Source organism: Arthrobacter sp. TmT3-37, assembly GCF_054510835.1.
Genome location: NZ_JBTNDU010000022.1, coordinates 1 through 40,902, shown reverse-complemented (window position 1 = coordinate 40,902; position 40,902 = coordinate 1). Strand labels below are relative to the sequence as shown.

The following is a 40,902-nucleotide window of genomic DNA, read 5'->3' as shown; positions in this document are numbered from 1 at the left end:
CCCCCCCCCCCCCCCCCCCCCCCCCCCCCCCCCCCCCCCCCCCCCCCCCCCCCCCCCCCCCCCCCCCCCCCGCTCCGGTCTTTTCCGCCGTCGGTCCGTCAGCGGGATGTGGCCGATGCCAGATCGGACAGTGATGTCAGGGGGACCTCCCTGGGCCGTTCCACGGTGCTGCGGACGCGGACGGCGATCCCGTCCGCAGCCGACTGCAGGAGGGATTCCATGACGTCGAGGACGTGGTAGGCCAGTTCCCCGTTGGCCCGGTGCTGCTCACCCGGCGGGGTGAGGGCCATGTCCGCGAGACCGTACCCGCGGCCGGCTCCGATATAGCCTGCACTGGCGGGGAGGACCTCCCACCCGATCTCCCTGTCGTTGCCCCTGTTCTCCAGGGCGCAGACGGACACCTCCCCGTCGAAGTAGTTGGGGTCGGGGACCGTCATGCTGGCCCGTTCCCCGTGGATCTCGATGTTGGAGGATCGCGTCTGTACGGCGTCGAAACTCATGACCAGGGTGGAGAGGGCGCCCGACTCGTGCACGAGCACACCGGTGACGTGCGTGTCGATCGTCACCGGCACCGTCTGGCCCGCCCGTGGTCCGCCGCCGATGGTCCGTTGTTCCCGCGTGTGGCTGGCCGCTCCGATGACGGACGTGACCGGCCCCAGCAGGGTGACCAGCGCCGTGACGTAGTACGGGCCCATGTCCAGCAGCGGCCCGCCACCGGGCACGTAGTAGAAGTCCGGGTTGGGGTGCCAGCGTTCGTGGCCGGGCGTGACCATGGTCGCGGTGGCCGAGATGGGCCGGCCGATCAGGCCGTCGTCGATCGCATGGCGAGCGGTCTGGATGCCCGTCCCGAGCACCGTGTCGGGAGCGCACCCCACCCGGACCCCGGCGGCCTCCGCGAGGGCGAGCACCTCCCGGGCCTCGGTCGTGTTCGCCGCCAGCGGTTTCTCGCCGTAGACGTTCTTGCCGGCCGCGATCGCCCGAGCCGCCACCTCCGCGTGGGCGGCAGGGATCGTGAGGTTCAGGACGGTGTCGATCCCGGGGTCGGCCAGGAGCTCGTCCACGGTCAGGGCCCGCACTCCCTCCTGCGAGTCCGCCACGGCCTGCGCCCGGCCCGGGTCCAGGTCCGCCACGGCCTTCAGGTTCACCGATCCCAGCGACGGCAGGGTCTTCAGGTACTGGGCCACGATCGCTCCGCAGCCGATGATTCCGACGTTCAACGGCTCGCCCACAGCAAACCCCTTTCGATGATGGTCCGGACGTTGGGATCGTCGAGAATCTCCACGCGGTGTCCGGGGGTGGCGACGAAGATACGGCCCTCGCCCCACTGGCGGGTCCAGATGGCGGGGGACGTGACGGGACGGTTCCAGGGGTCCCATGCGCGGACGGCCTGGGTCGTCGTCGCGAGCACGTCGATGTAGTCGTCCGCGAGCACCCAGTACTGCTCGGTCACGAGGTCGAAGTCCCCGATGCCGCGGGTGATCGGATGATCCGCGGCGGCCGGGAGCATGGTCACCCGGTACGGCACGTAGTTGTCGGACTGCTCGCCGGTCCTCTCGTCCGGGTGCTTGCCGGGATGGCAGGCGAACTGACCGCCGATGAGGTGGAGGTAGTCGGATTCGTTGCGGTACGAGTCCGCGATCCCGCCGTGCCAGCCCGCGAGTCCGGTCCCGGCCTCGACGGCCGCCCGGAGCCCGGCGAACTCGTCCTTCTCGATGGTGTTCATCGTGTTGCACTGCAGGATCAGGCTGACGGTCGACATGTAGTCGGCATCGGCGTAGATCTTCGGTGACTCCTCGATGCGGACGGTGTAGCCGTGCTCGCGGAGGAACGGGAGAAAACGGTCCGTGGCTTCGACGGGCTGGTGCCCGTCCCAGCCGCCGCGGACGACGAGTGCTTCCTTGCTGGTCATGATGCCTCTTTCGTGGTCGTGGATCGGCTGTCGCGCCCGCGGGCGGAGAAGGCTGCATCGAACGAGGCCCCCGAGGGGGCTATGGTGGCCAGCTGCCGCACGAGGGCGAGGGCCTCCGGCGCGCCGATGAGGCGATCCATTCCGGCGTCCTCCCATTCGATACTGGTGGGTCCCTGGTAGCCGATCGCGTTGAGCATGCGGAAGATCGGTTTCCAGGGCACGTCCCCGTGCCCGGCGGTGACGAAGTCCCAGCCCCGCCGCGGGTCCCCCCACGGCAGGTGTGAGCCGAGGCGTCCGTTGCGTCCGTTCAGCTGCCGGACGGATTCCTTCACGTGGACGTGGAAGATGTGCGGCGCGAAGTCCTGCAGGAACATCACGGGGTCGAGGTCCTGCCAGACGAAGTGCGAGGGGTCGAAGTTGAGCCCGAAGCCGGGCCGGTTCCTCATGACCTCCAGCGTGCGCCGGGTCGTCCAGTAGTCGTAGGCGATCTCGGACGGATGCACCTCGAGCGCGAAGCGGATCCCCTCGGCGTCGAACACGTCCATGATCGGGTTCCAGCGAGCCGCGAAGTCCTCGTAGCCACGCTCGATCATCCGTTCGGAGGCGGGAGGGAACATCGCGACGTACTTCCAGATGGAGGATCCGGTGAACCCGGTGACTACCGACGCCCCGAGCCGGGCTGCGGCCCGGGCGCTGTCCTTGACGACCTCGGCGGACCGCCGGCGGACTCCCTCGGGATCGCCGTCCCCCCAGACCTCGGGGGTGAGGATGTCCTGGTGGCGCTCGTCGATCGGGTCGTCGCCGACGGCCTGCCCGGTCAGGTGGATGGCGATCGCGTGGACGGCGAGGTTGTTCTCCTCGAGGATCCGGAGGCGGTCCTGGACGTAGTCGTCGTCCTGCGCGGCCCGCACCGGGTCCAGGTGGTCTCCCCAGCAGGCGATCTCGAGGCCGTCGAAGCCCCACTCACCGGCCATCCTCGCCACGTCCTCGAACGGCAGGTCGGCCCATTGGCCGGTGAACAGGGTCACCGGGCGCGGGGTGGCAGCTCCGGTCGCGAAGGCCTCAGACATGCTGCCACCCCGAGTCGCTCGCGGCGGACTTCTCGATGGCGTGCAGGACCTTCTGGACCCGCAGTGCCTCGTCGAAGGACGGTGACGGTGTGGTGCCGTCGGCAATGGCCTGCACGAGATCCACGACCTGGTGCGTGAAGCCGTGCTCGTAGCCGAGGCCGTGCCCGGCCGGCCACCAGTTGCCCGTGTAGGGGTGCACGGAATCGGTGACGTTGATCGTGCTGAACCCCGCGGTCTCGGGAGGCTGCGTCGCGTCGTAGAACTCCAGGGAGTTCATGTTCTCGAAGTCGAAGGCGAGCGAGCCGAGGCTCCCGTTGACCTCCAGGCGCATGTTGTTCTTCCTGCCGGTCGCGAAGCGGGTGGCTTCGAAGACGCCGATCGCTCCTGACTCGAAGCGTGCACTGAAGATCGCGGCGTCGTCCACCGTCACCGTGCCGGTCGCCCCGTCACTGGAACCCTGGCCGCCGAGACCCACCAGGGTCCCGCCGAGGGGACGTTCGTGGACGAAGGTGGTGAGGAGGCCGGAGACTCCCGTGATGGGCAAACCGGTCACGTACTGCGCGGCATCGATGCTGTGCGCTCCGATGTCCCCGAGGGAACCCGACCCCGACCTGCTCTTGTCCAGGCGCCAGGTCATCGGTGCGGTCTCGTCCGTCAGCCAGTCCTGGAGGTACTGCGCCCGGACGTGCCGGATCGTCCCGAGCCTCCCCTGGTCGACGAGCCGCCGGGCCAGGGTCAGGGCGGGCGTGCGGCGGTAGGAGAACCCGCACATCGCGAAGACCCCCTTCGCCTCGGCGGCCCGGGCCGCCGCCGCCATGCGTTCGGCCTCCTCCACCGAGTTCGCGAGCGGCTTCTCGCAGAGCACGTGCTTGCCCGCTTCGAGTGCTGCGATGGCGATCTCGGCGTGGGTGTCCCCGGGGGTGCAGATGTCGATGAGGTCGACGTCGTCACGCTCCACCAGGGCCCGCCAGTCGGTCTCGGTCTCCCGCCAGCCGAACCTGCCGGCCGCCGCCTTCACGGCGGCCGGGTCGCGGCCGGCGAGGACGGCGAGTTCGGGCTGGAGCGGGAGGTCGAAGAAGCGCGGGGCGGTGCGCCAGGCATGGGAGTGCATCGCTCCCATGAAGGCGTAGCCGACCATCCCGACCCGCAGGGCCGATTGCTGTGGAGAAGTCATCAGGCTGGCGATTCCTTTCGGTCTATTTGTTGAACCCGGCGGTCAGTCCGCTGACGAGCTGGCGGCGGGCCAGCACGTAGAGGACCACCAGCGGGAGGGTGGAGAGCACGACGGCGGCGAGGACCGCCGGTATGTTCACGCTGAACTCGTCCTGGAACGCCCAGAGCGAGAGCGGCAGGACCCGCTTGTCGGGACTCTGCGTGAGGATCAGCGGGAAGAGGAACCCGTTCCAGACGTGCAGTGCGTTGTAGATGGCGATCGTGACCACCGCCGGGCGGACCAGCGGCAGGGCGAGGCGCCACATCATGGTGAATTCCGAGCAGCCGTCCAGCCTCATGGATTCGAAGAGTTCCCGTGGGACGTCCCGGAGGAAGTTCGACAGGATCAGCACGGAGATGGGGATGGCGAAGGCGATCGACGGCAGGATCAGCGCCAGCAGTGTGTCATAGAGGTGCGCCTTGGTGATCATGAAGTAGATGGGGATGATGGTCGCCTGCAGCGGGATGGCGAGGCCCATCAGGAACAGCGTATGGGCGGACGTGATGATGCGCCCGCTTCCCCGCACCACCGCGTACGCCGCCATGAACGAGACGATCACGGCCGGGATGACACTTCCCAGCGTCACGATGACGCTGTTCACGAAGTACCGGACGAAGTCCGCCTCGAGGACCGTCCGGTAGTTCGCCAGGGTCGGGTCCGTGGGTGGCGCCAGCGGGTTCGAGCCGAAGAAGCCCGCCTGGTTCTTCAGGCTCGTGATGATCACGTAGTAGACGGGCAGGATGATCAGGGCGAGCCACACCCAGCCGCCGAGCCCCCCGAGGACGTTCGGACTGCTCCTGCCCACCCGCTTCCGCTGGGAGCGCTCGCCCGCCTGCTCATCGGCGCCCTGCGCCGTCTCGGTTGCCAGTGCCATGGCTACGCTCCTTCCAATTGGCTTGCACTGCGGCTGTTGCCGCCGAGCCGCTGCAATACGAGGGCGAGACCCAGCCCGATCACCACGAGGATCACGCCGAGGGCACTCGCTGCTCCCATGTCGTTGGCCCGGAAGCCGGTGAGGTACATGTGCAGCGGGAGGAGACGGGTCGCGTACCCCGGCCCGCCTGCCGTGAGGACGAAGATCAGGTCGAAGTACGCCAGGGATCCCAGGACCATGAGGGTGGACGAGGTGATGATCGTGTACTTCAGCTGGGGCAGGGTGATGTGGAAGAACTGCTGGATCCGGCCGGCCCCGTCGATCTGGGCCGCCTCGTAGAAGGACGCCGGGATCTGGCGGACGCCACCCTGGTAGATGAGCGTGTGGAAGGGGACGAACTGCCAGGCGATGACGAAGATGACCACGAACAGCACCAGGTCGGCACTGCCGAGCCAGTTCTGGGCGAGGATCGGCAGGCCCAGGCCCGGACCCATGCCGAAGTTGGGGTCCAGCAGGGCCTTGAACGCGATCGCCACCGCAGCCGACGAGAGCAGCAGCGGGACGAAGTACAGGACGGCCAGCACCGCCCGGTAGCGCTGGTTGCCCGCCGTGAACACGCCCAGGAGGAGGCTGATCGGGACCTGCACCAGGAGCGAGTAGACCATGATCTTCAGCGTGACGATCAGCGCGTTCAGGGTCACCGAGTCCGTGAGTGCGGTTCGCCAGCTCTCCAGTCCGGCCCAGGTGATCGCGCCCAGCCCGTTCCAGTTGGTGAAGCTGAGGAACACCACGCCGAGCAGGGGCAGGACGGCGAAGACCAGGAAGAAGGCCAGCGCCGGGACGACCATCCACGCCGAGGGGCCTTCCGCCCGGGCGCCCCGCACTCTCATGGCGGGCTTGGGCTTCAGCAGCGTGCTCATTTGCCCAGGGTGGCGTTCATGTTCTCGGCGAACTCCTCGGGGGTGATCTCACCGATGAAGATCTGGTCGAGGTTCGCGAGCATGGCGTCGCCCTGGGCGGGGCTCAGCGCCTGGTCCCAGGAGAGCTGGAAGCTCGGTGCGTCCTGCGCCAGTCCGTAGACGAACTCCACGAAGTCCTTGTCCTCGGAGGCTGCGAGCTGGTCCTCGATGCCGTTGACGGCGGGAACCGCGCCCGAGTCGATCATGGCCTGCGTGTACTCCTCGCTGAACAGGCCGTCCTTGAGGTAGTTCAGTGCGGATTCCTTCTGCTGCTCGGAGGCCGTGGAGGAGACGGACCACATGTTCGCGGGGTTGCCGACCACGTTCGCGGGGTCGCCCGCACCGCCCTCGACCTCGGGGAACGGCACGAATCCGACCTCTCCCGACTCGACGAACTCCGGGGCGTCGTTCTTCAGGTTCTGGTAGACCCACCCGCCGTGGAGCATCATCGCCGCCTTATCGGTGTACAGGAGGGCGCTGTCGGCTCCCGCGTCGGCCGCGATCGAGGAGAAGCCGTTGATGAACCCGCCCGCGTCGACCAGCTCCTGGATCTTCGTGAGGGCCTCGATCACCGCGGGATCGGACCAGGCGTCCTCCTCCCCGTCCAGGATCGCCTGGAAGACCTCGGGTCCGCCGATGCGGTCGACGAGGTAGGACAGCCACATCAGGTTCGGCCACTTCGACTGGCCCGCCAGGGCGAAGGGCGCGATCCCCGCGTCGTTGAACTCCGGTACCAGCGCCATCAGGTCGTCCCAGGTCTCGGGGGGCTCGACGCCCATGTCCTCGAAGACCTGCTTGTTGTAGTAGAGGACGACCGGCTGCATGTTGTTGTTCGGGAGGGCATAGGTCTTGCCGTCGATCACGCCGTTCTCGAGGACGGAGGGGATGTAGCGCTCCTTTACCTCGGGGTTGTCGGCGAGGAACTGGTCCAGGTCGCCGACATGGCCGGCATCGACATAGGACTTCAGTACTCCACCGCCCCACCCGTAGATGAAGGTGGGTCCCTCGCCCGCGCCCACCGCGGTGCGCACCTTGGTCTTGTAGGCGTCGTTCGCGAAGAATTCCTGGTTGATCTTGTCGTCCGCGTTGGCCTTGTTCCAGTCCTCGACGGAGGAGCGGAAGATGTTCTCGCTGCTGCCGGTCAGCGCCCACATGGTGGGGGAATCGGAATCGGCGGCAGGGTCGGCGGGTCCGCTGGATCCGCAGGCGGCCAGGCCGAGGGCGAGGGTGATGGCGGAGGCCGCCGAGATGAGGGAGGTGGTTGTTCGCATTTTCATCAGTTCTTCCGTAGTCGACTCAGCTCGAGGCAGGGGGCCGGCTGAGATGGGCAGGTCAACTCCGCGGGTATGCGGTCGCTGACCGCCACGCTGCGGAAGAGATTTCGAAATGTTTTCGATAACAACAAACTAACAAGGGGAAAGTTACCTGCATCACAGCGGGCGGTCAATACCCCTGCTTCCTCCCTCTTCTGCTGGGAATGTTGCCCTGCGAGACGGGACCCGTCAGACTCGTGCAGGAGGGGGCCGGATGTGCTCCGGGAAGGATTTCGAAACATTGTCGGAAATTGGAGTTCGCACCAGGGCCACCCTGGCGTCCGTCGCCGCCCTCGCCGGAGTCTCGACTCCGACGGTGTCCAAGGTGATCAACGGGCGGGAGGACGTCGCCCCGGCCACCCGGAAGCGCGTGCTGGCGGCACTGCGGTCGTCCGAGTACCAGCCACCCGGGCAGCGGCTCGCCCTCGCACCCCCGGCCTCCACCCTGATCGACGTCGCCGTGGACAGCGTGACGACGGCGTACTACGCGGAGGTGATGGACGGGATCCTCGAGTGCGCGGAGGCGCAGGGAGCGGAGATCGTCCTCTCGAAGACGGGGCTCACGCACCTCACGGCCGGCGAGCGGGCCGAGAAGATGCAGGCGTCGGGCCGCCGCGGCCTCCTCCTCGTCACCTCGCGCTGGTCTCCGCGTGAGATCAAGGACGTGAGGAAGCGCGGCATCGCCGTGGTGGTGATCGACCCCATCAATCCACCCGGGCCCGGCGTGGCGAGCGTCGGCGCCACCAACTGGTCCGGGGGGAAAGCTGCCACGGAACACCTGCTCGGCCTCGGGCACACGCGCATCGCGTTCATCGGCGGGCACTCGAGCGCGGAATGCAGCCAGGACCGCGAGCACGGGTACGTGGCCGCCCTCCTCGAGCGGGGTATCCCGATCTCGGAGGAGTACGTCCTGGCGGGCGCCTTCGATCCGGAGACGGGGCGCCAGGCCCTGGCCCGGTTCCTCGCCATGGACAACCCGCCCTCCGCCATCTTCGCGGCCTCCGACAGTATCGCGCTGGGAGTGCTGGCCGAGGCGCACTCGCTGGGCATGACGGTCCCCGACGAACTGAGCGTGGTCGGCTTCGACGGGACCTACATCAGCGAGCAGTCCTCACCGCAGCTCACCACCGTCGCGCAGCCGCTACGGGACATGGGCCGCGCCGCGGTACGTGCGCTCCTCCGGGAGATAAGCGGGGAGGCGCCCGATGCCACCCGTATGGAACTGGCCACACACCTGATCGTGCGATCCTCGACGGCACCGCTCCGGCCCTGACGCCTCGCCGACCGCCGCCGCACCGGCCACGGAAGCGGTCTGGAACGGGTGCCGATTCTCCGGTTATCCTATAGAATCTACGAAACTCAGAAGGGATCGCAATGACGCGTCTGTTCAACGAACCGGAGAACTTCGTCGACGAGATGATGGACGGCTTCGCCGCCGCCGCCTCGCGCTGGGTCCAGCAGATCCCGGGGGGCGTGGTGCGTGTCGGACGACCGGCGGAACCGACGGTCTCCCTGGTCATCGGGGGCGGCAGCGGACACTACCCCGCCTTCGGCGGCCTCGTGGGCCCGGGCCTGGCGCACGGGGCGGTGATGGGCAACCTCTTCGCCTCACCGTCGGCCCACCAGGTACGCACCGTCGCCCGGACGGCCGACCAGGGGCGCGGGGTCCTCCTGTCCTACGGGAACTACGCGGGTGACGTCCTGCACTTCGACGAGGCACAGGCCGAACTGCGTGAGGCGGGGATGGACGTCCGGACGGTGACCGTGACCGACGACATCATCAGCGCGCCCCGGGGCGAGGAACACAAGCGCCGCGGGATCGCCGGCGACCTCACGGTGTTCAAGGTCGCGGGTGCAGCCTGCGAGGTGGGCTACGACCTCGACGGCGTCGAGCGTGTCGCACGGCGCGCCAATGACAGGACGCGCTCCCTCGGCGTCGCCTTCGGCGGCTGCACCCTCCCCGGCGCCGATGCGCCGCTCTTCGAAGTCCCTGCAGGACGCATGGCCGTCGGTCTGGGCATCCACGGGGAGCCCGGCATCGACGAGGTCGACATCCCGACGGCGGCGGGCCTCGCCGAACTGTTCGTCAGCAGTCTCCTCGAGGAGGTGCCGGACGGCGTCGACCTGGCGGGCGCGCGCGTCGTGCCCCTGCTGAACGGCCTCGGGAGCGTCAAGTACGAGGAACTCTTCGTCGTCTACCGCACCGTGCACGCACTCCTCGCTGAGCGGGGTATCAGCATCGTCGATCCCGAGGTCGGCGAGCTGTGCACCAGCTTCGACATGGCCGGCTGCTCCCTCACCCTGCTGTGGCTCGACGAGGAGCTCGAACGTCTCTGGACGGCGCCGGCGGACACCCCCGGCTTCCGGCGCGGACAGGTGGGCGACCAGCAGCGCTTCGACGCGGTGGTGAAGGACGACGCCGAGGAGGTCATCGGAAGCTCCACGGCCGAGTCCCGCGCCTGCGCGGCGACCATCGTCACGGCCCTCGAGGCGCTCGCACGCACGGTGGACGAGCACGCCGACGAACTCGGCCGCCTCGACCAAGTGGCGGGCGACGGCGACCACGGGATCGGCATGCAGCGCGGCGCCCATGCCGGCCGGGACGCGGCTCGAGCCGCCGTCGAGCAGGGTGCCGGCGCCGAGACGGCCCTGCGTCACGCGGCCAACGCCTGGAGCGACCGCGCCGGTGGCACCTCGGGTGCCATCTGGGCGACGATGCTCAAGGCGCTCGGAACCGTGGTCGGCGACGACGCGCGCCCCACCCCGAAGGACCTCGCACGCGGGATCTCCGCGGCCAGGGACGCCGTGATGGCCTTCGGAAAGGCGAAGGTCGGCGACAAGACCATGGTCGACGCCGTCGTCCCCTTCTCCGATGAACTCTCGACACGGGTGGGCGACGGATCCGGGCTCGCCGAGGCGTGGGCGGGAGCAGCCGCCGCGGCCACGGCAGCGGCGGAGGCCACGGCGTCGATGCGCGCCACCCTGGGGCGCGCGCGGTCCCACGGCGAGAAGTCCGTCGGGACGCCGGACCCCGGCGCGGTGTCCTTCGCGCTGATCTGCACCACCGTCTCGGATGTCATCCGTAACGCACCGGGCGCCCGCCCGGACGACCACTAGGAGGAAACATGGCACTCAGGCTGATCGTCGGCTGCGACGACGCGGGATACCAGTACAAGGAGATCCTCAAGCGGGATCTCGAACAGAACGACCTCGTCGAGTCGGTGGTCGACGTCGGCGTGGGCGAAGACGGGCACACGTCCTATCCGAAGATCGCGATCGAGGCCGCCGAGCGCGTCGCGCGGGGCGAGGCGGACCGGGCGCTGCTCATCTGCGGAACCGGCCTCGGCGTCGCCATCGCCGCGAACAAGGTGCAGGGCATCCGCGCCGCCACGGCCCACGATCCCCTGTCCGTGGAGCGGTCCGTCCTGTCCAACGACTGCCAGGTGCTCTGCATGGGCCAGCGCGTCATCGGCAGCGAACTCGCCCGCCGGCTCGTCCGGGAATGGCTGACCTACACGTTCGACACCTCGAGTGCGTCCCAGGCGAAGGTGGACGACATCTGCGCCTACGAGGGCGTGTAGCGCACCCATGCCGAGGTTCACCATCGGCTCGAGCCTCAAGATGTACTTCGGCCATCGGCGCCAGCTCGAGTGGACGCGCCGGGTGGCCGAGATCGCCTCGACCCATCCGGCGGTCCAGCAGGGCGTGGTGGAGCCCTTCGTCATCCCGACGTTCCCGTCCATCCCCGCCGTGCGGGACCTCGCCGTGCCCGGGGGGCTGCTCGTGGGAGCGCAGGACGTGCATTGGGAGGATGCCGGCGCCTACACCGGCGAGGTGTCGGCGGCCGAACTGGCGGAGATCGGCGTCCGGCTGGTGGAGATCAACCACGCGGAGCGGCGGTCGATGTTCGGCGAGACGGACTCCACCGCGGCCCGGAAGGTCCTGGCGAGCCTCCGCCACGGCGTCGTGCCGGTCCTCTGCATCGGCGAGGAGGAACAGGGCGAGCACTCCTCGGCGATCCGGGCGTGCGTGCAACAGCTCGAGGCGTGCCTCGCGGCCGCGCGCCGCGACGGAATCGGCGGGCAGGTGATCGTGGCCTACGAGCCCGTCTGGGCGATCGGCAAGTCCGATCCGGCACCCGACACCCACATACGGGCCGTCACCGGCGCCCTCCGTGCACACCTGCGCGACGACGGACTGGTGCAGGAGCCACGGGTGATCTACGGCGGCAGTGCCGGCCCCGGGCTGCTGGGGCGCATCGCTCCCGATGTCGACGGCATGTTCCTCGGCCGATTCGCCCATGATCCGGCCGCGTTCGCGGATATCCTGGACGAGGCATGGGAGATTGGGTTCGGTGATGACAGCAGCGCACTCTGACCAACCGGCTCCGGACATCGACCGGCGCGGCCTGCGGGACCGCGTGTACGACCGGATCCTGGACATCCTCCTGTCGAGCGAGATGGAACCGGGGGCGAGACTGTCGATCGACACCGTCGCCAAGCAGCTCAAGGTCTCGCCGACGCCCGTCAGGGAGGCCATGGTCCAGCTCGAACGCACCGGACTCGTGACCCGGGAGGCGCTCAAGGGGTACCGCGTCGCTCCTCCCCTCGGCCCCGAGCAGCTCGACGAGCTGTTCGAGGCGCGGATCATGCTCGAGGTCGAGGCCGCCCGGCTCGCAGCACCACGTGCTGCCTCCTTCCTGCCCGCCCTGCGCCAGGCACACGAGCACCACCACGAGATGGGTGAGCGGGTCACCGCTGCGATGCTGAGGGGTGACGTCCCGATCCGGACCATCCACGACTATTTCGACGCCGACAACGCCTTCCACCTGGTCGTCCTCGACGCCGCGGGCAACCGCTACGTCCAGGACATGTACGCCAACCTGGGAGCGCTGACCCACCGGATGCGGCAGGCCGTCATCAGGGGGACGAGCGATGTCTCCGAAGCGGCCGCGGAGCACGCTGCAATCCTGGACGCCTTCGCTTCTGGAGACGCCGAAGCACCCGTCCGGGCCCTGCGGGCCCACATCGAGGGCGTCCGCGCCCGCTCCCTGAGCGACTCGCCCCCGAGCTGAAGCGCCTGTTCCGAAAAGCCTTGCAGAGCCAGGAACCTGCGTCTATATTTCCTATAGGATCTTTCCTCTTTCCCGGTATCCCCGATTGCAATGGAGCAATAAGATGTCTCTGCACCCCGCCTTCTCGGCGCAGGACTGGCCGATCGCCACCTGCCTGCACGGCATTCCCACGGTGAGCAAGGAGGGTGTCGCACTCCACGACGCCGCCCCCGAGGCCTGGGACGACATGTTCAGCCAGGTGGAGCACGTCGGATTCTCGCTGGCCGAGCTCGCCGACAGCCACGTCCGGCCGGCCGACCTCGAACCGTCCCGGCGCGACGAGTTCCTGTCCATCGCCGCCTCGCACGGCGTCCGGATCCCGTCGGTCCACCTGCAGCGGCAGAGCGTGATCATGCCGGGCCACGAGGAGCGCAATCTCGCCTACGCCCACCGGACGATCGACGCGGCGGCCGAGTGGGGCATGGAGGTCTTCTCCACCGGACTCCACCAGCCCTTCAGCGAGGCGCAGCGGCGCGCGCTGTGGTTCTGGACGGCGCAGGGGCCGAAGGACCCGGATGATCCGGAGGTATGGCAGGCGGCGGTCACCCGGCTGCGGGAACTCGGCCGGCATGCGGCCGACGTCGGACTGAAGATGTCCCTGGAGCTGTACGAGGACACGTACCTCGGCACCGGTGACAGCGCCGTGCGGCTCGTCGAGGAGATCGGCCTCGACAACGTGGGGATCAATCCCGACATCGCCAACCTCATCCGCCTGCACCGCCCCGTGGAGGACTGGCGCGAACTCCACGCGAAGCTCCTCCCCTATGCCAACTACTGGCACGTGAAGAACTACACGCGGGACGAGGCAGCCGACGGCTCATGGGCGACGAGCGTCCCCAGCTCGATGGAGGCCGGGCTGATCAACTACCGCCAGGTGATCCGCGACGCCATCGAGCTCGGCTTCGACGGCATCTTCCTGTGTGAACACTACGGCGGGGACAGCCTCGGCAACTGCGCCACCAACCAGACCTACATCCGCTCACTCCTGCCTGGGAAGAAGGACGCATGACATCGAAGAGAATCGCCGTCGTCGGATCGGGCTACATGGGCGGCGGCATCGCCCAGGTCCTCGCCCTGGCCGGGCACACCGTCCGCATCGCGGACGTGAGCGCCGAGATCGCGGAATCCAACCTCAAGCGCCTGTTGACCGAGGCGGAGCAGTTCGCCGCCGACGGCCTCTTCCCCGCGGATGCCCGCGAACGCATCGAGGCGAACGTCTCGGCCGCCGACTCGATCGAGGACGCGGTGTCCGACGCCGAATTCATCGAGGAGGCCGTGCCGGAGCGCATCGAGATCAAGCACGAGACACTCCGGCGGATCTCCGCGGCGGCCCGACCCGATGCCATCATCGGCTCGAACACCTCCACCATCCTGATCGCGGCCCTCGCGGAGGCGGTGGAGCATCCGGAGCGGTTCCTTGGCGTCCACTTCTCGAACCCCGCACCCTTCATCCCCGGCGTCGAACTCATCCCGCACCCGGACACGGACGACGCCGTCATCCCCGTGGTCGAGGAGATCGTCGCCTCCACCGGCAAGGAGACGGCGCGGGTGAAGGATGCCACCGGCTTCGTGCTGAACAGGCTCCAGTACGCGCTGTTCCACGAGGCCACGCAGATCGTCGAGGAGGGCATCGCGACCCCGGACGACATCGACACGATCGTCCGCACGACCTTCGGCTTCCGGCTCCCCGTCTTCGGTCCCTTCGCCATCGCGGACATGGCCGGACTCGACGTGTACTCGTTCTGCTACGCGTCGCTCCAGACGCGCTGGCCCGAGCGTTTCGCGACACCGGATTCCCTGAAGGAACTCGTCGACGCCGGTAAGTTCGGCACCAAGACCGGCGCCGGCTACCTCGACGTCCCGGCCGAACGCACCGCCGAGCTGATCGCCTACCGCAACAGGGCGTACGTGGCCATCAAGAAACTCATGGACGAACTCGGTCCTGCACCCATCCACTGATCGCAAGGAGATCCTCCCGTGGCATCAGCATTTCCCGACTCCAGGTCGGTCATCCTCACCGGCGCAGCCTCACCGCGCGGTATCGGTCGCGCGTCCGCGCACCACCTCGCCGGGCTCGGCTGGAACATCGGCATCATCGACCTCGACGACGGGGCGGCCACGGCGGTCGCCCGCGAGATCGCCGAGGAGCACGGCGTCACGGCCGCCGGTGCCGGAGCGAATGTGGCGGACGAATCCGAGGTGCGGGCAGCCTTCGACAGCCTCGAGGCCGCCCTCCCGCAGGTCGTCGCCCTGGTGAACCTCGCCGGCGTCTCCAGCCCCGTGCCGTACCTCGAGGTCACTCCCGAGGAGTGGAACCGCGTCATGGGCATCAACATGAACGGCGTCCACTACGCCACCCGGCGGGCCGTCGAGTCCATGGTCGGGCACGGCGTCGGGCGCGTGGTCAACCTGTCCTCGGTGTCCGCGCAGCGCGGTGGCGGGACGTTCTCCAAGACCGTCTACTCCGCGGCGAAGGCCGGCGTCATCGGTTTCACGCGCTCCGTGGCACGTGAACTGGGCGGGGCGGGCATCACCGTCAACGCCATCTCGCCCGGTCCCATCGACACGGACATCATGGGTGGCACGCTCACGGAGGAACGGAAGGCCGCCATGGCGGCCGACGGCGTCCTTCCGCGCATCGGCACCCCCCGGGACATCGCAGCAGCCATCGCCTACCTCATCAGCGAGGACGCCGGATTCGTGACGGGCCAGACCCTGAACGTCGACGGCGGACTCTACATGCACTGACATGGGCGACTGGTCGAAATCCCGCATCCTGTTCCTCGCCGTCGGCATCATCCTCGTCGGTATCGGGGCCTGGCTCATTTTCCCGTCACTCGTGGGCTGAGCCGCACACCACCACCACAACAACCGCACTAAGGAGAGTCCCATGTCCGCTACGGACGCGGTCAAAGACGACCTGGACAGCCCCGCGCTTGCCTCCGCCGTCAAGAAAGCTGCACGGCACCTGATGCCGATGCTCATCATCCTGTACTTCGTCGCGTTCCTGGACCGCACGAACGTGGGCTACGCCGAGGATGCCCTCGAGATGGACCGCGGCATCAGCGCCGGAGCGTTCGCCCTCGGTGCCGGCATCTTCTTCATCGGCTACGCGATCTTCGAGATCCCGTCCAACCTGCTGCTCAAGAAGTTCGGGGCACGCTGGTGGCTGGCCCGGATCGCGGTGACCTGGGGCATCGTCGCCGCGGCCTTCGCCTTCACGTCCGGCGACACCATGTTCATCATCCTGCGATTCCTGCTCGGCGTGACCGAGGCCGGGCTCTTCCCGGGCGTCATCATGTTCCTCTCGGAGTGGTTCCCCAACAAGGTCCGCGTCCAGATGTTCGCACTGTTCTACCTCGCACAGCCCTTCTCGCAGATGCTTGGCAATCCCATCTCGGGCGCGCTGATCTCCTTCGGGGACACCTACACCCCGTGGCGCGGCTGGCAGGTCATGTTCTTCACCGAGGGCATGATGGCCGTCATCGCCGGCATCGCCGCCATCTTCTTCCTGATCGACAGTCCGCAGAAGGCGAAGTGGCTGGACAAGGACGAGAAGCGCGCACTGCTCAGGGTCATGGAAGCGGAGGACGAGGTCCGCAGTACGGACGGGCCCTCCGGCATCATGCGGGCCATGGGCAACTGGAAGGTCTGGTACTTCACCGTCATCTACTTCTGCCTCCAGGTCGCGGTCTACGGCACCACGTTCTACCTCCCGCAGCAGGTCCGGCGCATCATCAGCCCGGACGCCGAGTTCTGGCAGATCGGCCTCATCTCGGCCATCCCCTGGTTCGTCGGCCTGTTCGTCTGCTACATCGTGGGCAAGAACGCCAACACCATCCGGCGTCGCCGCACGTGGGGCACCATGTTCTACACCTCGACCGGCCTGGCCACCATCGGTGCCGCCTTCGCCGGCGAGAACGGGATGCCCGTCCTGGCGATCGCCTTCCTCGTGGTCTCGGTCTCCAGCTTCCTGGCCTGCGGCCCCATCACCTGGTCCTATCCGACGGCGTTCCTCACCGGAACGGCAGCGGCAGCGGGCATCGGGCTGATCAACTCGCTGGGCAACCTCGGTGGGTTCGTGGCCCCGATCATGCGCACCGCGATCGATGAACGCTTCACGACCGAGACGGGGCTCTACGGCACCATCTCGGTAGGCGTCTTCGCCTTCCTGGCCGCGGTGATGTTCATCCTGACCCGCAACATGCGGTCCCGCTCGGATGCCCTGCTGGCAGCCGAGGAGAAGACGGCGGCAGCACCCGGCCACTGACGGGGCGACCACCGGTGGCGGTACGACGATCCTCCGCACCGCCACCGGCACGTCCCCCGACTGCCGCCCAGGCGTCCACCCACCGCATCACGGAGCGCTGCATGCCCACTGAAACGCACCTGCTGTCCGACTACCCGCCGGACGCGCCCATCTCCGCGGGAGAGGTGGCGGCAGCCGTCCGGTCCGCCGGGCGCCCGCCGCGGATCTTCGTCGTCCTCGACGACGACCCGACCGGGACGCAGTCCGTCGCGGACCTCCCCGTCCTGACCCGGTGGGAGACCGAGGACTTCTCCTGGGCCTTCCGTCAGGGGAAGCCGGCCGTGTACGTGCTTACGAACACCCGCAGCCTCGACGCACCGGAGGCGGCGGCCCGGAACGAGGAGATCGTCCGGAACGCCCTCGCCGCAGCGGCGGCGGAAGCCTCCGCCCTGCGACTCGGCTTCGTGAGCCGCGGCGACTCCACGCTCCGCGGACACTTCCCCCTCGAACCCGACACGATCGCCGCGACCGTCCTCGACGCCGCGGGCGAGTCCACCGACGGCGTCGTGATCGTCCCGGCTTTCCCGGACGCCGGACGGATCACGATCGGCGGCGTGCACTACGTTCGTGCGCCGGAACTCGGCGAGGACCAGCTCGTCCCCGTGTCCGACACGGAGTTCGCCCGTGACGCCACCTTCGGCTACCGGAACGCCTCCCTCGCGCAGTACGTCGAGGAGAAGACCGGCGGACGTGTCCCGGCGGCGTCCGTGATCGTCCTGGACCTCGGCATCATCCGCGCGGGCAGCACGGGTGGCGGCGCTCCCGCGTCGGCCCGTGCCATCGCGGATGCCGTCGCCGATGCGACCGGAGCGACACCGATCGTCGCCGACGTCGTGACCGAGAACGACCTCCGTGCCCTCGCGCTCGGTCTGGAGGAAGCCGAACGCCGCGGGAAGAAGCTCCTGTACCGTGTCGGGCCGCCCTTCATGCGGGCGCGGATCGGCCAGGAGATCCGCGCCGAACTCACCGGCTCCGAGGCCTATACCGGCAACGAGCCATCGACCGCCGGCGGGCTGATCGTGGTCGGCTCGCATGTGGGGGTCACCACCCGGCAACTCGGCATCCTGACCGAGCAGCACCAGCACGCGCACACCATCGAGATCGACGTCGAGCAACTCCTCGACGAGCGCGCGGCCTCCCACCTCGACGGGATCGTCGAGGACGTCGTCGACCGGCTCGCGCACGGTGACGTCATCCTCCACACGAGCAGACTGCTGGTACGGACCAGTGACGCCGCCGCCAGCCTCCGGATCGCCCGGACTGTCTCGGCCGCCGTCGTCACCGTCGTGAACCGCACCCTCGGACTGTTCCCGCCCCGCTTCGTGATCGCCAAGGGAGGGATCACCTCCTCGGACGTCGCCGCGCACGGCCTGCAGATCAGGCACGCCATGGTCCGGGGCCCGATGCTCCCGGGCATCGTGAGCCTGTGGGAGCCGGTGGACGGGCCCGCGAAGGGCATCCCGTTCGTCGTCTTCGCCGGCAACGTGGGGGACAATTCCTCCCTCGCCGACGTCACGAGGAAACTCAGCTCCACCTTCTGACACCTCCCCGCAGCTCCTACCCAGCATTGGACGGCGATCCCCATGAACGACAGCTACTCCGTCACAGTCCTCGGCCTCGGCGCCATGGGCCTGCCGATGGCCACCCGCCTCGCCACGGGCCTCACGGTCCACGGCTTCGATATCGCGGAGCCGAGGCTCGTGCTGGCGCGCGAGGCCGGGATCCGCACCTTCGCCTCGGCACAGGAGGCGGCGACGGGCACGGACGCGCTGCTCCTCGCGGTCCGCAACGGCGAACAGCTCGACGATGTCCTGTTCGGCGACCAAGGGGTGGCTCCCGTGCTGAGGGAGGGCGCCGTCGTCGTCCTCACCAGCACCGTCGGGACCGACGCGATCCCGGCCACCGTCGCACGCCTCGCGGACCACGGCGTCGCCCTGGTCGACGCACCCCTCTCCGGGGGGCCGAAGCGCGCCGGCGAGGGGGACCTCCTGATCGTGGTGGGGGCCGAACCCGTTGCCCTCGAGAAAGCCCGTCCGGTCCTGGACCTCCTGGCGTCCACCCTGACCGTGGTCGGGGACAACCCCGGGGACGGGCAGGCGCTCAAGACCGTCAACCAACTGCTGTGCGGCGTGCACATCGCGGCCGCGGCCGAAGCGATGGCCCTCGCCGACGCCCTGGGCCTGGACCCCGCCAAGACCCTCGCCGCCCTCCAGACCGGGGCGGCCGGATCCTTCATGCTCTCGAACCGCGGACCGCGGATGCTGGAGGCCTACTCGGAGGAGGGAGCGGAGGTACTCAGCCGCCTCGACATCTTCGTCAAGGACATGGGTATCGTCGGCAAGGCGACCCGTGCCGCGGGCCTCGCTTCTCCGGTCGCCTCGGCCGCGGAGCAGCTCTACCTGCTGGGACAGGCGCAGGGCCTCGCCGCAGAGGACGACTCGGCGGTGATCCGGGTGATCGCTCCCGCCAGGCGCCCCTGAGGAACTGCCCGCACTCCACGCTTCCCGGCACCTGTACGAACACGGGCGGCCCTACCCCGTTCGCCGGCGCCGCGGTCAGCCTCTGGTGCCGGTGCCCTCGACGTGCGCCTCGAGGACGTCGCGGACGCCCGTCCAGGCCTGCGGTCCGTAGCGATCGTTGTCCACGTGCCGCAGCTCGGCCTCACCGCTGAACATGCTGACGAAGTACTGCATGCCCTGCCATGCCGGGAAGGTCGCCTCCTCGTCCCTCGACACGCGACGGCCGATCCTGGCCATGCCGGACAGGATCCCCGTGGTACCGGCCCACTGCGTGGTGAACGGGGTGCCGGTGAGTCCTGTCATGATCCGCGCGATGTCCCGTGCCGTGACGCGGTCCCCCGCCACCTCGACGACACGGGGCGCGGCGTCGTCCAGCGCAACGTGCGCGACGGTCCGGGCGACGTCGTCCTTGCTGGTGAAGTCCAGCACCTGGTCCGGCGAGGACCAGTAGAGCACCCTGCGCCGGGCGAAGAGGATCATCGGAGCCTGCCCGGTCAGCATGTCCGCGAAGGCGCCGTTCAGGACGGACGTGGCGCGGATCGGAGCCGCATCGAGGTACGCGGCGAAGTCCCTGCGCAGCTCGAAGTTGCGGTTGCTGCCCGGGCTGACGCGGCGGTAGTCCGCCGAGTAGTCGGAGGGGACGAACCGTGCCACACCCGCCTCGACGGCCGCGGCGAGCAGCGCCCGCTGGGCATCGAGGACCACCGTCCGTGCCCCGCTGACAGCGGACACGACGACGTCGGTACCGGAGAGCGCGGCGACGAGGCCCGCGTGATCCGTATAGGCGGCCTCCCGGACCTCCACGCGACCCTGCTCCCCGAACAGGGCCTGGGCGGTCCCGCTGCCCGGACGGGTGAGGACACGCACGAGGGCTTCGGGATGCGCGGCGAGCAGTTCGCGGACGATCCGGCGACCGAGGTCACCGGTGGCGCCGGCGACGAGGAGGGTGGTCATGACGGGGTGCTCTTCTCTGTGGGGGCGCTGTCACGGACGTCGGTCCGACGTCGAGGGGGTGGGGAGTCAGGCGCGACCACCGGCTGCTCGGCTCCCGCCGGCGACCCGATGCACGATTCGGCGTCACCGGCGTCGAGCGCGACGCGTGCCATGAGCCGGCGGAGCTGCGACTGCTCGTCTGCGGTGAGTCCGCGCAGGAGTACGCCCTCGACCTCGCGGAGGGCTGCCCGGGCCGAGGCGAGGAGGGCACGGCCGTGGGCGGTGGGCAGGACCTGGCGGATCCGGCGGTCCTGCGGATCCGGTCGGCGTTCGACGAGGGACTCGCGTTCGAGGGCGTCGACGACGTAGGTCATCGCGGTCTTGTCGATACCGAGCCGCTGTGCCAGGACGAGCTGCGAGGTCGGATCCTCTGTGGTGATCGCCACGAGGACCTGGTAGCCGCGGGGCCCGCCGGGCACGTCGGCGACGGCGCCCGTCGCGATGCGCGAGAAACCCTGCGACATCGCCTGGAGGGACCAGCCGAGTTCCGTCCGGATGCCTCCGGCCTCCCAGTCGACGACTGAGGGATCGAGAGGGTCGGGGACAGGAGCAGCGGGCATGAGGCAATAGTAGCAAGAAAAGATGATCTCACTTATAGACGATCTGTGGGTGAGATGATCGGACATCTACCGGTCGGCTCGTCCGCCCCCTGCCTGAAGGTCGCCATGCCCCACGCACACTCCTCCGTATCGGACCTCCCGTCCGTGGAACATTCCACCGATCCGACGGACGTCCGCCCGTTCAACCTGCACGTCCCGGACGCCGATCTCGATGACCTCCGCCGGCGTATCCGGTCCACCCGATGGCCGGACCGCGAGACCGTGGCGGACACATCCCAGGGACCGCGGCTGGAGAAGCTCCAGGCGCTGGCCCACCGCTGGGCCTCCGCGTACGACTGGCGCCGCACCGAGGCGCTGCTCAACGCGTGGGGCCAGTTCACCACCACGATCGACGGGCTCGACATCCACTTCGTGCATGTCCGGTCCTCGGTACCCGGGGCTCCTGCGTTGCTGCTCACGCATGGCTGGCCAGGATCGGTCCTGGAGTTCCGGCACGTCGTCGGGCCGCTGACCGACCCGGAAGCGCATGGCGGCAACGCCTCGGACGCGTTCGACGTCGTCATCCCGAGCCTGCCGGGATTCGGGTTCTCCGGGAAGCCCACCGGGACCGGCTGGGACACGCAGCGGACGGCCGGGGCCTGGGCCGCGCTCATGGAACGTCTCGGGTACACGCGCTGGTTCGCCCAGGGCGGTGACCTCGGCGCCTCCGTCACCGCCGAACTCGCGGTTCTGCAGCAGTCGCAGGACATCGGACTCGCCGGCATCCACCTCAACATGGCCCTCTTCATGCCCTCCGACGAGGAGATGCATTCGGCCTCCGACGAGGAGCAGGTGATGCTGCAGGAGGGCGGATACTACTGGCAGACGCTCTCCGCCTACTCGCAGCAGATGTCCACCCGGCCCCAGACGATCGGCTACCCGCTCTCGGACTCGCCGGTCGGTCTCGCGGCGTGGATCTACGCGATGTTCCAGGACGTCGGAGGTTCGCACGACCGGCACGGGGATGCCGAGGCGATCTTCACCCTCGACGAGATGATCGACGACATCATGCTGTACTGGCTGCCCAACACGGCGGCGTCGGCGGCCCGCATGTACTGGGAGGCGGGCAGGAACGGCTGGGCCAACCCGGGAACGATCGAGGAGCCGCTCACGCTTCCCGTGGGGCTCAGCATCATGCCCGGCGAGTACGTCCGCCGTTCACGCCGCTGGGCCGAACGACGCTACACGGACCTGGTGCACTTCAGCGAGGTTTCGGACGGCGGCCACTTCGCGCTGCTCGAGCAGCCGGAGCTCCTGGTCGACGACATCCGGGCGACGTTCCGCCCGCTGCGGTAGGGCAGCCCGTTGGCGGCGTCTCCGCATCATGTGGGTGAGCGATCCGCCACTGGGAGGTCGCCCATCCGCCACACCTCCTTGGAGGTTCGACTTCTTCTGTTCAGCTGTGATCGGGATCTGTCACCGGATGTTCAGCTTCTGCTGGTGGCTTCCCCGAGAATCAGGTCTAGTGTTCACAACACACATAGGTCCAGACACGGGCCACGGATGTGCATCGCACCCGGAGACGGCCATGACCGACTTTCTGAACAATCCCGCATCAGGAACCACCACCTCGGCATCGAAGTTCACGCTTCTCACGAACACCAGAACCTCCAGGGGATCCGCGCGCCCTGGACAGTCCGGGGCCGTTGATACGGACCGGCTGACTGCGTGGGTTGCAGCCGAGCAGGATCGCGACGACGCTCCCACCGATGAGCAACTGACTCCAGCCGACATCGCAGCGCTGTCCACACGACGATTGCGGATCCTGCTGAACCAGGCGTACGCACTGATGGACGCTGATCACCCGCCATATGGAGCACATGCCCGGTACCAGATGCTCATCGACGAGCTCGAGCGGCGGGTCGAGGCCGCCGTGGGTCGGGCGCCTGCATCTCCGTGTGGCTCATGGCCCCCTTGTTCATCCGTCATCAGGGCGTCCAGTTGCTGCCGCAGCTACTGACTGAAGCACTCCACAGCACTCCACAGCCCTCCTGAAGGCCTCCCCTTGCACGCACCCTCCCTCACGGCTTCACCTCAGCTGTCATGATCGGCGCTGCACGTCTGGCGTTCGTCGCGGAGACGGCCCGGGTCGACATCACCAGGGCGCACTGTCGCGCAGCCGGCAATGACAAGGACGCGGACGGCGGGTTCTGCGGCCGTCGCTGAGGGCGCTTGAGGCATCGTGGAGATGGGCTTCGGTGCGATTGCCGTAGCATTCGATGAGCGCTTGAGGTGGCCACTGGTTCAGCAGCGAGCCTTTTCTGCCGACCGATACGTGGATGAGGACTTGATGCCGGACGAGAATGAACTGGCCCGTGAGGCCGAGCGGGACACCATCACCGCTCAGCTGCAGAACATGGTGCTCGAGAGCGATGACGTCCAGGAGTTCCTGACCGGGCTCGTCAGTGTCGCTGCGGAGGCTTTCACAGGGCGCTACGGGGACATTTTCTGCGGGATCACGCTTCTGCGGCCGCGATCCATGACCACTGTGGCCAGCAGCAGTGCCAGGGCCCAGCAGGTTGATGAGGTGCAGCACGGATTCGACGACGGACCGTGTCTGCAGGCGGCCCGTGAGGGCGTGACGGTCCACATCCCGGATTTCCTGACCGAGACCCGGTTCCCGGAGTACCGGGAAGCGATCGCAGCGCACGGGCTGCGATCAGCACTCGGGATACCGATACGTCTGGATGAGGGTGCGAGCGCCGGCCTGGACTTGTACTCCACGGAACCCGGAACCTTCGATGACAAGGGCATTCGTGTCGCCGAGGGTTTCGCCCGGGATGTGTCCCAGTCCCTGCGTCTGGCGGTGCGGGTCGCGAAGCTCACGGACGCGGCAGCGAACATGCGGGTGGCCATGGAGTCCCGGACCAGTATCGACATGGCGATCGGGGCGATCATGGCGCAGAACCGGTGCGGACAGGAAGAAGCGACCGCGATCCTGCGCCGCGCTTCCTCGAACCGGAACGTGAAGCTCCGCGACCTGTCCGTCGACATCCTCGCCTCGCTCGGACAGCACGAACCCGTCACCACGCACTTCGAGTCCTGATCCTGGCCTGCACCTCCCGGCGGGCGGCTCGACAGACGCTCCACGCACCTGCCATGGGAGGGCTCAGAGGCAAGGCGGCAGGGGTATGGAGGATGTGGGATCCGTGCTGCGTGATGGTCAGGCGTTGATCTCGTCCTCGACGAGGCGGGCGATCCTGCGCAGGAACCGCCCGTCCTGCGCCGAGAAGCTACGGGGGTGCTGATCGATGACGCACAGGGTCCCGACGGTCCATCCGCCCGGACCGCGCAGGGGATAGCCGGCATAGAAGCGGATGAACGGCTCCCCGACCACCAGGGGATTCGCGCTGAACCGGTCGTCCTCGAGCGCGTCCGGGACGATCAGCGGTCCCGCATTACGGATGGTCGCATTGCAGAACGTGATCTCCCTCGGCAGGTTCTGCTCGATGGGTCCGAGGACAGACTTCAGGAACATCCTGTGATCATCGATCAGGGCCACGATGGAGGAGCTGACCTGGAAATAATCCCTGGCCTGCTGCGTGTACCGGTCGAAGCATGCCTCCCCTGGTGAGTCCAACAGGTTCGTCCGGGTGACGGCGTCGAGGCGTTCCTGCTCGGCTTCCTCCGCCGTGAACAGGAACGCACCCAGGGCGCCCAGGGACCGCTTGGAGTCCTCGGATGTTTCGGCAGGTTCGTCCTCCTCGCTGCGGGGAACACGGATGTCCACCGGCGTGTGTTCGAGGAGCTCGTTCATGGCATCGGCGAGAATGTTCCGCTCACTTCCATGCAGGACGAGCAGTCCGCCGAGGTAGGCCTGGACCTCGAACTGGGAGACGCTGCCGCCCAGGGCGTAGTACTTCACCCACAGCTCACTCACCGTGCAATGCGATCTCGCCAGGGCGAGCGTCGTCAGCCTGATCTGTATCTGGCCGTTCATTGGACCTCCGAGCCCGACCGTCCCCACTACCGAGTCCCACATGCTGAATCCGAGGCAGTGGCCCGATCACATCGATAAGAGCCCCGGCCGATCATCAGCCTACTTACCTATTCCACCGTAGTGCACGCTCTGCTCCTCGCCGGACTGCTCGTCCTTTTTGTGCCTCGATGCCACGTGATGCGCCATCGCCCGCACTATCGATCACCGGCCCGCCCGAAATGCCCATGATCCTGGCCTGCGCCATATCGACGGTTGTCGATGTACGGGTATGCTGGCTGGCATGACGGCGATTTCCGAGCCCCGAACCATTGCTTCGACCAAGGACTTCGCGACCATCGAGATGGTTGATGCGGGCCCGTGCTGCGTACCGTCCGGGGCGCCCGCGATGAGCGTGGAGCGGGCTGAAGCATTGTCCAGGCAGTTCAAGGCGATCGCCGATCCGAATCGGTTGCGTCTGGTCTCCCTGATTTACTCCAGCGCAGAGAACGAGGCGTGCGTGTGTGATCTCACCGAGCCGCTGGACCTTGGGCAGCCGACGGTGTCGCATCATCTGAAGATCCTCGTCGACGCCGGGATCCTGCACCGCGAGAAGCGCGGCGTGTGGGCGTATTTCTCGATCGTGCCCGGCGCTCTGGACGCCCTCGCCGGCGTCCTCACCGAACCCGAGTAACACCCCAGCCTCCCGAATCCTGCTTGGCCCCTGCTTTCCTCCTTACCGACCAGAAGTGAGTATTCCTGTGAGTTTCAAGGCTGATAAGCTCTCTGTCCTGTTCGTGTGTGTGAAGAACGGGGGGAAGTCCCAGATGGCCGCCGGTTTGATGGACAAGGTCGCAGGAGACTCCGTGACCACCGCCTCTGCCGGGTCGAAGCCCGGATCCTCCGTCAATGCCCTGTCTGCCGTGGTCCTGGCGGAGGTCGGGGTCGACATCAGTCAGAAAGTGCCCCGCCAGATCACCGTCGAAGACCAGCAGCAGGCGGACCTCGTGGTCATCCTCGGCGCCGAGGCGCAGGTCGACGAGGTCGAAGGCACCCTGTACGAGCGGTGGGAGACCGACGAACCCAGCGAACGCGGCATCGACGGGATCGAGCGGATGCGCCTGGTCCGCGACGACATCCTCGACCGCGTCACCGCCCTCCACGCAACCCTCACCACTCGCTGACCCCAGCACCAGGGCTTCTCACCCGGGCGACAACGGTCATGTTCTCTTGCCGGCGCCCGGTGTTCGCTTCCGAGCCCGTTACAACCTCACCTCACACCCACAGGTGAGTTCGTCGGTGCGTCTTTTCCTGCCCTCCTGCTAGGAGCCCTGCTGCTATGACTGCCATGACCGTGGTCGCCGTCCTGATCTTCCTCGCCACCCTGACCCTGGTCATCTGGCAACCCAAAGGCCTCGGCATCGGCTGGTCCGCCCTCGGCGGCGCGGTCCTCGCGCTTCTGACCACGGTGGTGAGCCTGTCGGACATCCCGGTCGTGTGGGACATTGTCTGGAACGCGACCTTCGCGTTCGTCGCGATCGTGATCATCTCCCTCATCCTCGACGAATCCGGGTTCTTCACATGGGCGGCCCTGCACGTCGCCCGCTGGGGCAGAGGCAACGGGCGCCTGCTCTTCACCCTCATCGTCCTGCTCGGTGCCGCGATCGCGGCCGTGTTCGCGAACGACGGAGCGGCGCTGATCCTCACGCCGATCGTCATCCAGATGCTCCTGGCCCTGAAATTCCCCGCGAAGGCGTCCCTCGGATTCGTCATCGCCTGCGGTTTCATCGCCGACGCCGGGAGCCTGCCCCTGGTCGTCTCCAACCTCGTGAACATCGTCACCGCCGACTTCTTCGACATCAGCTTCGCCCGCTACGCCGCGGTCATGGTCCCGGTCGGCATCGTGTCCGTCGCCGCGAGCCTCGGCGTTCTCCTGCTGTTCTTCCGCACGGTGATCCCCCGCACCTACGACATGAGCGCCCTCGAGACACCCGAGTCGGCAATCGCGGACCCCCTGACCTTCAAGACCGGGTGGGTCATTCTCGGAGTCCTGCTCATCGGCTACTTCGCCGCCGAACCACTGCACATCCCACTGTCCGCCGTGGCAGGTGTCGGCGCAGTGGTCCTCATGCTGGTGGCATCCCGCAAACCTGCCTTCCTCTTCCCACGCATGCCCGTCCCGGCGATGCAGGAACCTGTGTCCGAGATCGATGCGGCAGGGCAGGCAGCCGACCTCGACTACGAAACTGTCGGAGCGGCCCACCGCCCCACCGGTGCCACAGCGAACAGTGCCCACCCGGCCTCTGGCACGTTCAGCTCGGACGTGAACGACGATGCGTCCCCCTCCTCAGCTGGTGGCGGTGCGGCTACGCTCCCGAACGGTCGGATCTCCGTTCCGCGGATCCTGCAGGAAGCACCCTGGCAGATCGTCCTGTTCTCCATCGGCATGTACCTCGTCGTCTACGGATTGCGGAACCAGGGCCTCACCGACGAACTCGCCGGCGTGTTCTCGGCCATCAGCAACAACGGCGTGCTCATCACCGCGCTCGGCGTCGGCGTCCTCGTCGCGGTCCTCGCGTCCCTGATGAACAACATGCCCACCGTCCTCATCGCCTCCCTCGCCACCGGGGCCGCGGGAGCAACCGGGCTGACGCAGGAGGCGATGATTTACGCCAACGTCATCGGGTCCGACCTCGGCCCCAAGATCACCCCCATCGGCAGCCTCGCCACCCTGCTCTGGCTCCACGTCCTGGACCGCAAGGGCATCCACATCGGCTGGGGCCAGTACTTCCGCACCGGGATCCTCCTGACCATCCCCGTCCTCATCATCACCCTCCTCGCCCTCGCCGGCTGGCTCACCATCATCGGCACCTGAACACCTTCACGCCTCCGGTCGCCGCGCTCCTGAACCTGTGCACCACCCGAAGGCGTCTGACGACGCGATGCTCGAAAGAGATCGGCGGACTCACGTTCATACGCCGGCATCCGGATGCGCCGGAAGATCAGCGTGATTCCTCTGCAACCAAGTCAGGAACGGCTTGTTGTCGGCGTGAGTGACGCCGCCGAGAACTCTTGAGAAGCGCCCTACTAGCGACGGGAGGTGGAAAGGCGCACTGCAGTGCGTGTCGAAGTAGATCCTGAGAGAAGGGCTTCTCGCCGTCGTCGTTGGCCTGGCCCCTGTCGTGGTCGCATACTGGCCGCATGATGATGTCGCTCGTGTTCGGTGTGGTGGCCTCCAGCGCGCTGATCATCGGGGCGCTGGTCGATGTGCGGTTCAACCTGCCCAAGAGGGTGCTGGCAATCCTGCTGTCCTTCGCCGCAGGATCTCTGATCACAGCCCTGGCCTTCGAACTGTTCGAGGACGCCTTCGAACAGGGTGGTATCTGGCGGGCAGCACTGGGCCTGCTTGCAGGCGCTCTCGTCTTCACCGTCCTCAGCGCCCTGCTCGATCGATGGGCCCAAGCCGGCGAGGATCCCGCACCGGCCGACGAGCACGAAGGCAGCGTGAAACTGGACACCGACGCTGCCGCTTCGGACCATCCCGCGTCCCAAGCCTCAGTACGCGGCGCGGCAGGCCTGGCCCTGCTCGCCGCCGTCACGCTCGACGGGGTCCCGGAGAACGTCGCCCTCGGCGTGGCACTGGGCGGAGGCACCGGAGGCCTTGCCCTGCTGGCTGCGATCTTCGTCTCCAACCTCCCCGAAGCCCTCGTCGGAGCATCATCCATGCGCTCCCAGGGCTCATCGACGTCGAAGATACTCGGCCTATGGGGAGCCTGTGCCGTCCTCCTGGTTGCCGCCGTCCTCATCGGCGCCGGCCCCCTCTCAGGGGCAGACCCGGAAGCCATCTCACTGCCCCTGGCTTTTGCCGCCGGCGCTGTCATCGCGTCCCTGGCCGACACCCTCATGCCCGAAGCCTATGAACACGGGGGACCCGCAGTAGCCATGAGCACCGCCGCCGGTTTCGTCCTCTCCTTCACCCTGTCCCTCATGTAAACGTCCAGGTCGGCATTCCTACGACTAGGTGCTTCGCCCCTGATACCGCTGCGCGCTGGTGCACACTCCAGGCATTCGTTCGAACTCCCTCGCAGCAGGTCGCTGCCCACTTGTGGTCTCGGGTCCGGCGGTGGAAGGTGAAGGTAAGGCGGCTTCCTTTTCCGCCTGTCATCAGGAGGTTCCATGTTCTTCCACGTTCAGCAGCTCATCAACGAGATCATCCCCGACGAGCCGGATCCCGCCGCCGCCAACGCCCTGCAGGAAGGTCTCGGCGGGCAGTTCGGCGAGATGCGCACCATGATGCAGTACCTGTTCCAGAGCATGAACTTCCGTGGCGCAGCCGCCAAGCCCTACCGCGACCTGATCCAGGGCATCGGCACCGAGGAGATCAGCCACGTCGAGCTGATCGGCACCACGATCTCCCGGCTCCTCGACGGCTCCCCCCGCTATCAGGGCAAGCTCGAGGATCCGCTGGACACCCCGGGGGCCGGTGGCGCGATCCCGTTGAACCTGGCCCTGTCCCAGGGCAACATCCACCACTACCTCGTGGGCGCACAGGGTGCACTGCCCGTCGACTCGGCGGGCAATCCCTGGAGCGGCAGCTACGTGTACAACTCGGGCAACCTTCCCCTTGACCTGCTGTACAACCTGATGCTCGAGGCGACCGGCCGGCTGCAGAAGTGCCGCATGTACGAGATGACCGACAACAAGACCGCCCGCTCCACGATCTCCTACCTGATCGTCCGCGACCAGGCCCACGAGAACGGTTACGCGAAGGCCCTCGAGACCCTCGGGGTGAACTGGAAGTCGCTGCTACCGATCCCGAAGACCAACGCCGAGCAGTTCCCCGAGGTCAAGAAGCTCCTCGACCTGGGGTTGCAGAGCAAGCAGTACACCTTCGATCTCAAGGGTCAGTCGGAGGCCGGCAAGATCTACCAGGGGTTGTCCCCGTCGAACGACGGAACGACCCTCGACGCCAGCGAGCAGGCCCCCGAGGGCGTGCCGTCGGAGATCGCCCCCGAGCGGCTGGAGGAGTTCGCCCCCGGGCTCGACCCCCAACTGCTCGACCTGATCCAGGCGACGGCCGATATGGAGATGGCCGACATCGACGCGACATTCGGCCCAATGACCACCAAGTAACTGCCAACACTCATCGGAGGGGGTGCCGGCGACAGCTGGCACCCCCTCTCATGTGCACCGTGATTCGAAGTCCTCCCGACGGCCTCTGAGCGCCCTTGAGCTGATGGCTCCACGTCCGACTACGCAACACGCCGTATCCGCAGACAGGGATCCAGGCCTCCGTCCTCGGATCAGCCCCGCCGGCATACCCCGGCTCCGTCGACCCGCGCATGGGACCGCGGGATGGCCGGGCCACCAGACGTTCCGGAGTCGGGCGAGATGCGACCTGCATCGAGGGTGATGATGTGGTCGGCCGCGGCAAGGGTGGTCTCGTCGTGGGAGACGCAGACGACGGTTGCCCCGCGACCCCGCTCCGCGACCAGAACCTCTGCCACGAGGGCCCGTGTGGTGGCGTCCAGACCGGTGGTGGGCTCGTCGAGCAGGACGATGTCCGCGCGCTGTGCGAGTCCTTGAGCCAGGAAGGCGCGTTGTCGCTGCCCTCCCGACAGCGCATTCAGGGGCCGGCTCTGATAGCCGGCCAGGCCGACGAGGTCGATGCACTCATCGATGATGCGGTGATCCTCGGCGTGCAGGCGTCGCAGCATTCCCGCCGTGGACCAGCGACCCATGGTTACGACGTCGCGAACCGTGAGCGGCATGCGGTCGGAGACTTCGCTGCGCTGGACGACAAGCGCCCTGCGCGCATTCCGGGATATCGACACCGTTCCGCGGCGGGGTGCCAGCACCCCGGCAAGCACCGCCAGCAGCGTGGATTTTCCTGAGCCATTGGGTCCAGCGATCGCCGTGACGGCGTCGGGCTGGATCGACAGGGTGATGCCGCGCAGAGCGTCGACTCCGTCGTGATCGAACCACACATCCGTCAGCACGATCGGCCCCGATGAACCAGCCCCCGAGTCCGACGGGGGCGGGCTGGATCTGCTGAAGTGCTGCTGAGGCGGGGAGGAGGCGCGTCGAGCGGAAGGCATCCCACGAAACTAGCATATTGAGAACGAAACTCATTTAAGTCTAGGGTGGCAGGGTGACCCTGTTCCTCGAACCTTTCTCCACGGACTTCATGCTGCGTGCTCTCATCGGCGGTTCGCTGTGCGCCGCCATCTGCGCCGTGGTCGGCACGTGGGTGGTCATCAGGGGCATGGCGTTCCTCGGGGAGGCGATGGCGCACGGAATGCTGCCCGGCGTGGCCCTCGCGACATTGGCGGGTGTCCCGGTCATCCTCGGCGCGGCCTGCAGTGCCGTGGTGATGAGTCTTGGCGTGAGCTTCCTCGCCCGGCGGGGCCGGCTGTCCCATGACACGAGCATCGGTCTCTTCTTCGTCGGCATGCTCGCCGCGGGGGTCATCATCATCTCCCACTCCCGCAGCTTCGCGACCGATGCCACAGCCACCCTGTTCGGCGACGTCCTCGCCATCGGGCCCAGCGAGGTTCAGCTCCTTGCCGGCGCACTGATTCTCACGGTGCTGATCACCGCAGGTTTCCACCGCTCCTTCGTCGCCCTCGCCTTCGACCGCCGCGTCGCCCACGTCATGGGACTGCGTCCCCGGCCGGCCCAGGTACTCCTCGTCGGACTCGTAACCCTGGCCGTCGTCGCCTCCTACCAGGCGGTGGGCGCCTTGCTGGTCATCGGACTGCTCCTCGCCCCTGCTGTCGCCGCTGCCGCGTGGACCACGCGCATCCCGACGACCATGGGGCTTGCGGCCCTGATCGGGGCGTTCTCGGTCTTCCTCGGGCTCCTGGCTTCGTGGCATCACGGGACGGCCGCCGGCGCTTCGATCGCCCTTGCCGCCATCGCCTGTGCCGCCATGTCGAGCATCGTCCGCGGCATGACCCGGCGCACCACCTCTTCTGACAGTTCTCCACAGAACGTCGATCGTCCAGCCGGTTCGGAACCGGAACGTCCATCACAGAAAGCCCTTCGTGCGAACGCCTGAAACTCTTGTGCTCTGCCTCCCTCTGCTCGCCCTGACTCTTACTTCCTGCTCCACCACCACCCCGTCCGGCCCCTCCGCGGATATCACCAGTGGCCCTCCGGCCGCCTCCAGTTCGGCCTCGCCCCAGATCGGCGACGGTCACGGAACACTCGAGGGCTCCACGGAAGTCGCTGAACCGCAGCTTTACCTGATGACCCTGGACACCGGCGGACGGATCGACCTGCTCAACCTCGCCGATGGAACGACCACCACCGTCGGCGATGTCCCCGAGATCAGCAGCACCTCGACGGACGGGCGGTACCTCTTCGCGTCCTCAGCGACCACGGGAGCCCTGACGATCGTCGACAGCGGCATGTGGACGTGGGATCACGAGGACCATTTCCACTACTACAGCGGCGAACCCAGAACCATCGGCACCGTCGAAGGCGACGGCGAAGCCGTCGTCACCTCCGGCTCATCGGGGACGGGCGTCTACTTCCCCGACAGCGGCAAGGGCACCGTGTTCGACAACGATGCCCTGGCCAGGGGAGAGCTCGATGTCCGCACCGAACTCTCCGGAGAACCACATGCCGGGATGCTCGTCCCGCTCTCGGACCTCACCCTCCTCACCGAACCCGGCAGCACGGGCACCGCCGCGTCCGTGCAGGCATACGACAAGGACGGTCGACCGATGGACGGCACGTCCGCCGAGTGCGTGGACGCCCAGGGCACCATCGCGACAGCTGTCGGCACTGTCATCGGCTGCGACGACGGCGCCCTCCTGGCAACCCTTGACGGCGATCAGGTCAGCTACGAGCGCATCCCCTACCCGGCCGACATGGACGCGCCCAAGGCCACGGAGTTCCGGGCCCGTGAAGGCCGCCCCACGGTCGCCGCCGTCGCCGGGGACCAGGGCGCCTGGCTGCTGGACACCCGGGAACGCTCATGGCAGTTCGTCCCGACCGAAGTCCCGCTCCTGCAGGTCTCCGCGGTCGACGACCGGGAAGGCCATGTCGTCGCCCTCGCCGCAGACGGCCGCATCCTCGTCCTCACCGCCGAGACCGACGAGGTGATTGCCGCCACCGGACCCCTGCTACCCCAGACCCTGCAGGACCCGGACCTGATGACCGGGGTCGAGTTGACCGTCGACCAGCAGCGCGCATACCTCAATGCCCCGGCCGAACAGACCCTGTTCGAGATCGACTTCGCCGACAACGCCCGGATCGCCCGCACGTTCGACACCGACACCGTCCCCGCGCACCTGGTGGAGGTCGGGCGATGACTCGAACACGTAGGTACGTGGCACTGGTCCTGGCCGTGACAACGATGGTCGGGGCTTCCGGGTGCGGCACCGCCGGGAGCACCAAGCCCGTCATCGTGGTCACCACGAACATCCTCGGCGACGTCGTGCAGAACGTCGTCGGCGACGAGGCCGAGGTCCGCGTCCTCATGCAACCCAATGCCGACCCGCACTCCTTCGAGATCTCCGCGCAGGACGGGGCGATGATGCGGCAGGCCGATCTCATCGTCACCAACGGGCTCGGCCTCGAAGAGGGGCTCCAGCAGCACATCGACAGCGCCCAGTCCGACGACGTACCCCTCCTCGTCGCCGGTGACGTCATCGAACCCCTCGCCTATGCGGAGGGGGAATCCGAGGGGTCCATGGACCCCCACTTCTGGACCGACCCGACACTCATGATCGAGGTCGTCGACGAACTTCAGGAGCAGACCCTGAGGATCGACGACATCGACCCGGAAGCCGTCGAGTCCTCCACCTCGGCCTACAAGACCGAGCTCACCGATCTCGACCGGACCATGACCGAAGCCTTCGCGGCCATCCCGGTGGAGCGGCGGAACCTCGTCACCAATCACCACGTTTTCGGCTACCTCGCCGAACGGTACGGCTTCCGGCTCATCGGGGCCGTCATCCCGGGAGGCACCACCCTCGCATCCCCCAGTGCCTCCGATCTCCGCGACCTCGTCGGAGCGATCGAGGAAGCACAGGTGACCACGATCTTCGCCGAGTCCTCCCAACCCGACCGCCTCGTCCAGGTACTCGCCGACGGCGCGAACATCGACGTCGACGTCGTCGAGCTCTTCACCGAATCCCTCACCGACCCGGGCGAGGGCGCAGACACGTACCTGACGATGATGCGCACCAACACCGAACGCATCGCCGCCGGACTCTCTCCGTGAAAGTCCAGAACACAGAAAGAACGATGATGACGACGAACCCGCTCCCGTACCGCCCGAAGCGCCTGGCCCTCGCAGCCACGGTCGCTACCTCCGCCCTCCTGATGACCGCCTGCGGGTCCCCCTCGGAACCGGCGGCAGACACGTCCGCCATGCCGGAGACCACCACCTCAGCCGCTGCAGCCGGCGAGCAGACGCCCCGCGTCGCCCTGACCTACGACGGCGGGATCGTGGTCCTCGACGGCACCACACTGGAGCTCGAGGGCGACCTGCCCATCGACGGCTTCACGCGCCTGAACCCCGCAGGCGACGGACGCCACGCCCTCGTCACCGTGCCCGAGGGTTTCCAGGTCCTGGACCTCGGCACGTGGACCGACTCCTCCGGCTCACAGCAGGCGGAACCGAAGCTCACGGACCTCATGTTCGAGGCCGACACCGCCGGCCACGTGGTCCAGCACGGCGACAAGACCATCCTCTACGCCGACGGCACCAGCGACACCACCATCTACACCACCGACGATCTCCTCGAGGATCCCGAAAGCCTCCCGGCGACCGAGGTCATCGAAGGCGAAGAAGCCCACCACGGTGTCTCCATCGTTCTTGACGACGGCACCTTCCTGACCACCGTCGGCAACTCCGAGAGCCGCTCGGGCATCGAGGTTCTGGACGCCGACGGCAACGAGGTCGCCACGAGCGACGAGTGCCCCTCCGTCCACGGGGAGGGCACAGCCATGAACGAGGCCGTCGTGTTCGGCTGCAGCGACGGCGCACTCGTCTACGACAACGGCGAGATCACCAAGATCGACGCGCCGGACGAATTCGGCCGTATGGGCAACGCGTACGTCAGCGAGACCAGCCCCATCATCGCCGGCGACTACAAGGACGACCCCGACCTCGAGGGCTACCTCCTGCACCAGCTCACGCTGATCGACACCGAGACCAAGACCATGACGGTGATCGACCTGCCCGAGGGCGTCGAGTACACCTTCCGTGACGTGGCCCGCGGACCGAACGACGAGGTCCTGATCCTCGCCTCCGACGGAGCCCTGCACTCGATGGACCCCGAGACCGGTGCGATCACCGACTCCCTGCCGGTCATCGACGCGTGGGAAGGCCCGGTCGAATGGCAGGATCCGCACCCCGCCATCAAGGTCGTCGGCGGCACCGCGTACATCACCGATCCCGCAGCCAAGAAGCTCCACGCCGTCGACATCGCTACCGGTGAGATCACGTCCTCGGACGAGCTCCCCGGCACTCCGAACGAGATCGCGGCCGTCGAAGGCTGACTTCGACAAGCATGACCGCAGCAGGGCCGGCACCGTCGGGGAGTGCCGGCCCCTGCTCTTTCATGTGCGGCAGCCGTCGCGGTCAGGAGTGGACACCTGCTGGGCCCTTCCAACCGGTCAGCGAGCTTCTGCCAGGTCTTGTGGGTAACACAGAGGGTAAGCTGGCTTATCAAGGTGTTCGTCTGGGTCCGGTCCGGGTCCCCAGGAGTGTTTTCAGGAACATGGACATGATCGTTCCCGGTTGAAGCCTGAGCAGGCGATGGTATGACCGCGTACACGCAACAACGGAGCACTCATCTGGCAGTCCATCATGCCGGTCTGACGTCTGCAGATCTATGGGTCCACTACTACGCGATCGGCGGGCAGCTGGAGCTCTTCGAGATGGACGCCTATCTGCACGGCGTGTACGAACTGTCGCAGAGCGAACGGAACACCGTTGCCATTGCTGTGAACGAGCTGATCGATGAGCTCCCCCAACGCCCCAGAGCCGAGTTCGTGCGACTTCCTCTCCTCGACTGACGAGGTACCGGGGTACCCGCGCGGCTCACGGCCACCTCCGTCCGCGTCGCCGCCCAGGTCGACATAGCAACTCCCCGCGTATGAGGTCAGACGCCTGGACGCCGATGGATCTGATCCGGTGCCGGGATGACGAGGGTGAGGCAGGGAGGCCGCAGCAGGACCGCGTGGGTGACAGATCCCAGTCCCATCCCTGCTCTCGCACCCTTCCCGTGCCGCCCGATGACGAGCAATGAGGCATCCCGGCTGTGTCGAGCCAGCGCACGGGCAGGCGCATGCACCGTATCGACGATCCAACTCACCATCAGGGCCGGGTACGCGGTCCGAAGTGCGCTCAGAATCGCCGACGTACTGACTGTCCGCGCCTCCGTGGCCGGTGAGGACGGCCGGACGGCCTCCACAACTCTCAGGGGTGTCCGCATCCGGTTGGCTTCGAAAGCTGCCCGTCTCAACGCTTCGTAGGACTCCGCGGACCCGTCGACGCCCGTGACGACGTGTCCTGCCCCCGTCCCGTTCTGACCACCACCTCGATGACCGAGCGGGACGATGAGCACGGGAGCCGCGGACCCGAGCGCGACCTCGATCGCCACGGATCCCTGGAAGACACCTGTGCGGGTGTTCATCCTGTCCGCTCCGACGACGAGCAGAGAAGCTCCGGCGGACAGGCCGAGCAGAGCATGGACGACATCTCCGCAATGCAGGTACGTACTCGTCCTGAGTCCCGGTGATCGCGCTTCCAGGCGCAGCGACTCGGCCTGCAGCAGAGCTCTGCCCCGTTCGACGACAGGCCCGTATCGGGTGCCGGGCGGCATCAGATCGGCACTCGGAACAGCGTGAACGAGCATCAACGCACGATCGGTGTCACGCGCACGACGTGCAGCCCATTCGAGGGCAGGATTCACTGAGGAAGCCTCGCGTACTGCAACCAGTAGCGGACGAGGTTCGTGCGCGGCCGTGGGATCGGAGTGTGGTTCGGCAACTGTCAGCATGGATACGTCCGAAGGACGGACCTGCGCGCACGGACGAGCAGTCGTCCTGATCCTGGTGCGATCGTGCGTCGGATGCGCTCGACGGCGCGTGGAGTCCCCGAGGATGGACGGGTTTCCTGCTTCCGGGCGGTCGCCGACCCGGAACTGTCCTCGTCAGCTGGGGTCGAGGCCGGCCCCCGTCCCGCCGTGCGGAAGGCACGAACGTCCGTGACCGTGGGCTGCCGGGCTGCGTGGCGAGTGAAGATGCGCATCAGCTTCTCGTCTCCTTCGTCCTCTGGGGCGACCGCGATGATCGGGCTCTGTGGTCCTGGCTGAGATCCCTCAGGTGCGGGAGCTCGGCCAGGGCCCTCCTGGAATCGGTGTCGCCACGTTCTGAGCCCGTCGCGATCAGGGCGAGCTCGGGACGGTGAGCGCAGGAGGTGCAATGCCAGGAGCGACGACAGGCGCAGCACCACGCATGACGACGGACTGTCGGCTGCCCCGGGTTGCTCGAGCACCCAGTCGCGTCATCGAGTCCGATCGTCGTTTGGCGAGTCCTCGTAGGGAGGTGTTGGATTCAGTCGCCCTGTGGGATGGACGACGGCGGACACTCGCCGGGGTCGGCGCCGGCAGGACAACCGGCAGCACGAGCGGATCGTCGGTCTTCGGGCGAGTGGTCATGCCTCAGTATGCGCCTGCACCGCAAGACGGTGTCGGGCGAGGTCCGCGCGCATCAGGAGGATGGCGCTGACCAGCCGGTACTCGTAGCGAGCCTTCTCCGGCGGGTTCTCCATGTCCAGGGCCTGGTACAGGCGGTTGGCGTGGACGCGCAGTTCCCGCATCGACATGCGCAAGTAGTTGGGCCGCGGTTGTGCGATGGCTTCCTGGGCCGGTCGGCGCACCAGGTCCGGTCTCGCAGGTGAGGTGTGAGGGCTCATCATCGACTCCGTGGGAAGGCGTTGGTCGAGCCCCCTGCTGAGCCATGTGTAGGCACTCTATCGACATTCACCTCACCGCCGGAACCCGACCCAGCATGACGACGCTGCTTCGTCCGCGCCGTCACCCCCGCGGCAACGGCTCCACCGGGTTGGGCTGGTCGAGCAGGGCAGTCCCTGCGGCGTCCGCGCTCCGCAGCTCGTCCAGCCGCACGCACACCACGCCGGCCACGATCAGGAGCCCGCCGAGCAGCTGCAGGGGTCCGGGCAGCTCACCGAGGATCAGCCAGGCCGCGAGCACCGCGAACATCACCTCGGTCAGCGCCACGAAGCTGGCCACCTTGGACCCGAGGCGCTGCGCGGCGAGGATCCCGGTCACGTAGGCGGCCACCGTCGCCACGAGGACGAGCACGGCGACCGGCACGATCCAGCTGTAGGTCGCCCCGGCCAGGGAGACGTCGGCGAACACGAACCGGAACGGCATGATGTTCGTCAGGCCGAGGACCGCTATGGTTCCCGCCGCGACCACCATCCCGCCGCCGGCCATCACGAGCGGGGGGAGGGACTCGTCCACCTTCGCGGACATGAGGAAGAACACCACGAGGCACACGGCCGCGGCGAGACCGAAGAGCACGCCGACGGGATCCAGCCGGGTGTCACCCGTGAGGTCCAGGACGAGCAGCAGTCCGAGGACGGCCGTGACGGAACCAATGATCGTGAGGACCTGCGGCGCCTTCCGCGAGCGCAGCCACAGGAAGCCGACGATCAGCACGGGCGCCAGGTACTCGAGGAGCAGCGACACCCCGACGGACATGCGCTGCACGGCATTGAAGTAGAACAGCTGGCACAGGGCGATCGCCGTGGTCCCGTAGATGACGATCGTCAGGGCATTGCCGCGGAGTGTCGCCCAGCGGCCTCGCATGGCGATCAGCACCGGGACCAGGAGCACGACGGCGGCACCCCCGATCCGGAGCCCCACGGCGGCGCCGGGGCTCCAGCCGATCTCGAGGAGGGACTTGGCGAACGGTCCGGAGACGCCGAACGTCGCGGCGGAGACGATTGCCAGCCAGAGGCCGGCGGTGGGGCGCAGGGGCACGTCCGCTCCTTCGGGTCGAGAAGTGGTGTCATGAGTGACAAGTGGTTATGGTCGTGACACTAGGGGTTCGTGATGTCAGGAGTCAACATGTCTTTCACCTATGACACGGAGGTGGCGCTCGCGTCCGCGGCCGCACTCATCAACAGTGCGAAGGACGACGTCGACCCGCTGGACACCCTGGAAGGCCTGGACCGCTTCCTCGAGGAGCAGCGCTTCTCCGGCTCGCGGACACGCACCGAGGCGGAACTCGACGCCGTGCGCGCACTGCGCGCCGAGCTGGAGGTCCTCTGGTTCGCGGACGAGGACGACGCCGTCGCGCTCGTCAATGCCATCCTGCGGCGCGCCAATGCACTCCCCCAGCTCGTCCGGCACGACGAGTGGGACTGGCACCTCCATGCCACAGCACCCGAGGCGCCGCTCGAGGAGCGGATGGCGACCGAGGCGGCCATGGCGCTGGCCGACGTGATCCGCGGTCACGAACTCGACCGCCTCCGCTCCTGCGCGGCCGAGGACTGCGACGGAGTGGTGCTGGACCTCAGCCGCAACCGCTCGAAGCGCTTCTGCGACATGGGCAACTGCGCGAACCGCACGCACGTCAAGGCCTACCGCGCCCGGAAGGCCCGGAGCGCCTGATCACCCCCGAACGTCTCACTTCGATAACGTTCGCCCACACCCTTGTCGCAGCCTGCCTTCCACGGATATGTTGTCTTCGCCTACATATCGTCGATGGTGACATCGACCGGGCGCTACAGCGTTGTATCAGCTCGATCCAGCCATAAGGCACACCAAGGCATGCCGACCGTTACCTCCGGCCCCTGCCCCGGGCGTGCCGCCACCCGGACGGATCCTTTTCAAAGGCTCAACCCATGACCACGATCAAGAATGTCTCGGCCTTCCTGCTGGCAGTCGGTGTCGCAGCGGGAATGTCGGCCTGTGCGCCGGCCGGATCGACCGCCCCCGAAGCCGAGGGCGACGACGCCACCACCAGCTGCAACGTCGGCATCTCCATGCCCACCCGCAGCCTCGAGCGCTGGATCAACGACGGCGAGGGACTCAAGGAGAAGCTCGAAGCCGCCGACTGCACCGTCGACCTGCAGTACGCGGACAACAAGACGGACCAGCAGATCAGCCAGATCCAGAACCAGGTGGCCGGCGGGGCGAAGATCCTCGTCGTCGCGGCCATCGACGGCCAGACCCTCGGGCCCGCCCTCGAGGACGCAGCGTCCCAGGACGTCAAGGTCATCGCCTACGACCGCCTGATCAACGGCACCGAGGCCGTGGACTACTACGCCACCTTCGACAACTACAAGGTGGGCCAGCTCCAGGGCCAGTTCATCGAGGAGCAGCTCGGACTGGCCGACGGCAAGGGCCCGTTCAACCTCGAGCCCTTCGCGGGCAGCCCCGACGACAACAACGCCGCGTTCTTCTTCGCCGGGGCGTGGGACGTCCTCCTGCCCTACGTCGAGTCCGGCCAGCTGGTCGTCCCCTCCGGGAAGTCGCCGGCGGACAACGACGGCTGGAAGGCCATCGGCATCCTCGGCTGGGGCTCCGACGACGCCCAGGCCGAGATGGACAACCGCCTGCAGTCGTTCTACACCGGCGGTGACAAGGTCGACGTCGTACTCTCACCCAACGACAGCCTCGCGCTCGGCATCGAGGCGTCCCTGGATGCCGCCGGCTACAAGCCGGGCACGGACTGGCCGCTCATCACGGGACAGGACGCCGACGTCGCCAACGTCAAGGCGATCCTGGCCGACCAGCAGTCGATGACCGTCTGGAAGGACACCCGCGAGCTCGGCGGCCAGGTGGAGTCGATGATCCAGGCGATCGTCGCCGGCGAGGAGGTCGAGGTCAACGACACCGAGACCTACGACAACGGCACCAAGGTCGTCCCCTCCTACCTCCTCGATCCCGTGGTCGTGGCGAAGGACGACGTCGAGCCGACGCTCGTGGAGTCCGGCTTCGTGAAGGCAGCAGACATCGGTCTCTGACCACCGAGTGCAGGAAGGGGGGGGGGGGAGAAAAGAACCCCACCCTTCCCCCCAGCGAAAAAAAAAAAACACAAGAAACAGCACCCCCGCA

The 40,902-nt window shown here is 67.6% G+C and carries 40 protein-coding genes; 26 read left to right on the top strand and 14 right to left on the bottom strand.

Annotated features, from left to right (window positions below):
• Positions 1-98 precede the first annotated feature (98 nt).
• From ACX80U_RS18270 to ACX80U_RS18240, 7 genes are read right to left on the bottom strand one after another with little or no spacing between them, the layout of a single operon-like run.
• The gene (locus ACX80U_RS18270) at positions 99-1,229 is read right to left on the bottom strand and encodes a Gfo/Idh/MocA family protein (protein ID WP_459269456.1); all 1,131 of its coding nucleotides are present in this window, start codon (positions 1,227-1,229) and stop codon (positions 99-101) included.
• Entirely contained in the window at positions 1,214-1,909 is a 696-nt protein-coding gene (locus tag ACX80U_RS18265) for a ThuA domain-containing protein (protein ID WP_459269455.1), read from the bottom strand. Before ACX80U_RS18265 ends, ACX80U_RS18270 begins: the two co-directional genes overlap by 16 nt.
• Positions 1,906-2,979: a sugar phosphate isomerase/epimerase family protein gene (locus ACX80U_RS18260; protein ID WP_459269454.1), complete on the bottom strand. Its 1,074-nt coding sequence runs from the start codon at positions 2,977-2,979 to the stop codon at positions 1,906-1,908. Before ACX80U_RS18260 ends, ACX80U_RS18265 begins: the two co-directional genes overlap by 4 nt.
• Positions 2,972-4,153 carry a Gfo/Idh/MocA family protein gene (locus ACX80U_RS18255; protein ID WP_459269453.1) on the bottom strand — a complete coding sequence of 394 codons (1,182 nt, stop codon included), beginning with the start codon at positions 4,151-4,153 and terminating at the stop codon, positions 2,972-2,974. The genes ACX80U_RS18260 and ACX80U_RS18255 overlap by 8 nt, the downstream gene beginning before the upstream one ends.
• Positions 4,154-4,175: 22 nt before the next feature.
• Entirely contained in the window at positions 4,176-5,066 is an 891-nt protein-coding gene (locus ACX80U_RS18250; RefSeq protein WP_208739840.1) for a carbohydrate ABC transporter permease, read from the bottom strand.
• Between the two features lie 2 nt (positions 5,067-5,068).
• Complete coding sequence (locus ACX80U_RS18245) at positions 5,069-5,986, bottom strand: ABC transporter permease subunit (RefSeq protein WP_133079883.1); 918 nt, start codon at positions 5,984-5,986, stop codon at positions 5,069-5,071.
• Positions 5,983-7,302, bottom strand: coding sequence for an extracellular solute-binding protein (locus ACX80U_RS18240; RefSeq protein ID WP_133079884.1), 1,320 nt, complete (start codon positions 7,300-7,302; stop codon positions 5,983-5,985). The genes ACX80U_RS18245 and ACX80U_RS18240 overlap by 4 nt, the downstream gene beginning before the upstream one ends.
• 277 nt (positions 7,303-7,579) lie before the next feature.
• Here ACX80U_RS18240 and ACX80U_RS18235 point away from each other — a divergent pair, with 277 nt between their 5' ends.
• The 11 genes from ACX80U_RS18235 (at position 7,580) to ACX80U_RS18185 (ending at position 19,240) form a co-directional block, all read left to right on the top strand.
• A complete protein-coding gene (locus tag ACX80U_RS18235; protein ID WP_459269452.1) occupies positions 7,580-8,611 on the top strand; it encodes a LacI family DNA-binding transcriptional regulator in 1,032 nt (343 codons plus the stop codon).
• Positions 8,612-8,712: 101 nt separating this feature from the next.
• Entirely contained in the window at positions 8,713-10,455 is a 1,743-nt protein-coding gene (locus ACX80U_RS18230; protein WP_459269451.1) for a dihydroxyacetone kinase family protein, read from the top strand.
• A gap of 8 nt (positions 10,456-10,463) precedes the next feature.
• The gene (locus ACX80U_RS18225) at positions 10,464-10,919 is read left to right on the top strand and encodes a ribose-5-phosphate isomerase (protein WP_133079887.1); all 456 of its coding nucleotides are present in this window, start codon (positions 10,464-10,466) and stop codon (positions 10,917-10,919) included.
• A gap of 7 nt (positions 10,920-10,926) precedes the next feature.
• Positions 10,927-11,715, top strand: coding sequence for a triose-phosphate isomerase family protein (locus tag ACX80U_RS18220; RefSeq protein WP_459269450.1), 789 nt, complete (start codon positions 10,927-10,929; stop codon positions 11,713-11,715).
• Entirely contained in the window at positions 11,696-12,412 is a 717-nt protein-coding gene (locus ACX80U_RS18215) for a GntR family transcriptional regulator (RefSeq protein ID WP_459269449.1), read from the top strand. Before ACX80U_RS18220 ends, ACX80U_RS18215 begins: the two co-directional genes overlap by 20 nt.
• A 103-nt stretch (positions 12,413-12,515) precedes the next feature.
• Positions 12,516-13,460, top strand: a complete 945-nt coding sequence (locus ACX80U_RS18210) for a TIM barrel protein (protein ID WP_133079891.1) — start codon at positions 12,516-12,518, stop codon at positions 13,458-13,460.
• Positions 13,457-14,410, top strand: a complete 954-nt coding sequence (locus tag ACX80U_RS18205) for a 3-hydroxyacyl-CoA dehydrogenase family protein (RefSeq protein ID WP_459269448.1) — start codon at positions 13,457-13,459, stop codon at positions 14,408-14,410. Before ACX80U_RS18210 ends, ACX80U_RS18205 begins: the two co-directional genes overlap by 4 nt.
• 18 nt (positions 14,411-14,428) lie before the next feature.
• On the top strand, positions 14,429-15,199 hold the full coding sequence (locus tag ACX80U_RS18200; RefSeq protein WP_133079893.1) for an SDR family NAD(P)-dependent oxidoreductase: 771 nt from the start codon (positions 14,429-14,431) through the stop codon (positions 15,197-15,199).
• Positions 15,200-15,341: 142 nt separating this feature from the next.
• Positions 15,342-16,721, top strand: coding sequence for an MFS transporter (locus tag ACX80U_RS18195; protein ID WP_133079894.1), 1,380 nt, complete (start codon positions 15,342-15,344; stop codon positions 16,719-16,721).
• Between the two features lie 101 nt (positions 16,722-16,822).
• Positions 16,823-18,301: a four-carbon acid sugar kinase family protein gene (locus ACX80U_RS18190; RefSeq protein WP_459269447.1), complete on the top strand. Its 1,479-nt coding sequence runs from the start codon at positions 16,823-16,825 to the stop codon at positions 18,299-18,301.
• 42 nt (positions 18,302-18,343) lie between these two features.
• On the top strand, positions 18,344-19,240 hold the full coding sequence (locus tag ACX80U_RS18185) for an NAD(P)-dependent oxidoreductase (protein WP_459269446.1): 897 nt from the start codon (positions 18,344-18,346) through the stop codon (positions 19,238-19,240).
• 75 nt (positions 19,241-19,315) lie between these two features.
• Here ACX80U_RS18185 and ACX80U_RS18180 read toward each other — a convergent pair whose 3' ends face one another.
• On the bottom strand, positions 19,316-20,233 hold the full coding sequence (locus ACX80U_RS18180) for an NmrA family NAD(P)-binding protein (protein ID WP_459269445.1): 918 nt from the start codon (positions 20,231-20,233) through the stop codon (positions 19,316-19,318).
• Positions 20,230-20,832, bottom strand: a complete 603-nt coding sequence (locus ACX80U_RS18175) for a MarR family winged helix-turn-helix transcriptional regulator (RefSeq protein ID WP_459269444.1) — start codon at positions 20,830-20,832, stop codon at positions 20,230-20,232. The genes ACX80U_RS18180 and ACX80U_RS18175 overlap by 4 nt, the downstream gene beginning before the upstream one ends.
• Positions 20,833-20,886: 54 nt before the next feature.
• On the opposite strand from ACX80U_RS18175, the gene ACX80U_RS18170 reads away from it, so the two are divergent.
• From ACX80U_RS18170 to ACX80U_RS18160, 3 genes are all read left to right on the top strand, one after another.
• The gene (locus ACX80U_RS18170) at positions 20,887-22,167 is read left to right on the top strand and encodes an epoxide hydrolase family protein (RefSeq protein WP_459269457.1); all 1,281 of its coding nucleotides are present in this window, start codon (positions 20,887-20,889) and stop codon (positions 22,165-22,167) included.
• Positions 22,168-22,914: 747 nt separating this feature from the next.
• Positions 22,915-23,037: a hypothetical protein gene (locus ACX80U_RS18165; RefSeq protein WP_459269443.1), complete on the top strand. Its 123-nt coding sequence runs from the start codon at positions 22,915-22,917 to the stop codon at positions 23,035-23,037.
• Positions 23,038-23,161: 124 nt separating this feature from the next.
• Entirely contained in the window at positions 23,162-23,917 is a 756-nt protein-coding gene (locus ACX80U_RS18160) for a GAF and ANTAR domain-containing protein (RefSeq protein WP_459269442.1), read from the top strand.
• A gap of 117 nt (positions 23,918-24,034) precedes the next feature.
• On the opposite strand, the gene ACX80U_RS18155 is transcribed toward ACX80U_RS18160, so the two are convergent.
• The gene (locus ACX80U_RS18155; protein ID WP_459269441.1) at positions 24,035-24,811 is read right to left on the bottom strand and encodes a GAF domain-containing protein; all 777 of its coding nucleotides are present in this window, start codon (positions 24,809-24,811) and stop codon (positions 24,035-24,037) included.
• A gap of 280 nt (positions 24,812-25,091) precedes the next feature.
• Here ACX80U_RS18155 and ACX80U_RS18150 point away from each other — a divergent pair, with 280 nt between their 5' ends.
• From ACX80U_RS18150 to ACX80U_RS18130, 5 genes are all read left to right on the top strand, one after another.
• A complete protein-coding gene (locus ACX80U_RS18150) occupies positions 25,092-25,481 on the top strand; it encodes an ArsR/SmtB family transcription factor (protein WP_459269440.1) in 390 nt (129 codons plus the stop codon).
• 67 nt (positions 25,482-25,548) lie between these two features.
• Positions 25,549-25,971, top strand: coding sequence for an arsenate-mycothiol transferase ArsC (locus ACX80U_RS18145; protein ID WP_459269439.1), 423 nt, complete (start codon positions 25,549-25,551; stop codon positions 25,969-25,971).
• A gap of 155 nt (positions 25,972-26,126) precedes the next feature.
• Positions 26,127-27,662 carry an arsenic transporter gene (locus ACX80U_RS18140; RefSeq protein ID WP_459269438.1) on the top strand — a complete coding sequence of 512 codons (1,536 nt, stop codon included), beginning with the start codon at positions 26,127-26,129 and terminating at the stop codon, positions 27,660-27,662.
• A gap of 326 nt (positions 27,663-27,988) precedes the next feature.
• Positions 27,989-28,780, top strand: a complete 792-nt coding sequence (locus ACX80U_RS18135; RefSeq protein WP_459269437.1) for a ZIP family metal transporter — start codon at positions 27,989-27,991, stop codon at positions 28,778-28,780.
• A gap of 183 nt (positions 28,781-28,963) precedes the next feature.
• A complete protein-coding gene (locus tag ACX80U_RS18130) occupies positions 28,964-29,920 on the top strand; it encodes a manganese catalase family protein (protein ID WP_133079904.1) in 957 nt (318 codons plus the stop codon).
• Between the two features lie 170 nt (positions 29,921-30,090).
• On the opposite strand, the gene aztA is transcribed toward ACX80U_RS18130, so the two are convergent.
• On the bottom strand, positions 30,091-30,786 hold the full coding sequence (gene aztA, locus ACX80U_RS18125; RefSeq protein ID WP_459269436.1) for a zinc ABC transporter ATP-binding protein AztA: 696 nt from the start codon (positions 30,784-30,786) through the stop codon (positions 30,091-30,093).
• Between the two features lie 152 nt (positions 30,787-30,938).
• Here aztA and aztB point away from each other — a divergent pair, with 152 nt between their 5' ends.
• The 5 genes from aztB to ACX80U_RS18100 all read left to right on the top strand — a co-directional run bounded on the left by aztB (position 30,939) and on the right by ACX80U_RS18100 (position 35,824).
• Positions 30,939-31,847, top strand: coding sequence for a zinc ABC transporter permease AztB (gene aztB / locus ACX80U_RS18120; RefSeq protein WP_459269435.1), 909 nt, complete (start codon positions 30,939-30,941; stop codon positions 31,845-31,847).
• A 190-nt stretch (positions 31,848-32,037) separates the two neighbouring features.
• On the top strand, positions 32,038-33,108 hold the full coding sequence (locus ACX80U_RS18115; protein WP_459269434.1) for an ABC transporter: 1,071 nt from the start codon (positions 32,038-32,040) through the stop codon (positions 33,106-33,108).
• Positions 33,105-34,022, top strand: a complete 918-nt coding sequence (aztC, locus tag ACX80U_RS18110; RefSeq protein WP_459269433.1) for a zinc ABC transporter substrate-binding protein AztC — start codon at positions 33,105-33,107, stop codon at positions 34,020-34,022. The genes ACX80U_RS18115 and aztC overlap by 4 nt, the downstream gene beginning before the upstream one ends.
• 26 nt (positions 34,023-34,048) lie before the next feature.
• The gene (aztD, locus tag ACX80U_RS18105; RefSeq protein WP_244185965.1) at positions 34,049-35,305 is read left to right on the top strand and encodes a zinc metallochaperone AztD; all 1,257 of its coding nucleotides are present in this window, start codon (positions 34,049-34,051) and stop codon (positions 35,303-35,305) included.
• 264 nt (positions 35,306-35,569) lie between these two features.
• Positions 35,570-35,824: a hypothetical protein gene (locus ACX80U_RS18100; RefSeq protein ID WP_459269432.1), complete on the top strand. Its 255-nt coding sequence runs from the start codon at positions 35,570-35,572 to the stop codon at positions 35,822-35,824.
• An 86-nt stretch (positions 35,825-35,910) separates the two neighbouring features.
• Here ACX80U_RS18100 and ACX80U_RS18095 read toward each other — a convergent pair whose 3' ends face one another.
• The 3 genes from ACX80U_RS18095 to ACX80U_RS18085 all read right to left on the bottom strand — a co-directional run bounded on the left by ACX80U_RS18095 (position 35,911) and on the right by ACX80U_RS18085 (position 38,820).
• Positions 35,911-36,810, bottom strand: coding sequence for a universal stress protein (locus tag ACX80U_RS18095; protein ID WP_459269431.1), 900 nt, complete (start codon positions 36,808-36,810; stop codon positions 35,911-35,913).
• A 656-nt stretch (positions 36,811-37,466) separates the two neighbouring features.
• Positions 37,467-37,727 carry a hypothetical protein gene (locus ACX80U_RS18090; RefSeq protein WP_133079911.1) on the bottom strand — a complete coding sequence of 87 codons (261 nt, stop codon included), beginning with the start codon at positions 37,725-37,727 and terminating at the stop codon, positions 37,467-37,469.
• A gap of 121 nt (positions 37,728-37,848) precedes the next feature.
• A complete protein-coding gene (locus ACX80U_RS18085) occupies positions 37,849-38,820 on the bottom strand; it encodes an EamA family transporter (protein ID WP_459269430.1) in 972 nt (323 codons plus the stop codon).
• An 87-nt stretch (positions 38,821-38,907) separates the two neighbouring features.
• Here ACX80U_RS18085 and ACX80U_RS18080 point away from each other — a divergent pair, with 87 nt between their 5' ends.
• Positions 38,908-39,453, top strand: a complete 546-nt coding sequence (locus ACX80U_RS18080; protein WP_459269429.1) for a CGNR zinc finger domain-containing protein — start codon at positions 38,908-38,910, stop codon at positions 39,451-39,453.
• Between the two features lie 233 nt (positions 39,454-39,686).
• On the top strand, positions 39,687-40,811 hold the full coding sequence (gene chvE / locus ACX80U_RS18075; protein WP_459269428.1) for a multiple monosaccharide ABC transporter substrate-binding protein: 1,125 nt from the start codon (positions 39,687-39,689) through the stop codon (positions 40,809-40,811).
• The last annotated feature ends 91 nt before the right edge of the window (positions 40,812-40,902 follow it).

Excerpts from the sequence above, each read along its gene's own strand:
- ACX80U_RS18265 (WP_459269455.1), bottom strand. The coding sequence starts at position 1,909 with ATGACCAGCAAGGAAGCACTCGTCGTCCGCGGCGGCTGGGACGGGCAC.
- ACX80U_RS18260 (WP_459269454.1), bottom strand. The coding sequence starts at position 2,979 with ATGTCTGAGGCCTTCGCGACCGGAGCTGCCACCCCGCGCCCGGTGACC.
- ACX80U_RS18255 (WP_459269453.1), bottom strand. The coding sequence starts at position 4,153 with ATGACTTCTCCACAGCAATCGGCCCTGCGGGTCGGGATGGTCGGCTAC.
- ACX80U_RS18250 (WP_208739840.1), bottom strand. The coding sequence starts at position 5,066 with ATGGCACTGGCAACCGAGACGGCGCAGGGCGCCGATGAGCAGGCGGGC.
- ACX80U_RS18245 (WP_133079883.1), bottom strand. The coding sequence starts at position 5,986 with ATGAGCACGCTGCTGAAGCCCAAGCCCGCCATGAGAGTGCGGGGCGCC.
- ACX80U_RS18240 (WP_133079884.1), bottom strand. The coding sequence starts at position 7,302 with ATGAAAATGCGAACAACCACCTCCCTCATCTCGGCGGCCTCCGCCATC.
- ACX80U_RS18230 (WP_459269451.1), top strand. The coding sequence starts at position 8,713 with ATGACGCGTCTGTTCAACGAACCGGAGAACTTCGTCGACGAGATGATG.
- ACX80U_RS18225 (WP_133079887.1), top strand. The coding sequence starts at position 10,464 with ATGGCACTCAGGCTGATCGTCGGCTGCGACGACGCGGGATACCAGTAC.
- ACX80U_RS18220 (WP_459269450.1), top strand. The coding sequence starts at position 10,927 with ATGCCGAGGTTCACCATCGGCTCGAGCCTCAAGATGTACTTCGGCCAT.
- ACX80U_RS18215 (WP_459269449.1), top strand. The coding sequence starts at position 11,696 with ATGACAGCAGCGCACTCTGACCAACCGGCTCCGGACATCGACCGGCGC.
- ACX80U_RS18210 (WP_133079891.1), top strand. The coding sequence starts at position 12,516 with ATGTCTCTGCACCCCGCCTTCTCGGCGCAGGACTGGCCGATCGCCACC.
- ACX80U_RS18205 (WP_459269448.1), top strand. The coding sequence starts at position 13,457 with ATGACATCGAAGAGAATCGCCGTCGTCGGATCGGGCTACATGGGCGGC.
- ACX80U_RS18195 (WP_133079894.1), top strand. The coding sequence starts at position 15,342 with ATGTCCGCTACGGACGCGGTCAAAGACGACCTGGACAGCCCCGCGCTT.
- ACX80U_RS18190 (WP_459269447.1), top strand. The coding sequence starts at position 16,823 with ATGCCCACTGAAACGCACCTGCTGTCCGACTACCCGCCGGACGCGCCC.
- ACX80U_RS18185 (WP_459269446.1), top strand. The coding sequence starts at position 18,344 with ATGAACGACAGCTACTCCGTCACAGTCCTCGGCCTCGGCGCCATGGGC.
- ACX80U_RS18180 (WP_459269445.1), bottom strand. The coding sequence starts at position 20,233 with ATGACCACCCTCCTCGTCGCCGGCGCCACCGGTGACCTCGGTCGCCGG.
- ACX80U_RS18175 (WP_459269444.1), bottom strand. The coding sequence starts at position 20,832 with ATGCCCGCTGCTCCTGTCCCCGACCCTCTCGATCCCTCAGTCGTCGAC.
- ACX80U_RS18170 (WP_459269457.1), top strand. The coding sequence starts at position 20,887 with ATGATCGGACATCTACCGGTCGGCTCGTCCGCCCCCTGCCTGAAGGTC.
- ACX80U_RS18165 (WP_459269443.1), top strand. The coding sequence starts at position 22,915 with ATGATCGGCGCTGCACGTCTGGCGTTCGTCGCGGAGACGGCCCGGGTC.
- ACX80U_RS18160 (WP_459269442.1), top strand. The coding sequence starts at position 23,162 with ATGCCGGACGAGAATGAACTGGCCCGTGAGGCCGAGCGGGACACCATC.
- ACX80U_RS18155 (WP_459269441.1), bottom strand. The coding sequence starts at position 24,811 with ATGAACGGCCAGATACAGATCAGGCTGACGACGCTCGCCCTGGCGAGA.
- ACX80U_RS18150 (WP_459269440.1), top strand. The coding sequence starts at position 25,092 with ATGACGGCGATTTCCGAGCCCCGAACCATTGCTTCGACCAAGGACTTC.
- ACX80U_RS18140 (WP_459269438.1), top strand. The coding sequence starts at position 26,127 with ATGACTGCCATGACCGTGGTCGCCGTCCTGATCTTCCTCGCCACCCTG.
- ACX80U_RS18135 (WP_459269437.1), top strand. The coding sequence starts at position 27,989 with ATGATGATGTCGCTCGTGTTCGGTGTGGTGGCCTCCAGCGCGCTGATC.
- ACX80U_RS18130 (WP_133079904.1), top strand. The coding sequence starts at position 28,964 with ATGTTCTTCCACGTTCAGCAGCTCATCAACGAGATCATCCCCGACGAG.
- ACX80U_RS18115 (WP_459269434.1), top strand. The coding sequence starts at position 32,038 with ATGACCCTGGACACCGGCGGACGGATCGACCTGCTCAACCTCGCCGAT.
- aztC (WP_459269433.1), top strand. The coding sequence starts at position 33,105 with ATGACTCGAACACGTAGGTACGTGGCACTGGTCCTGGCCGTGACAACG.
- aztD (WP_244185965.1), top strand. The coding sequence starts at position 34,049 with ATGACGACGAACCCGCTCCCGTACCGCCCGAAGCGCCTGGCCCTCGCA.
- ACX80U_RS18100 (WP_459269432.1), top strand. The coding sequence starts at position 35,570 with ATGACCGCGTACACGCAACAACGGAGCACTCATCTGGCAGTCCATCAT.
- ACX80U_RS18095 (WP_459269431.1), bottom strand. The coding sequence starts at position 36,810 with ATGCTGACAGTTGCCGAACCACACTCCGATCCCACGGCCGCGCACGAA.
- ACX80U_RS18090 (WP_133079911.1), bottom strand. The coding sequence starts at position 37,727 with ATGAGCCCTCACACCTCACCTGCGAGACCGGACCTGGTGCGCCGACCG.
- ACX80U_RS18080 (WP_459269429.1), top strand. The coding sequence starts at position 38,908 with ATGTCTTTCACCTATGACACGGAGGTGGCGCTCGCGTCCGCGGCCGCA.
- chvE (WP_459269428.1), top strand. The coding sequence starts at position 39,687 with ATGACCACGATCAAGAATGTCTCGGCCTTCCTGCTGGCAGTCGGTGTC.